This window comes from Pseudomonas sp. SDO5271_S396 (assembly GCF_054071795.1).
The window spans coordinates 1-57,671 of sequence record NZ_JBSVWB010000027.1 but is presented as its reverse complement, the minus strand read 5'-3'; the positions used below and the strand labels follow the sequence as shown (position 1 = coordinate 57,671).

General features: G+C 61.7%; 47 protein-coding genes and 1 tRNA gene (1 of these 48 running past the window's edge). 11 read left to right on the top strand and 37 right to left on the bottom strand.

Annotated elements, in window-relative coordinates:
• On the top strand, positions 1–745 hold the 3' portion of the coding sequence (nadE, locus tag ACW9IN_RS18475) for an ammonia-dependent NAD(+) synthetase (protein WP_457367242.1). Its footprint begins 83 nt before the window's first position; only the last 745 of its 828 coding nucleotides appear in the window; the start codon falls outside the window, past its left edge; it ends in the stop codon at positions 743–745.
• A gap of 136 nt (positions 746–881) precedes the next feature.
• Here the strand turns inward: nadE and azu are convergent, their stop codons facing one another.
• On the bottom strand, positions 882–1,328 hold the full coding sequence (gene azu / locus ACW9IN_RS18470) for an azurin (protein WP_457367241.1): 447 nt from the start codon (positions 1,326–1,328) through the stop codon (positions 882–884).
• A gap of 331 nt (positions 1,329–1,659) precedes the next feature.
• Here azu and ACW9IN_RS18465 point away from each other — a divergent pair, with 331 nt between their 5' ends.
• Positions 1,660–1,839 (top strand): hypothetical protein, encoded by a 180-nt coding sequence (locus ACW9IN_RS18465; RefSeq protein WP_457367240.1) that lies wholly within the window; start codon positions 1,660–1,662, stop codon positions 1,837–1,839.
• Between the two features lie 104 nt (positions 1,840–1,943).
• On the opposite strand, the gene ACW9IN_RS18460 is transcribed toward ACW9IN_RS18465, so the two are convergent.
• The 14 genes from ACW9IN_RS18460 to rnr form a co-directional block, all read right to left on the bottom strand.
• Positions 1,944–2,834, bottom strand: a complete 891-nt coding sequence (locus ACW9IN_RS18460; protein ID WP_457367239.1) for a transglutaminase family protein — start codon at positions 2,832–2,834, stop codon at positions 1,944–1,946.
• Positions 2,834–5,320, bottom strand: a complete 2,487-nt coding sequence (locus tag ACW9IN_RS18455) for a circularly permuted type 2 ATP-grasp protein (RefSeq protein ID WP_457367238.1) — start codon at positions 5,318–5,320, stop codon at positions 2,834–2,836. Before ACW9IN_RS18455 ends, ACW9IN_RS18460 begins: the two co-directional genes overlap by 1 nt.
• A 158-nt stretch (positions 5,321–5,478) precedes the next feature.
• A complete protein-coding gene (locus ACW9IN_RS18450; protein WP_457367237.1) occupies positions 5,479–8,769 on the bottom strand; it encodes a transglutaminase family protein in 3,291 nt (1,096 codons plus the stop codon).
• A 188-nt stretch (positions 8,770–8,957) separates the two neighbouring features.
• Positions 8,958–9,407 carry a hypothetical protein gene (locus ACW9IN_RS18445; protein WP_457367236.1) on the bottom strand — a complete coding sequence of 150 codons (450 nt, stop codon included), beginning with the start codon at positions 9,405–9,407 and terminating at the stop codon, positions 8,958–8,960.
• A 218-nt stretch (positions 9,408–9,625) separates the two neighbouring features.
• Positions 9,626–10,075 (bottom strand): hypothetical protein, encoded by a 450-nt coding sequence (locus ACW9IN_RS18440; protein ID WP_457367235.1) that lies wholly within the window; start codon positions 10,073–10,075, stop codon positions 9,626–9,628.
• Positions 10,072–10,992, bottom strand: coding sequence for an NAD synthetase (locus ACW9IN_RS18435; protein ID WP_457367234.1), 921 nt, complete (start codon positions 10,990–10,992; stop codon positions 10,072–10,074). Before ACW9IN_RS18435 ends, ACW9IN_RS18440 begins: the two co-directional genes overlap by 4 nt.
• A gap of 210 nt (positions 10,993–11,202) precedes the next feature.
• Positions 11,203–13,506 carry a YgiQ family radical SAM protein gene (locus tag ACW9IN_RS18430; RefSeq protein WP_457367233.1) on the bottom strand — a complete coding sequence of 768 codons (2,304 nt, stop codon included), beginning with the start codon at positions 13,504–13,506 and terminating at the stop codon, positions 11,203–11,205.
• Positions 13,507–13,697: 191 nt separating this feature from the next.
• Entirely contained in the window at positions 13,698–15,095 is a 1,398-nt protein-coding gene (gene dnaB / locus ACW9IN_RS18425; RefSeq protein ID WP_457367232.1) for a replicative DNA helicase, read from the bottom strand.
• Between the two features lie 110 nt (positions 15,096–15,205).
• A complete protein-coding gene (gene rplI, locus ACW9IN_RS18420) occupies positions 15,206–15,652 on the bottom strand; it encodes a 50S ribosomal protein L9 (RefSeq protein ID WP_457367231.1) in 447 nt (148 codons plus the stop codon).
• Between the two features lie 18 nt (positions 15,653–15,670).
• The gene (locus ACW9IN_RS18415) at positions 15,671–16,564 is read right to left on the bottom strand and encodes a hypothetical protein (RefSeq protein WP_457367230.1); all 894 of its coding nucleotides are present in this window, start codon (positions 16,562–16,564) and stop codon (positions 15,671–15,673) included.
• A gap of 36 nt (positions 16,565–16,600) precedes the next feature.
• The gene (rpsR, locus tag ACW9IN_RS18410) at positions 16,601–16,831 is read right to left on the bottom strand and encodes a 30S ribosomal protein S18 (protein ID WP_002551829.1); all 231 of its coding nucleotides are present in this window, start codon (positions 16,829–16,831) and stop codon (positions 16,601–16,603) included.
• 28 nt (positions 16,832–16,859) lie between these two features.
• Entirely contained in the window at positions 16,860–17,285 is a 426-nt protein-coding gene (gene rpsF, locus ACW9IN_RS18405) for a 30S ribosomal protein S6 (RefSeq protein WP_457341655.1), read from the bottom strand.
• 308 nt (positions 17,286–17,593) lie between these two features.
• Positions 17,594–18,352, bottom strand: coding sequence for a 23S rRNA (guanosine(2251)-2'-O)-methyltransferase RlmB (gene rlmB, locus ACW9IN_RS18400; protein WP_457367229.1), 759 nt, complete (start codon positions 18,350–18,352; stop codon positions 17,594–17,596).
• Positions 18,349–20,955 (bottom strand): ribonuclease R, encoded by a 2,607-nt coding sequence (gene rnr / locus ACW9IN_RS18395; RefSeq protein ID WP_457367228.1) that lies wholly within the window; start codon positions 20,953–20,955, stop codon positions 18,349–18,351. The genes rlmB and rnr overlap by 4 nt, the downstream gene beginning before the upstream one ends.
• Before the next feature lie 224 nt (positions 20,956–21,179).
• Between rnr and ACW9IN_RS18390 the strand changes: the two genes are divergently transcribed.
• The 3 genes from ACW9IN_RS18390 (at position 21,180) to ACW9IN_RS18380 (ending at position 23,995) form a co-directional block, all read left to right on the top strand.
• Positions 21,180–21,266, top strand: a tRNA-Leu gene (locus tag ACW9IN_RS18390).
• A gap of 144 nt (positions 21,267–21,410) precedes the next feature.
• On the top strand, positions 21,411–22,436 hold the full coding sequence (locus ACW9IN_RS18385; RefSeq protein WP_457367227.1) for an extracellular solute-binding protein: 1,026 nt from the start codon (positions 21,411–21,413) through the stop codon (positions 22,434–22,436).
• On the top strand, positions 22,436–23,995 hold the full coding sequence (locus ACW9IN_RS18380) for an ABC transporter permease (protein ID WP_457367226.1): 1,560 nt from the start codon (positions 22,436–22,438) through the stop codon (positions 23,993–23,995). Before ACW9IN_RS18385 ends, ACW9IN_RS18380 begins: the two co-directional genes overlap by 1 nt.
• A 99-nt stretch (positions 23,996–24,094) precedes the next feature.
• Here the strand turns inward: ACW9IN_RS18380 and ACW9IN_RS18375 are convergent, their stop codons facing one another.
• From ACW9IN_RS18375 to ACW9IN_RS18320, 12 genes are all read right to left on the bottom strand, one after another.
• On the bottom strand, positions 24,095–26,029 hold the full coding sequence (locus ACW9IN_RS18375; protein WP_457367225.1) for a methyl-accepting chemotaxis protein: 1,935 nt from the start codon (positions 26,027–26,029) through the stop codon (positions 24,095–24,097).
• Positions 26,030–26,168: 139 nt separating this feature from the next.
• A complete protein-coding gene (locus ACW9IN_RS18370; RefSeq protein ID WP_457367224.1) occupies positions 26,169–27,461 on the bottom strand; it encodes an adenylosuccinate synthase in 1,293 nt (430 codons plus the stop codon).
• Between the two features lie 54 nt (positions 27,462–27,515).
• A complete protein-coding gene (locus tag ACW9IN_RS18365; protein WP_457367223.1) occupies positions 27,516–28,703 on the bottom strand; it encodes an ATP phosphoribosyltransferase regulatory subunit in 1,188 nt (395 codons plus the stop codon).
• A 305-nt stretch (positions 28,704–29,008) separates the two neighbouring features.
• Complete coding sequence (gene hflC, locus ACW9IN_RS18360) at positions 29,009–29,875, bottom strand: protease modulator HflC (protein ID WP_457367222.1); 867 nt, start codon at positions 29,873–29,875, stop codon at positions 29,009–29,011.
• Positions 29,875–31,053 (bottom strand): FtsH protease activity modulator HflK, encoded by a 1,179-nt coding sequence (hflK, locus tag ACW9IN_RS18355; protein ID WP_457367221.1) that lies wholly within the window; start codon positions 31,051–31,053, stop codon positions 29,875–29,877. The genes hflC and hflK overlap by 1 nt, the downstream gene beginning before the upstream one ends.
• A gap of 96 nt (positions 31,054–31,149) precedes the next feature.
• Positions 31,150–32,451, bottom strand: a complete 1,302-nt coding sequence (gene hflX / locus ACW9IN_RS18350; protein ID WP_457367220.1) for a ribosome rescue GTPase HflX — start codon at positions 32,449–32,451, stop codon at positions 31,150–31,152.
• 12 nt (positions 32,452–32,463) lie between these two features.
• The gene (gene hfq / locus ACW9IN_RS18345; RefSeq protein ID WP_457367219.1) at positions 32,464–32,724 is read right to left on the bottom strand and encodes an RNA chaperone Hfq; all 261 of its coding nucleotides are present in this window, start codon (positions 32,722–32,724) and stop codon (positions 32,464–32,466) included.
• A 94-nt stretch (positions 32,725–32,818) separates the two neighbouring features.
• A complete protein-coding gene (gene miaA, locus ACW9IN_RS18340) occupies positions 32,819–33,790 on the bottom strand; it encodes a tRNA (adenosine(37)-N6)-dimethylallyltransferase MiaA (protein ID WP_457367218.1) in 972 nt (323 codons plus the stop codon).
• Positions 33,790–35,706 carry a DNA mismatch repair endonuclease MutL gene (mutL, locus tag ACW9IN_RS18335; protein ID WP_457367217.1) on the bottom strand — a complete coding sequence of 639 codons (1,917 nt, stop codon included), beginning with the start codon at positions 35,704–35,706 and terminating at the stop codon, positions 33,790–33,792. Before mutL ends, miaA begins: the two co-directional genes overlap by 1 nt.
• The gene (locus ACW9IN_RS18330) at positions 35,706–37,127 is read right to left on the bottom strand and encodes an N-acetylmuramoyl-L-alanine amidase (protein ID WP_457367216.1); all 1,422 of its coding nucleotides are present in this window, start codon (positions 37,125–37,127) and stop codon (positions 35,706–35,708) included. The genes mutL and ACW9IN_RS18330 overlap by 1 nt, the downstream gene beginning before the upstream one ends.
• A gap of 15 nt (positions 37,128–37,142) precedes the next feature.
• The gene (tsaE, locus tag ACW9IN_RS18325; protein WP_457367215.1) at positions 37,143–37,613 is read right to left on the bottom strand and encodes a tRNA (adenosine(37)-N6)-threonylcarbamoyltransferase complex ATPase subunit type 1 TsaE; all 471 of its coding nucleotides are present in this window, start codon (positions 37,611–37,613) and stop codon (positions 37,143–37,145) included.
• Positions 37,601–38,461 carry an NAD(P)H-hydrate dehydratase gene (locus ACW9IN_RS18320; RefSeq protein ID WP_457367214.1) on the bottom strand — a complete coding sequence of 287 codons (861 nt, stop codon included), beginning with the start codon at positions 38,459–38,461 and terminating at the stop codon, positions 37,601–37,603. The genes tsaE and ACW9IN_RS18320 overlap by 13 nt, the downstream gene beginning before the upstream one ends.
• Positions 38,462–38,524: 63 nt before the next feature.
• Here ACW9IN_RS18320 and queG point away from each other — a divergent pair, with 63 nt between their 5' ends.
• Positions 38,525–39,589 carry a tRNA epoxyqueuosine(34) reductase QueG gene (gene queG / locus ACW9IN_RS18315; RefSeq protein ID WP_457367213.1) on the top strand — a complete coding sequence of 355 codons (1,065 nt, stop codon included), beginning with the start codon at positions 38,525–38,527 and terminating at the stop codon, positions 39,587–39,589.
• Here queG and ACW9IN_RS18310 read toward each other — a convergent pair.
• Positions 39,586–40,200 (bottom strand): trimeric intracellular cation channel family protein, encoded by a 615-nt coding sequence (locus ACW9IN_RS18310; protein WP_457367212.1) that lies wholly within the window; start codon positions 40,198–40,200, stop codon positions 39,586–39,588. The two genes, queG and ACW9IN_RS18310, sit on opposite strands and share 4 nt — an antisense overlap.
• Before the next feature lie 184 nt (positions 40,201–40,384).
• Positions 40,385–40,927 carry an oligoribonuclease gene (gene orn, locus ACW9IN_RS18305; RefSeq protein WP_457367211.1) on the bottom strand — a complete coding sequence of 181 codons (543 nt, stop codon included), beginning with the start codon at positions 40,925–40,927 and terminating at the stop codon, positions 40,385–40,387.
• Positions 40,928–41,035: 108 nt separating this feature from the next.
• Here orn and rsgA point away from each other — a divergent pair, with 108 nt between their 5' ends.
• A complete protein-coding gene (gene rsgA, locus ACW9IN_RS18300; protein ID WP_457367210.1) occupies positions 41,036–42,055 on the top strand; it encodes a small ribosomal subunit biogenesis GTPase RsgA in 1,020 nt (339 codons plus the stop codon).
• Positions 42,056–42,249: 194 nt separating this feature from the next.
• Here rsgA and motB read toward each other — a convergent pair whose 3' ends face one another.
• Both motB and motA read right to left on the bottom strand, forming a co-directional pair.
• Positions 42,250–43,266: a flagellar motor protein MotB gene (gene motB / locus ACW9IN_RS18295; protein ID WP_457367209.1), complete on the bottom strand. Its 1,017-nt coding sequence runs from the start codon at positions 43,264–43,266 to the stop codon at positions 42,250–42,252.
• 3 nt (positions 43,267–43,269) lie between these two features.
• Entirely contained in the window at positions 43,270–44,121 is an 852-nt protein-coding gene (motA, locus tag ACW9IN_RS18290) for a flagellar motor stator protein MotA (RefSeq protein WP_457367208.1), read from the bottom strand.
• A 167-nt stretch (positions 44,122–44,288) separates the two neighbouring features.
• On the opposite strand from motA, the gene ACW9IN_RS18285 reads away from it, so the two are divergent.
• From ACW9IN_RS18285 to asd, 3 genes are read left to right on the top strand one after another with little or no spacing between them, the layout of a single operon-like run.
• Complete coding sequence (locus tag ACW9IN_RS18285) at positions 44,289–45,824, top strand: HDOD domain-containing protein (protein WP_457367207.1); 1,536 nt, start codon at positions 44,289–44,291, stop codon at positions 45,822–45,824.
• A 57-nt stretch (positions 45,825–45,881) separates the two neighbouring features.
• Positions 45,882–46,697, top strand: coding sequence for a thiosulfate sulfurtransferase (rhdA, locus tag ACW9IN_RS18280; protein ID WP_457367206.1), 816 nt, complete (start codon positions 45,882–45,884; stop codon positions 46,695–46,697).
• A gap of 15 nt (positions 46,698–46,712) precedes the next feature.
• A complete protein-coding gene (gene asd / locus ACW9IN_RS18275; RefSeq protein ID WP_457367205.1) occupies positions 46,713–47,573 on the top strand; it encodes an archaetidylserine decarboxylase in 861 nt (286 codons plus the stop codon).
• Between the two features lie 134 nt (positions 47,574–47,707).
• Here asd and serB read toward each other — a convergent pair whose 3' ends face one another.
• Complete coding sequence (serB, locus tag ACW9IN_RS18270; protein ID WP_457367204.1) at positions 47,708–48,922, bottom strand: phosphoserine phosphatase SerB; 1,215 nt, start codon at positions 48,920–48,922, stop codon at positions 47,708–47,710.
• A gap of 133 nt (positions 48,923–49,055) precedes the next feature.
• Between serB and ACW9IN_RS18265 the strand changes: the two genes are divergently transcribed.
• Positions 49,056–50,588: an AhpA/YtjB family protein gene (locus tag ACW9IN_RS18265; RefSeq protein ID WP_457367203.1), complete on the top strand. Its 1,533-nt coding sequence runs from the start codon at positions 49,056–49,058 to the stop codon at positions 50,586–50,588.
• A gap of 198 nt (positions 50,589–50,786) precedes the next feature.
• On the opposite strand, the gene ACW9IN_RS18260 is transcribed toward ACW9IN_RS18265, so the two are convergent.
• From ACW9IN_RS18260 to ACW9IN_RS18240, 5 genes are all read right to left on the bottom strand, one after another.
• A complete protein-coding gene (locus tag ACW9IN_RS18260) occupies positions 50,787–51,497 on the bottom strand; it encodes a PqiC family protein (protein WP_457367202.1) in 711 nt (236 codons plus the stop codon).
• A 174-nt stretch (positions 51,498–51,671) separates the two neighbouring features.
• The gene (parC, locus tag ACW9IN_RS18255; protein ID WP_457367201.1) at positions 51,672–53,936 is read right to left on the bottom strand and encodes a DNA topoisomerase IV subunit A; all 2,265 of its coding nucleotides are present in this window, start codon (positions 53,934–53,936) and stop codon (positions 51,672–51,674) included.
• 73 nt (positions 53,937–54,009) lie between these two features.
• Positions 54,010–55,002 carry an esterase-like activity of phytase family protein gene (locus tag ACW9IN_RS18250; RefSeq protein WP_457367200.1) on the bottom strand — a complete coding sequence of 331 codons (993 nt, stop codon included), beginning with the start codon at positions 55,000–55,002 and terminating at the stop codon, positions 54,010–54,012.
• Positions 55,002–56,909: a DNA topoisomerase IV subunit B gene (gene parE, locus ACW9IN_RS18245; protein WP_457367199.1), complete on the bottom strand. Its 1,908-nt coding sequence runs from the start codon at positions 56,907–56,909 to the stop codon at positions 55,002–55,004. Before parE ends, ACW9IN_RS18250 begins: the two co-directional genes overlap by 1 nt.
• 45 nt (positions 56,910–56,954) lie before the next feature.
• Entirely contained in the window at positions 56,955–57,563 is a 609-nt protein-coding gene (locus tag ACW9IN_RS18240; RefSeq protein WP_457367198.1) for a YqiA/YcfP family alpha/beta fold hydrolase, read from the bottom strand.
• Positions 57,564–57,671: the final 108 nt, after the last annotated feature.

Here is a 57,671-nt window from a genome sequence, read left to right as displayed (position 1 = left end):
GGCCCGCCGCGTGGCCTTTATCCAGGATTGCCTGGTCAAGTCCGGGCTCAAGACGCTGGTGCTGGGCATCAGCGGTGGTGTCGATTCCCTGACCGCCGGCCTGCTGGCCCAGCGGGCCATGAAAGAGCTGCGCGCTGAAACCGGCAACGACGCTTACCGCTTTATCGCGGTACGCCTGCCTTACGAAACCCAGTTCGACGAAATCGATGCCACGGCTTCGGTGGACTTTATCGAGCCGGATGAGCGTCACACCGTGAACATCGGCCCGGCGGTGAAAGCCCTGGCCAATGAAGTGGCGGCGTTCGAAGGCAAGGCGGCGGTGTCCCGGGACTTCGTGCTGGGCAACACCAAGGCGCGCATGCGCATGGTGGCCCAATACACCATCGCCGGCGCGGCCGGCGGCCTGGTCATCGGCACCGACCATGCGGCGGAAGCGGTGATGGGCTTTTTCACCAAATTCGGCGACGGCGCGTGCGATCTGGCGCCGCTGAGCGGGCTGGTGAAGAACCAGGTACGGGCGATTGCGCGGTACTTTGGCGCACCGGAGTCACTGGTGGAGAAGGTGCCGACGGCGGACCTGGAAGACCTGTCGCCGGGCAAGCCGGACGAAGCGTCACACGGGGTGACTTACGCCGAGATCGATGCGTTCCTGCACGGCGAGCCGGTGCGCGAGGAAGCGTTCAAGATCATCTGCGACACCTACCGCAAGACCGAACACAAGCGGGTGATGCCGTTTGCGCCGTGAGGTGAGCCAGCAAGGTTTGTGCTGATTGTTCGATCGCCATCGCAGGCAAGCCAGCTCCCACAGTTGCCCGAGTTCCAGCAGGAGAATGCGGTCAAATGTGGGAGCTGGCTTGCCTGCGAAGAACGATAACGCGGTCTTACTTGACGACCACAGTGCCCTTCATCATCGAGATGTGGCCCGGGAACGAGCAGAAGAACGCGTAGTCGGTCCCGGCGGTCAGTTTGGCGACATCGAACGTCACCGAATCTTTTTCACCAGCACCGATGATCTTGGTGTGGGCGATGATGCGGTCATCACCGGCTTTCAGATAATCCTTGTCGAGGCCGGCGCCCATGCCGTCGGTCGCGACAGGCTGCATATTGGCGGCGCTGGTCAGCACCCAGTTGTGGCCCATGACGTTTTTCGGCAGCTTGCCGGAATGAGTCAACTCGACGGTGAACGTCTTGCAGCTCTTGTCGATCGTGATTTCCTTGGTGTTGAAGGACATCTGGTCAGTGGAGTCGACGGTGACCTTGCACTCTGCAGCAAGCAACTGGCCGCTCGCCAGAGTCAGCAGGGAAACAGCAACGAGTTTGGCAAACATGTGAATCTCCAAGGCAGGGTTTAAAAACGCGTAATGCGACAAGGGTGCCTGAGGCAGGCAATGATTCCTATGATCTGAATCAACAGATTGTATACAACTTTAGGCTATCAGACTGATCAACACAATCTACCAGCCAAAGTCGCTGCGCCTGCCTATGATCGGTCCATCACCCAACGGAGTCCGGACCATGCGCCTCAATCAATTGTTCAACGGCCTGCTGGCCGCCTACGCCTGCGGCAAGTGAAGGCCGGGCGCGCTGCTAAGCTGCTACCATGACCACCCAAGGCAGCTGCGCGCCGCCCCCCTCACCTTCGACCCTAGAGGATTGCCCATGGCCAAACCCAATTACTCCTTCGCCAAACGTCAGAGAGACTTGGCCAAGGAGCAGAAGAAAGAGGAAAAACTGCAACGCAAGAAAGCCGCCGTCGAAGACGCCAACGGGCCGGACGCAGAGGCCGATGCTGAAGTAACGAACGACGCGAGCGAAACACCAAAAGATCCTGCTGAATAATTGATCGCTCATGTGGGAGCCGGGCTTGCCCGCGATGCAGGCGACTCGATGTATCAGTCAGATCGAGTCGCTGCCATCGCAGGCAAGCCAGCTCCCACACAAACCTACTCTAAAGGCATCACCGTCACCCGCACCTCCGGGTCATGGCTCCCTCCTCCCAGAATCACACCACGCAACGGCGACACATCGGAGAAGTCCCGGCCCCAGGCCAGGGTGATGTGTTCCAGTGCCGGCTGCACATTGTTGGTCGGATCGAAATCCACCCAGCCCGACACCGGGCAATATACCGAGACCCAGGCGTGGGAGGCATCGGCGCCGATCAGCCGTGGCTGGCCCGGTGGTGGCTGGGTCAGCAGGTAGCCACTGACGTAACGCGCCGCCAGGCCCCGAGAGCGCAGGCAGGCGAGCATCAAGTGGGCGAAGTCCTGGCACACGCCACGACGACGTTCCAACACCTCCACCAGGGGCGTGGCGACCTGAGTGGCTTCAGCATCGAAGGTGAATTCGCTGAAGATCTTTTGCATCAAGGCCCGTACGCCCACCAGCAGCGGCTCGCCCGGCGGGAAGCAGCTTTCGGAGAACGCCACGAACGATTTTTTCAGGTGCACGTAGGGCGATTCGAAACGATAGCGACACGCCTCGATCAAGTCCGGCGACAGGGCCTGGCTGCTGTAGGTCAGGCTGTCGCGGGTCTGCTCCCAGGCGGGCGACTGCAGGAAATCCAGCGCAGGCCGCGCCAGCACTTCCACGGTGAGCCCGGCGTTCACCAGCAACTCATCGTGGGGCCGCTCGAACGCCAGGCGCGTGATGGGGTTGCCGAACACGTCCAGCTCATCCCGGCGCGCCGTCGGTTCCGGGCTGATATCCAGGCGCTGCGCCGAGCACCGCTGCCAGGCACAGGGGCGTGGCCATAAATGCGCCAGCTGCTGGGCCAGGGACACCGGGCTGTCGTAGTGGTAATGGGTATCGTGGAAAATCTGGTAGCGCGCACTCATCACACCGACACCGTTTGCTGGCTGACATCATCCACATGGGCGAAATGGCGCAACGCCAGGCGATCCGACACCTGTCCGCTTTCATCGGCCACCGCTTGCAACAGTCCGGCCAGCCCATCCAGGGCGGCTCGCACGCTGGGCTCACCAAACAACGGGTTCTCCAGACAGCCGAGGTCAAAGCGTGCCAGGCGCTCCACCAACGGACCGAGGCCGGTCTCCCGGGGCACTCCGAAATCATCGTTGAGACGCCGCAACGTGCGGCTCACCAATTTGAGCTGGAACAGCACCGCGTGGGGGTTCTGTTCGTCCAGCAACAACAGGTCGAGCACCGGGATCAGTTGCGGCACCGCCAGGTAGCGCGAGCGATAAGTGATGCTGCTGTTGCCCAGCTCCAGCAACCACTCCAGCCCTGCCTGATCGAACACCGCCACACCGCGCAGGAACGCCGCGAGGCTGCTGCTGAGAAATTGCAGGCGCTCGATGCGTCGGCCCATCATCAGGAAGCGCCAGCCTTCGTCGCGGGTCATGTCATCGAGGGCAAACCCGGACAGTGCCGCCAGCGACATGACCAGGCGGTTGAGGAAGTCCAGCAGCTCGCCAAAATCCGGACTGTCGCGCTCCAGCTCAAGCGCCTCGCGTTGCAGCTCGACCAACGCCTGCCAGTTCTCCCGGGACAACTTGCCGCGTACCTGGGATGCCGCCCACTGCAAGCGCTGCAAGTTGGCGCGCAGGCTCGACGGCCAATCGTCACCGAGCAACGCGGCTTGCAAACGCTCGGGCAACTCGCCGTCCTCCGGCAACAGGCGCAGGCTTTCGCCCAGCTCGACCGCCGCCTGCAACGCCAGTGGATCGTCGCCGTCCACGTACCGCGCCAGCACGATACGCAGCCAGCGCGCGCTGTCATCGCAGCGCTCGCAGTAGCGGCCGAACCAGAACAGGTTCTCCACGACCCGCGAGGGCAGATAGGGGTCCCGGCGCACCAGATCGTGGGCGCCAATCGCACGTTGCGCGCGCCAGTGTTCGGCGCCGGAGGCACGCTCACCGAGCACCCAAGTGTCCTTGCTGGCGCCCCCCCGTTGCATCGACACCACCTCGGCATCCGCCTCGGCAGCCACACGGGTCAGGCCGCCGGGCAGCACGCGGTAGCCGTCCTCACTGGCCACGGCATACACGCGCATGCCGATGGCGCGATGTTGCAGGTGGTCGTCGACGGTGTGCCACACCGGCGCCTGGGACAGCTGCGCCAGCTCCTGGGCGACATAGGCATAAGGCCGCGCACGCATGCGATCGGCAAGGGCCTGGCGCTGCAGGTCATTCAAGTCACGACCAAACACCGGGGCAAAGCTTTGCGACGGAAAGGCCGGCTTGATCAACAGCTCCGGCAGTTTTTCCAGCGCTTCGGCCAGCACCGGCGCTTCGCCGCACCACCAGGTGGCGATGGACGGCAGGATCAGTTCTTCACCAAACAGAAACTGGTTGATCTTCGGCAAAAAGCCGAGCAATCCCGGAGACTCCAGCACGCCACTGCCCAAGGCATTGGCCACCAGCACATTGCCCTGGCGCACCGCATCGAGCAGACCGGGCACGCCCAGGGCCGAGTCGGTGCGCAGTTCCAGCGGGTCGCAGAAGTCATCGTCCAGCCGCCGCATGATCGCGTGCACCCGGCGTAGCCCGCTGAGGGTTTTGAGGAATACCGTGCTGTCCCGCACCGTAAGGTCGCCCCCTTCCACCAGGGGGTAACCGAGTTGGCGGGCGAGGTAGAGGTGTTCGAAATAGCTTTCGTTGAAACGCCCGGGGGTGAGCAGCACGATCAGCGGCGGCTGGTCATCGCCAGGGGCCTGGCGGGCCAGGGTTTCCTGGAGCGTGCGGAAGAAACCGGTGAGGTGCTGTACTTGCAAGTCGCGGTAAAGATCCGGGAAAGCGCGCGACACGATGGTGCGATTTTCCAACGCATAGCCTGCGCCCGACGGCGCCTGGGTACGGTCGGCGGTGACCCACCAGCGGCCATCCGGCGTGCGGGCCAGGTCCACGGCATACAGGTGCAGGAACGCACCGTCCGGCGGCTGGATGCCCTGGCACGGCCACAGGAAGTTGTTATGACCAAACACCAGCTCCGCCGGCAGCAAGCCTTCCTTGATCAGGCGCTGCGGCCCGTACAGGTCGGCCAGCACCGCGTTGAGCAGACGCGCGCGCTGGGCGATACCGGCGGCCAGGTGTTGCCACTCATCGGCGGCCAGCACGTGGGGCAGCAGGTCCAGCTCCCAGGGGCGGTCGGCGCCTTTGGGGTCGGCGTAGACGTTGTAGGTCACACCGTTTTCCTGGATCTGCCGGGTCAACAATGCCTGGCGCTGCGCCAGCTGCGCGGGTGTGCTGCGTTGCAGGTGATCAAGCAGACGCCGCCAATGGGCACGCACCGCGCCGCTGTCGTCCAGCAGTTCGTGGTAAGTGCCCGCGGTCAGCGGGTAACGGTCGAGCAAGTCGGACATGGAACGCTCGGCAGAGGCAAGGGGGCTCAGTTTAATTCAAATTCACTGCAATCTAATGTGGGAGCTGGCTTGCCTGCGATGACGGTGGCTCAGTCGATATTTGGGTGACTGATAAATCGCTATCGCAGGCAAGCCAGCTCCCACATTCTGGATTGCGTTTAGTCATTTTTATTGGGGAAACGCCGCAGGTCCAGGGTCATGGGCAACTCGTCGTTCACGACCACGCTCGGCACGGGAAGCTTGCCTGGGCTATGCCCCAAGCGGAAAAACCGCGCCATGCGCCGGCTCTCGGCTTCATTGGCATTCACCGGCAGGCTGTCGTAATTGCGCCCGCCCGGATGGGCGACATGGTATTGGCAGCCTCCCAGGGAACGTTGCATCCAGGTATCGAGCACATCAAACACCAACGGCGCATGCACCGGGATGGTCGGTTGCAGGCAGTTGGCCGGTTGCCAGGCGCGATAGCGCACGCCGGCGACGAACTCACCCACCCGCCCGGTGGCGTGCAGCGGCAGCGGAATGCCGTTGCAGGTCAGCACGTAGCGCTGCGGTGGTACGCCGCTGAGCTTCACCTGCAAGCGCTCCAGCGACGAGTCCACATAACGCACCGTGCCGCCCGCCGCCCCTTCTTCGCCCAGCACGTGCCAAGGCTCCAAGGCCTGGCGCAGTTCCAGCTCGATACCGCTGACGGCGTAGTCGCCGACCTTGGGAAAACGAAACTCCAGGTGCGCAGCGAACCACTCGGCGCGCAGTGGGTAGCCGGCAGCGTTCAGCTCGACGATCACGTCGGCGAAGTCCTGCTCGATAAAGTGCGGCAACAGGAAGCGGTCATGCAGTTCGGTGCCCCAGCGTGCCAGTTTCGGCGGTGCGTAGGGCTCGCGCCAGAACCGTGCAACCAGTGCCCGCAGCAGCAATTGCTGGGTGAGGCTCATGCGCGCATGGGGCGGCATCTCAAAGGCGCGCAGTTCCAGCAGACCGAGGCGGCCCGTGGCGCCATCCGGGGAGTAGAGCTTGTCGATGCAGAATTCGGCGCGATGGGTGTTACCGGTCACGTCGATCAGCAGGTTGCGCAGCAGCCGGTCCACCAACCACGGTGGGCACTCCTCGCCGGGCGCGGGCATTTGCGCGAAGGCGATTTCCAGCTCGTACAGCGCGTCGTTGCGCGCTTCATCCACCCGTGGGGCCTGGGAGGTCGGGCCGATAAACAAACCGGAAAACAGATAGGACAGCGACGGGTGGTTGTGCCAGTAGCTGATCAGGCTGCGCAGCAGGTCGGGGCGACGCAGGAAGGGTGAGTCCTTGGGTGTCGCGCCGCCCAGCACGAAGTGGTTGCCGCCGCCGGTGCCGGTGTGGCGCCCGTCGATCATGAACTTTTCCGTGGTGAGCCGGGTTTGCCGTGCTTCTTCATAGAGGAATTCGGTGCGCTCCACCAACTCATCCCAGGTGGCGGAGGGCTGCACATTCACTTCGATCACACCGGGGTCCGGCGTGACCCGGAAATTGCTCAGGCGCATATCCGTCGGTGGTTCATAACCTTCAAGCAACACCGGGCAATGCAGCTCCTCAGCGGTGGCTTCGATGACGGCGACCAGCTCCAGATAATCTTCGACCCGTTCCAGCGGCGGCATGAACAGGTACAACCGCCCCTGCCGTGCCTCGGCGCACAGCGCGGTGCGGGTCAACCAGTCGGCGGACTGATCGACCTGGGGCACGCGCTCATCGCTGGGTGCGGGTTCGCCCGGATTGTTCAGCTCGGCGGTGCCCGGCAACGCCGGCTGATCCTGGTTCGGGTCGGTGGGGTGCACGAACGGATACTCCGCCGCCGTCACCCAGGGTTGCGAGGCCAGCGGCAGACGATAGCCCAGCGGCGAATCCCCCGGCACCAGGCGACAGTGGTTGTCGCGCAGGTACCAGCGCCCGCTCTGCCAACGGTCGTTGGCTGCCGTGCGCGCCAGCGGCAGCACCTGACCGATGACTTTATCCAGGCCTTGGCTGAACACCTTGCGCAGGCGCTCACGCTCCAGCTCGTCACTCAATCGCGGGTCCTGGGCGCTGACATTCTGCGGCAGCGCGCCTTCGCGCCACAGGTAGTAGAAGTTGTCTTCGTAGGCCGGGAACACGAAGCGCGCCGGCAGTTTGAGGCGCTCAGCGACACTGGCGAGGAAACGCCCGGCGAGCACACCGTCGGCGCCGTAATCCTGTTGCTCGTCGGCAATCAAGGCGCTGTTGTGCCAGATCGGCACGCCATCTCGGCGCCAATAGCAATTGAGCGACCAACGCGGCAGTTGCTCGCCGGGGTACCACTTGCCCTGGCCGAAATGCACCAGGCCTTGGGGGGCATAATGTTTGCGCAGGCGCTGGAACAGCTCGGCGGACAATCGACGCTTGTCCGGCCCCAGGGCGGCGGTATTCCACTCGGCGCCGTCAGGGTCGTCAATGGACACGAAGGTCGGCTCGCCACCCATGGTCAGGCGCACGTCATGTTCAAGCAGGTCGCCGTCGATCTGTCGCCCCAGGGCCTGGATCGCCCGCCATTGCTCTTCGGTGTAGGGCTTGGTAACCCGAGGGGCCTCCCAAATGCGCTCCACTGACATTTCGTGGGTAAATTCGCACTCGCAGGGCTCCACCAGCCCACTGATCGGCGCGGCAGACGACGGATCAGGACTACAAGCCAAAGGGATATGCCCTTCCCCGGCGAACAGGCCCGAGGTGGCATCCAGGCCGATCCAGCCAGCGCCGGGCAAGTACACTTCGCACCAGGCATGCAGATCGGTGAAGTCCACTTCGGTACCGGACGGACCGTCGAGGGCTTTCACATCAGCCGTCAGTTGGATCAGGTAGCCGGACACAAACCGCGCGGCCAGCCCCAGGTTGCGCAGCAGTTGCACCAGCAGCCAGGCCGAATCACGGCAGGAGCCAGATGCATTTTCCAGGGTGAATTCCGGGGTTTGCACGCCGGGCTCCAGGCGGATCAGGTAGCCGATGTCAGCGGCCAGGCGCTGGTTGAGGCCCACCAGAAAATCCACCGCCGGCAAGGGTGTGCGGTCGATACCCGCCAGGTAGGCGGCGAACCTGGGCGTCAGCGGCAAGGTTTCCAGGTACGGCGCCAGCTCGCGCTGCTCGTCGGCGGCGTAGCTGAAGGGGATTTTCTCGGCGTAAGGTTCGAGGAAGAAATCGAACGGGTTGAACACCGCCATCTCGGCGACCAGGTCGACTTCGATACGCAGCTCATCGGTCTTTTCCGGGAACACCAGACGCGCCAGGTAATTACCCTGGGGGTCTTGCTGCCAATTGATGAAATGCTGCTCGGGCTGCACGTTCAGCGCATAAGACAGTATCCGCGTACGGCTATGGGCCGCCGGGCGCAAGCGCACAATCTGCGGGCCAAGCTCGACGGCACGGTCATAGCGGTAATGCGTAACGTGGTGCAACGCGACATGAATCGACACGGCGGCCTCCTGCGAGCCAGGGCATGAAAACAAAGCGCGCAAGACTTATGCCAGAGCGGCGGCCAGTGCGCTTTATCGTGAGACCCGGTGCAGTACAGCACCAAAACAGCGCCGACGCGGGTGCCATGGTGCGAGTGACGCACATATTTGTGGCGCTGGTGTGAAACGGGGGTGGGGAATCTACCCAGTCAGCGGGCTTTGTGTCGGGCAATCATCGCTTGGCGCAGTTGGCGGATTTCCAGCAATTTTTGGCGCATCTTCCGATGGCGCTTGCTGTTGAGCAGCAGTAACCCCAGCAGCGGGCACAGCAGGCTCAATCCATAGGACAGCGGATGCGGACCAAAGGCAATAGTGGGTAGTACTGCCAGAATACAGAGTGCGAGCAGCGCCACCAGCGGCCGTACCCACTGCGGCCGCCCGCGCGCGATCATGAAATTGCACTGCACGATGCCCCAGGCCAGCGCAAGGCCACCCAGGAAGGAATACTTGAGGTTGTCATTCATTGGCAAGCGTGGGAAATAACTGTCGAAAATCAGCGGTACCGCAAAAACAAGGCTGAACACCGCCGCGAAAATCGCGCCCATAAAAACCGGGAAGTACTGCGACAGGAAACTGCGAATGCCAGGTAGTTCATTCATCGCTGATTTCCTCATACAGTCCTACTGACCAACCTGGCCCCATCGCGGGCAAGCCCGGCTCCCACAGTTGGCCGGATTTCGAAGTAAAAACGCGGTCAACTGTGAGAGCTGGCTTGCCTGCGAAGGCGGTTTAAGGAGCACAGTTTTAACAATTGGACACGCCACTGAATACAACTAAAAAACCACCACAGGGTTGGCGCAGACACGGACCAGTGGAGCTAACGCTTTTTATCCGCCGCTATAACGGCTTGGCGCAGATAGCGGATCTCCAGCAGTTTTTGGCGCATCTCTCGTTGAACCTTGCTGTTAAGTGTCAATAATCCGAGCAATGGGAATAACAGAGCCAACCCAAAGAGAACCTTTTGAGGCTGGTATTGAACCATTGGAAACACAAACAGCAGGCAGCCGACGTAGATTCCCACCATCACCCACACCCAGGAGGGTCGGCCTCGCAAAATCATAAAGTTGCTGTGGACCGTCAACAGAACCAGCAGCGCCCCGACAGACATAATCTTGAGCCCCACTTGGGCAAGGGGCGCATCACGAAAGTAGGTAATGAACGCCAACGCCACAGCCAATGCCAAAGAAAAACATGCGGCAAATACGCCGCCCATAAACGTCAGAAAGTAGTGCCTGAAAAAGTCGCGCAGCGTGATCAATTCGCTCATTCGTTGACCTCCTCGTACAACCCGATCGCGATGGTATTGATGTTTCCGGAATAGGCACTCCCACCGAATCCTACGGTTGCGCCCAAGACGTCTTTGATCTGGGTGGTTGTGCTGTGCTTTAGCTGCGTCGGGGTGAAACGCTTGGTGAGTTCACCCGATGCCTGCCTGAGCTTGAGCAACTTCGAGGTCAAACTTGGATCATTGATGCTCAGCAGTTCTTTTGTCAGTTTGGCCCTTTCCTGGCGATTCAAACCGCGAAGCACTTCTCGCAGACTCTTGCCCGTCGAGGCCTTAGCGACCTTGACCAGCTTGACCGTCGTGAGGGCCGACGCGCCAACGCCTGCCAGCGAAGCAGCGTCCAGCACAATGGAAGCATTCTGGTACCAGCCTTCACTGTCGAGCCAATCGTTTACCTCTGGCTTGGCAACTTCCAGCGCTGTGCGGGCAATACCATTGAAACACTGGAGCGAACTGGCGCCGGCAGCTGCATACCCCACCACTACGATGACGGAACTGGCGCCGGCACTGAAAGGCACCAGGATTGTTCCACTGGCGATCGCCGCCCAACTGATGACAGCGCCCAGGCAGGAGATTCCTGTATTCACGGCTTCACCGATGAGGCGAGATTCGCGAGGGTTGCTCACCACATGCTCAGCAAACTGCGTCGGCGCAATGTACTTCTGCGCCTCGCGCAAGATGATGCGCTTGGGCTTGATGCTGCAAATCGGCTTGAACTCACGCAGCGTTACGACGTTGAAATCAGCATCGATATACACCACGCCCGCGCCGACGATGCCCGGGTCGGCATCGATGGCGGCGAACAGCCGCGGCAGGTTGATCCGGCTTTCGATGCGCTGGCGCGCCATGAACTGGGAGCGGTTGGAGTCCATGCCGATGGAGGCCAGGGGGTTGCCCATGAATGTTCTTCCTTGATGATGATGTTGGCCGCACTGGCCCCATCGCGGGCAAGCCCGGCTCCCACAGTAACCGAGTGAATCCGATCAACTGTGGGAGCTGGCTTGCCTGCGATGACGATTCAATGGGCGCCACCTTAACAAACAGGCTCACCCTCGAATAGAAAGCAAAACGCCAGCACGAGGCTGGCGCTTTGCATGTTCAAGCAGCGATCAACGCGGCACCACCGGCTTGCGCGCCGGCTTCTTGCCTTTGCCCTTGGCCGCGTCCGCACGCTCCTTGGCAGCCTGCTTGTTGCGCGCCTGAGCGGCGGCCTTGGCCTGTTCGCGTTTGTCCCACGGGTTGCTGCCGTCGCTGCCACGGGGTGGCAGACCGGTGTGCTGGGTGAGGATTTTGGTAGTGGTTTCCTTGGCCACCTTGTGGCTGCCAGCCGGCGTCGAGTTCTTGCGACGGGCACTCTGGTAGCTGTCGGTGTTCGGCTGGTGCAAGGGAATCAGTTGATCCTTGCCCGGCCCGATCAGGTCGCCACGGCCCATGCGCAGCAGGGCCTCACGCAACATCGGCCAACCTTTCGGGTCGTGGTAGCGCAGGAAGGCCTTGTGCAAACGGCGCTGCTCCTCGCTCTTGACGATGGTCACCGCGTCGCTCTTGTAAGTGACCTTGCGCAGCGGGTTCTTGCCCGAGTGGTACATCGCCGTGGCGCTGGCCATCGGCGACGGATAGAACGCCTGCACCTGGTCGGCACGGAAGCCGTTGCCCTTGAGCCACAGCGCCAGGTTCATCATGTCTTCGTCGGTGGTGCCCGGGTGGGCGGCGATGAAGTACGGGATCAGGTACTGCTCCTTGCCCGCCTCTTTCGAGAACTTCTCGAACATGCGCTTGAAGCGGTCATAGGTGCCAATGCCCGGCTTCATCATCTGGTTGAGCGGACCTTCCTCGGTGTGCTCCGGGGCGATCTTGAGGTAGCCACCCACGTGGTGGGTCACCAGCTCTTTAACGTATTCCGGCGACTCGACGGCCAGGTCGTAACGCAGGCCGGAGGCAATCAGGATCTTCTTCACGCCCGGCAACGCACGGGCGCTGCGGTACAGCTGGATCAACGACGAGTGATCGGTGTTCAGGTTCGGGCAGATACCGGGGAACACGCACGACGGCTTGCGGCACGCGGATTCGATTTCCGGGCTCTTGCACGCGATGCGGTACATGTTCGCGGTAGGGCCGCCGAGGTCGGAGATCACCCCGGTAAAACCCGGGACCTTGTCGCGAATTTCTTCAATCTCGCGAATGATCGACTCTTCGGAACGGTTCTGGATGATGCGGCCTTCGTGCTCGGTGATCGAGCAGAAGGTGCAGCCGCCGAAGCAGCCACGCATGATGTTCACCGAGAAACGGATCATGTCGTAGGCCGGGATTTTTTCCTTGCCGTACGCCGGGTGTGGGATACGTGCGTAAGGCATGCCGAACACGTAGTCCATTTCTTCGGTGGTCATCGGAATGGGCGGCGGGTTGAACCACACGTCCACTTCACCGTGCTTCTGCACCAGCGCACGGGCGTTGCCCGGGTTGGTCTCCAGGTGCAGCACACGGTTGGCGTGAGCATAGAGCACCGCGTCGTTGCGCACTTTTTCCACGGACGGCAGGCGGATCACGGTCTTGTCGCGGGTCATCTTCGGGCTGGCCAGGATCTGCACGACCTTGGCTTCTTCCGGATCGTCCTGCGGCCCCTTTTCCTGCTCGATGGCGCAAGCCTGGGTGTCCTGGGTATTCACGTACGGGTTGATGATCTTGTCGATCTTGCCCGGGCGGTCGATGCGGGTGGAGTCCACTTCGTACCAGCCCTGCGGGGTGTCACGGCGAATGAACGCGGTGCCGCGCACGTCAGTGATGTCTTCGATCTTGTGGCCCCAGGACAGACGCTGGGCCACTTCGACAATGGCGCGCTCGGCGTTGCCGTACAGCAGGATGTCGGCGGCGGCGTCGATCAGGATCGAGTTGCGCACCCGGTCCTGCCAGTAATCGTAATGGGCGATGCGGCGCAGGGAGGCTTCGATGCCACCGAGCACGATCGGCACATGGTTGTAGGCTTCCTTGCAACGCTGGCTGTACACCAGGCTGGCGCGGTCCGGGCGCTTGCCGGCCATGCCGCCAGGGGTATAGGCGTCGTCGGAACGGATTTTCTTGTCGGCGGTGTAGCGGTTGATCATCGAGTCCATGTTGCCGGCCGCGACGCCGAAGAACAGGTTCGGCTCGCCGAGCTTCATGAAGTCGTCCTTGGACTGCCAGTTCGGCTGCGCAATGATCCCGACACGGAAGCCCTGGGACTCCAGCAGACGGCCGATGATGGCCATGCCAAAGGACGGATGGTCGACGTAGGCGTCACCGGTCACGATGATGATGTCGCACGAATCCCAGCCAAGCTGATCCATCTCCTCCCTGCTCATCGGCAGGAATGGCGCCGGACCGAAGCATTCGGCCCAGTACTTGGGATAGTCAAATAACGGCTTGGCTGTTTGCATGACGGTGACCGGTGTTGAGATGGAAAATCGCGGGCGCGGAATATAGCACAAATTTTGACCAATTCCGACGACGACAGTCGGAATTGTGGTGCGCCCATCGCGGGCAAGCCCGCTCCCACATTCGAAGGTATTTGCAATCCAAGTGTGGGAGCGGGCTTGCCCGCGATGAGGCTCTTACAGGCGCAGGAGCATTACTCGTCGTCGTCGAAGTTGTAGCTGCCCGGCGCGAGGTTTTCGAAGCGCGTGTACTTACCGATGAACGCCAGGCGGATAAAGCCGATGGGGCCGTTCCGCTGCTTGCCGATGATGATTTCGGCGATGCCCTTGTGTTCCGTCTCGGGGTGATACACCTCATCGCGGTACACGAACATGATCACGTCGGCGTCCTGCTCGATCGCTCCCGATTCCCGCAAGTCGGAGTTCACCGGGCGTTTGTTCGGGCGTTGCTCCAGGGAGCGGTTGAGCTGGGACAGGGCCACCACGGGGCAATTGAACTCTTTGGCCAGCGCCTTGAGGGACCGGGAAATCTCGGAAATTTCGTTGGTCCGGTTGTCACCGCTGGAACCCGGGATCTGCATGAGCTGCAGGTAGTCGATCATGATCAGGCCGATATCACCGTGCTCACGCACCAGGCGCCGCGTACGTGCGCGCATTTCCGACGGGCTGATACCGGCGGTATCGTCGATGAACAGCTTGCGGTCGTTAAGCAGGTTGACCGCCGACGTCAGGCGTGGCCAGTCGTCATCCTCCAACTGGCCGGAACGCACCTTGGTCTGATCAATGCGCCCCAGGGACGAGAGCATACGCATGATCAGCGATTCGCCTGGCATCTCGAGGGAGTACACCAGCACCGCCTTTTCACTGCGCAACACGGCGTTTTCCACCAGGTTCATCGCAAAGGTGGTTTTACCCATCGAAGGACGACCGGCAACGATGATCAAGTCGGCAGGCTGCAGGCCGCTGGTCTTTTCGTCGAGGTCGGTGTAACCGGTGGACAGGCCGGTGATCGCATCGGCGGTATTGAACAGCGTGTCGATACGGTCGATGGCCTTGGTCAGCAGGTCGTTGACGCCCACCGGGCCGCCGGTCTTGGGGCGCGCTTCGGCGATCTGGAAGATCTGGCGCTCGGCCTCATCGAGGATTTCTTCGGCGGTGCGTCCTTCGGGGTTGAAGGCCGCGTCGGCGATGTCGTTGCTGATGCCGATCAACTGGCGCAGGGTGGCGCGCTGGCGAACGATCTGGGCGTAGGCCTTGATGTTCGCGACGGATGGCGTGTTTTTCGCCAGCTCACCCAGATAACCCAGGCCGCCGACCTGGGAGGTCTGACCCTCCTTGTCGAGCTGTTCGGCCAGGGTCACGACGTCGATCGGGGAGTTCTGATCGGCCAGCTTGGCGATGGCACGGAAGATCAGGCGGTGGTCATGGCGATAGAAATCACCGTCCGAGACTTGATCCAGCACACGTTCCCAGGCGTTGTTGTCCAGCATCAAGCCACCGAGCACGGCCTGTTCGGCCTCGATGGAATGCGGCGGCACCTTCAGGGCAGCGGTTTGCAGATCGTATTGCTCGGGAGCTGAAATATCGTTCATGGCCACTTGGAATTCGGGGTTTGTAGAAAAACAAAGGGCACGACCTGTAAACAGGATCGTGCCCGATGTTAACCGCCTGGCACGCGAGGTGCCAGTCAGTTAGGTGCGGCTTAAGCTGCTACCACGACAACGCGTACGGTGGCTTCTACGTCGGAGTGCAGGTGCACGGCCACGTCGAATTCACCCACGTTGCGGATGGTGCCGTTCGGCAGACGAACTTCGCTTTTTGCAACTTCAACGCCGGAGGCGGTCAGTGCATCAGCGATGTCGTGGGTGCCGATCGAACCGAACAGCTTGCCTTCGTCGCCAGCGGTGGCAGTGATGGTCACTTCCAGCTCGGCCAGTTGGGCAGCGCGGCTTTCAGCCGAAGCTTTCTTGTCTGCTGCAGCTTTTTCCAGCTCAGCGCGACGCTCTTCAAACGCAGCCAGGTTGGCAGCGGTTGCAGCGGTGGCTTTGCCGTATGGCAGCAGGTAGTTACGACCGTAACCGGCCTTAACGTTCACTTTGTCGCCCAGGTTGCCCAGGTTGGCGACTTTTTCCAGAAGGATCAGTTGCATGTGAAAATCCTCTAACTTTTAACCTTCACCGTTCGCGTTATCGGCGTCTTTCGGCGCCAGACGACCGCGAAAATCAATCAGGCCGTCGACAATGGCCAGAACCACGAGTAACGGATAGATCAGCTGCATGAACAGCAACAGCGTCACGTACAACCCCACCAGCCAGAACCTGGCCAGGCGCTTCTGCGCGACCAGCCCGTGAATCAGAGCCAGCCCGGCAAACACCAGCGGTACGCTGCAAAACAGCAACAGCAGGGCAGCCTGGGGACCGAGATTCGGTCCGACCACCATGCAGGCCAGCAGCAACATCGCCACGCCCGCGGGGATTCTGATACTGCGAAACTCGCGACCAAAACCGCCCGGGTTATACAACAACGCCTGCCAATAACGCCCCAGTATCAGGCTCAGCACGCTGACGATCTGCAGCACCACTGCCATAAGGCCGATCAGGGCCGGTGCGATCAGTGCCGCGAGGCGCGCTCGCTCATCTACCGACAATTGCTGGTAGAGATCCCCGAGAGCCAGCGGCAGGACCTTGACGATCTCTTGCGCCAGCGCCTCGATCTGCGGGTGGAAAGCCGCGCCGAGCAACACTGAAAAAACCAGACCCACTGCCACGCTGACCAGCAGCGTGCGGACCCAGGACTCACTTGCGCGCAAAACCAACGCAAGGCTCGATGACCCCAACAGCACCATAAGCACCTTGGGTTCACCCAGTTGCAGCCACCAGATCAAGGCAGCCAGCAACCCCAGGGCCAGGACACCCACGGCGTCCTGCAAACCGCGCCGCAGGAGCACAAGGCATCCAGCGGCAGCACCCAACCAATACAGCAACGGCAATGCCACACATCCAGCCACTACCAGAGTGGCCTGCATACGACCGCGCATGATGAACTCAGCTAAGGCGCGCATGCATTCAATCCCTTACTACTTGTCGACTGCCCGGTCTCAGCGGCCGTGGCTGTCGGTGTAGGCCAGCAGGGCCAGGAAGCGGGCGCGCTTGATAGCGGTGGCCAGCTGACGCTGATAACGAGCTTTGGTACCGGTGATGCGGCTTGGAACGATTTTGCCGGTCTCGGATACGTAGGCTTTCAGAGTGTTGAGATCTTTGTAGTCGATCTCTTTCACGTCTTCAGCGGTGAAGCGGCAGAATTTACGACGACGGAAGAAACGTGCCATTTGATAGGCTCCTTAAAAGGTCCGTGGATTACTCGTCAGCGTTATCGCTGTTGTCGCTGTCATCGCTGTCGTCGCCATCGGCGCTTTCAGCATGCTCAGGACGGTCGCGACGCTCACGGCGCTCACTGCGGTTTTCTTCAGCCTTGAGCATCTCGGACTGGCCGGTAACGGCTTCGTCGCGACGGATGACCAGGTTACGGATCACTGCATCGTTGTAGCGGAAGTTGTCTTCCAGCTCGGCCAGGGCCTTGCCGGTGCACTCAACGTTCAGCATCACGTAGTGAGCCTTGTGAACATTGTTGATTGCGTAGGCCAGTTGACGACGGCCCCAGTCTTCCAGACGGTGGATTTTGCCGCCGTCTTCTTCGATCAGCTTGGTGTAACGCTCAACCATGCCGCCGACTTGCTCGCTTTGATCCGGGTGGACCAAAAAGATGATTTCGTAATGACGCATGAATGCTCCTTACGGGTTGTAGCCTGCCGCTTGAAAACGGTCAGACAAGGAGTGAATGACACTTATGGACCTTGCTGCGGGGGAGGCACCTGCGTGCCGGCCTCCAAGGCAAGGGGCGCAATTGTAGAGAAGGGGGAGAAAGGGTGCAAGGCAATTGGTGATTATTTGAACAGCGCAGCAGCCACATAGACGCAAAACAACTGTGGGAGCTGGCTTGCCTGCGATGGCGGCGGCACTGGCAGCGTCTCTGCCGACTGACACACCGTCATCGCGGGCAAGCCCGGCTCCCACAGGGTACTGCGTTGCGATCAGCCGTTCTTCACAGCCTTCTTGGCACCGCGCTGACGCTGGGCCTCGAACAGGCACACACCCGTCGCGACCGACACGTTGAGGCTGCTGACACTGCCGGCCATCGGCAGGTGCACCAGGTAATCACAGTGCTCACGGGTCAGGCGGCGCATGCCTTTGCCTTCGGCACCCATGATGAGGATGGTCGGGCCGGTGAGGTCCTGGTCATAAATGCTGACCTCCGCCTCTCCTGCCGTCCCCACGACCCACAGGCCGCGCTGCTGAAGTTTTTCCAGGGTGCGCGCCAGGTTGGTCACAGCCACCAGCGGAATCACTTCCGCGGCGCCGCAGGCGACTTTACGCACTACAGGCGTCAAGGTCGCCGACTTGTCCTTGGGCACGATCACCGCCAGTGCACCGGCGGCATCCGCCGAGCGCAGGCAAGCGCCCAGGTTATGCGGATCGGTCACGCCGTCCAGTACCAGCAACAAGGGCGAACCTTCGGTGCGATCCAGCAGCTCGTCGAGCATCGCCTCGCCCCAGACCTGGCTCGGGCTGACATCCGCCACCACACCTTGATGCACGCCTTCAACCCAGGCATCCATCTCGCGACGCTCAGCCTGGCCGATGGCTACGCGGTTTTCGTTGGCCAACTCGACCAGCGCCTGTACACGCGGCTCACTGCGCCCTTCTGCCAGCCACACCTGCTTGACGCGCTTGGGGTGGTGACGCAGCAATGCTTCCACGGCATGCACGCCGTAGATTTTTTCCAGACTCATGACTTGGCCTTAGGTTTGCGTGCCCCGCCGCTTTTTGCAGGGGATGGGCCTTTACGGTGCTTGGACGGTTTTTTCTCGCCGGCCTGGGACTTGCCGCTGGCGGCCGGCTTGCCACCGGCCCGGGCCTCACTGAGCAGCTTCTGCTTCAACTCGCGGCTTTTGCGCACCTCGGCGTTATTGGCTGCCGCGTCGCTCGGGCGATAGGCATCGGAAGCCTTTTCCTTGGTGGAACGGCGTGGCGGCTTGGCCGGTGCAGGCTCAGCTGCCGCCTTGGCCGGGGTCGACTTACCCTTCGGCGCCTCGGTAGGGGTTGGCGCACCCCGCTTTTTGCGGCCAACCGGCGCTTCGACGGTCTTTTCAGACATGCCGAAGTCGATCTTGCGCTCATCGAGGTCGACGCGCATGACCTGCACTTCCACCGTGTCGCCCAAGCGGAAGCTGCGGCCAGTGCGCTCGCCCGCCAGGCGGTGATGCACAGGATCGAAATGGTAGTAATCGCCCGGCAAGGCGGTGACGTGCACCAGGCCCTCGACGTAAATGTCGGTCAGTTCGACGAACAGGCCAAAGCCGGTCACGGCGGTGATCACCCCTGGGAACGACTCGCCCACGCGGTCCTTCATGAACTCGCACTTGAGCCAGTTCACCACGTCGCGAGTGGCTTCGTCGGCACGGCGCTCGCTCATGGAGCACTGCTCGCCCAACTGTTCCAGGGCGGCTTCGTCGTAAGGATAGATCCGCGCCTTGGGAATGGTCATCGCACCGGCACGCTTGACGTGCGGGGTGTTCTGCCTGGAATGGATCACGCTGCGGATGGCACGGTGCGTGAGCAAGTCCGGATAGCGACGAATCGGCGAGGTGAAGTGGGTGTACGCCTCGTAGTTCAGGCCGAAGTGGCCCTCGTTTTCAGCGCTGTACACCGCCTGGCTCAGGGAACGCAGCATGACCGTCTGGATCACGTGGTAATCCGGGCGATCCTTGATACTGGCCAGCAATGCCTGGTAATCCTTCGGCGTCGGGCCTTCCTTGCCTTTGTGCAGGGACAGACCCAACTCGCCCAGGAAGGCGCGCAGCTTCTCCAGACGTTCTGGCGGCGGGCCGTCGTGAACGCGATACAGCGCTGGGATTTCATGCTTCTGCAGGAATTCGGCAGTGGCCACGTTGGCCGCCAGCATGCATTCCTCGATCAGCTTGTGCGCATCATTGCGGGTGGTCGGCGTGATCGCGGCGATCTTGCGCTCGGAACCGAAGACAATCCGCGTCTCCTGGGTTTCGAAGTCGATCGCGCCACGGACATGACGGGCACCCAGCAACACTTTGTACAGCGCATAAAGTTGCTTGAGGTGTGGCACCACGTCGCCGTACTCGCCGCGCAGCGCCTTGGCTTCGCTGGTTTTCGGGTGTTCCAGAAGGGTACTGACCTTGTTGTAGGTCAACCGCGCCTGGGAATGGATCACCGCTTCGTAGAACTGGTAGTCGGTCATCTCGCCGGTTTTCGAGATGGTCATCTCGCACACCATCGCCAGACGGTCGACTTTCGGGTTCAGGGAGCACAGGCCGTTGGACAACTCCTCCGGCAACATCGGGATCACACGCTCGGGGAAATACACCGAGTTGCCACGTACCTGGGCTTCGGCGTCCAGCGCCGAACCGATCTTCACGTAGCTGGAAACGTCGGCAATCGCTACGTACAGCTTCCAGCCGCCGGAAAACAGGCGCAGCTTGCCGGGCTTGGCTTCGCAGTAGACGGCGTCGTCGAAGTCGCGGGCGTCTTCGCCGTCGATGGTGACGAACGGCAGATGGCGCAGATCGATGCGCTTCTCTTTGTCCTTTTCCTCGACGTGGGGCTTGAGCTTGCGCGCTTCCTTCACTACGGCTTCCGGCCACACGTGCGGGATGTCGTAGGTACGCAGCGCGACATCGATTTCCATGCCCGGCGCCATATAGTTGCCGACCACTTCGATCACATCGCCCTGAGGCTGGAAGCGCGGCGTCGGCCAGTGGGTGATTTTCACCTCGACGAACTGACCGATCTTCGCGTTGCCGTTGCGACCCGGGGTGATCAGCACTTCCTGCTGCACCTTGGGGTTGTCCGGCACCACAAAACCGATGCCGCCCTCTTCGAAGTAACGGCCCACGATGGTTTCGTGACCACGGGAGACCACTTCGACGATCACGCCTTCACGCCGACCGCGACGGTCCAGGCCGGAAACGCGTGCCAGTGCGCGGTCGCCATCGAACACCAGGCGCATTTGCGCCGGGCTCATGAACAGGTCGTCACTGCCATCATCGGGAATCAGGAAACCGAAACCGTCACGGTGCCCGGCGATGCGCCCCAGGATCAGGTCGAGCTTGTCCACCGGCGCATAGGTACCACGACGGGTGTAGATCAGTTGAGCGTCGCGCTCCATGGCGCGCAAACGGCGACGCAGGGCTTCGAGTTGGTCTTCGGTACTCAGGCCGAATTCTTCAACCAGCTGCTCGCGGCTAGCAGGCGAACCCCGATCGGCGAGATGCGCCAGAATCAGTTCGCGGCTAGGAATGGGGTTTTCATATTTTTCCGCTTCACGAGCGGCCTCGGGATCGAGGGACTGCCAATCGGCCATTAGAGAGTTTTCACCTTGTCTATATGCGGGTTAGTTTGGCATACGCGTATTGAAACGGGAAATTTCAGGCAGCAACAAACGATTAAAAGCCCTCCACAGCCGCCAAAACGCACCTTGCGCGACCACTGGCACTTTTTTCCAGGCTTTTTTGAAAACGGGGGTTTACAGCTCAAAAACCTCTCCGTATAGTGCGCGCCATCGACGACGGCAACGTTGACGATGATGCCCAGGTGGTGAAATTGGTAGACACGCCAGCTTCAGGTGCTGGTGACCTTACGGTCGTGGAAGTTCGAGTCTTCTCCTGGGCACCAAATTCAGATCAAACCCGCGAAAGCGGGTTTTTTCGTTTCCGGGGTTTGAAAACATCCCCGCCCCTCTCCCCCTCGTCCGCACCTGAGAAGCTTTATCGTTTATCCTTGCAAAGATTTGTTGCACTCAAGTGAGGAACACCCCGGATGATGATCCGCGATACCCGTCTCAAGACATCCCTTCTGCGTGGCCTGACCATCACTCTGCTGGGCCTGACCCTGCTCTCGCCCGCCGCCCAATGCGCCGACAAGATTTCCCTGACCCTGTACAACGGCCAGCATAAGGAAGTCGGCGACGAACTCGCCAAGGCCTTCGAAGCCAAGACCGGCATCCATGTCAACGTGCGCAAAGGCAGCAGCAACCAATTGGCAAGCCAGGTCGTCGAAGAGGGTGAGCGCTCACCTGCCGATGTGATCTACACCGAAGAATCGCCGCCACTGAACAAACTCGGCGAGCAAGGCCTGCTTGCCAGGATCGACGCCAGCACCCTCGACGTACTACCCAAGGATTACGTCGGCAGCAACGGCGACTGGATGGGCGTCACCGCACGCACCCGCGTCGTGGCATTCAACCCCAAGCTGATTGCGGAAAAGGACCTGCCCAAGTCAGTACTGGATTTCGCTGGCCCCGAGTGGCAAGGCAAAGTGGGCTTCGTGCCCACCAGCGGCGCCTTCCAGGAACAGGCCGTGGCAATCATCAAGCTGCACGGTCGCGAAGCCGCAGAAGAATGGCTCACCGGCCTGCGCGCATTTGGCAAGGTCTACAGCAACAATATGGTCGCCCTCAAAGCCGTGGAGAATGGCGAAGTCGCTACCGTACTGGTGAACAACTACTACTGGTTTGCCCTGAAAAAGGAAAAAACCAACCTGGACTCGCAACTGCACTATTTCACCGATGGCGACGCGGGCGGCTTGATTACCGTGTCTTCCGCTGCTGCACTGAAATCCAGCAAACACCCGAAAGAAGCCCAGCAGTTGCTGGCGTTCATGGCCAGCGAAGAAGGCCAGCGCGTGATCACCAACACCTCGGCTGAATACCCATTGCGCAAGGGCATGGAATCCAGCCGCGGCCTCAAACCCTTCAGCGAGCTGCAACCGCCGAAAGTCACTCCCGCCGACCTGGGCAATGCGGAAGAAGCTCTGGACCTGGAACGTGACGTTGGCCTGAACTGATGACCCCATCGCTCTCGACTTTGCGTAGCGGCTTCAGCCAACCACGCAGGCGGCCCTCGCCCTGGCTGGTGCTCCCCGTGCTGCTGTTGGTGGGCCTGAGCCTGTTGCCGTTGCTGTATGTGGGACTCAAGGCCTGGCAAGCCGGCTGGGCAGAAGCGGTGCGTCTGCTGTGGCGGCCTTATGTGTTCGGGTTGCTACGCAATACCCTGGCGCTGATGGTCGGGGTGACGATAGTCTGCGCCGTGATCGGCCTGAGCCTGGCCTGGCTGCTGGAACGCAGCAACCTGCCGGGGCGGCGCATCTGGGGCGTGATTCTGTGCCTGCCGTTTGCCGTGCCGGCGTTCGTCAGCAGCTTTACCTGGGTCTCGCTCAGCGCGCACTTCGAGGGCCTGGGCGGGGCGATCCTGGTGATGAGCCTGTCCAAATACCCGCTGGTGTTTCTGCCGGTAGCGGCGACGTTGCGCAACCTGGACCCGTCCCTGGAGGAGTCGGCGCGCACCCTGGGACAGAACCGCCGGGGCGTGTTTTTTCGCGTCACGCTGCCGCTGCTCTGGCCTTCGCTACTGGCCGGAGCACTGTTGATCGCACTGCATATGCTGGTGGAATTCGGCGCGCTGTCGATCATCGGCCTGCAAACCTTCACCACCGCGATCTACCAGCAATTCGAGCTGGAATTCAGCAACGCCAATGCCGCGATGCTGTCGGCGGTACTGCTGGTGATGTGCCTGACTCTGCTGTGGCTGGAGTTGTGCGCACGTGGCAAGGGCCGCCACGTGCGCACCGGTCAGGGCGCAGCGCGGCATGCCGAACCCGTTCGACTGGGCAGATGGGCACCGTTGGGCCAGGCGTATTGCCTGGCGCTGGCGCTCGTCGGCAGCGGCATTCCGCTGGGCATGCTCGGCTATTGGCTGGCCGTTGGCTCGTCGGCGGCGTTTCCGGTGGCCGAGATTGGTGAGGCGCTGCTGTCTTCCCTGGCACTCTCACTGGGCGGAGCCGCCCTGTGCCTGGTACTGGCCGTGCCGGTGGGGCTCCTGGTGGTGCGCTATAAGGGCCGACTGGCAATCTGGGCGGAACGCCTGCCCTATCTGCTACACGCCCTGCCGGGCCTGGTGATCGCACTGACGCTGGTGTACTTCGCCCTGCATTACGTGCCGGCGCTCTACCAAACATCGGCACTGCTGCTGATCGCTTATGCGCTGTTGTTTCTGCCGTTGGCCCAGGCACCGATCCGCACAGCCCTGAACAAAGCCGCACCGCAATTGGAAGAGGCGGCACGCACGCTGGGCGCGTCGTCGTTCAGTGCGTTTTGCCGGGTGACGCTGCCGATTATCTTCCCGGCATTGGGGGCTGCGTTTGCGCTGGTTTTTCTGGATGCGATGAAGGAATTGACGGCGACCTTGCTGCTCAGTCCGACCGGACTGAACACTTTGGCAACGGCGGTGTGGGCGCACACCTCGAATGTGGAATTCGCGGCGGCGGCGCCTTATGCAGTGCTGCTGATTCTGGTGTCAGGGTTACCGGTTTATCTGCTTACAACCCGGATGTATCTGAGCCGCTGAAATAGCCATCGCAGGCAAGCCAGCTCCCACATTTTTGATTTGTGAACACCGTCAAATGTGGGAGCTGGCTTGCCTGCGATGAGGCTGGAACAGACAACCTCAGGCCCGGAACTGCCCCAGACTCGCCTTCAACTGCGCCGCCAACCCATCCAGCACCTTGCCACTGGCAGTCGTCTCTACTACCGCCTGCGCCGCACGCTCGGCTTGGGCATGAATCACCTCGACCCGTCCGCGCACGGCGTGGGCGCCCTGTGCCTGATGCTCAGCGGCGCGCGTGGCCAAACCAATCGCCGCATGCACTTGCTCCACCGACGCCTGCACGGTCTGTTGCAGCCGCACGCTGTCGCGCAGCACCAGCAACCCTTCGTTGGCCTGGCGCCCCGCCTTGCCGATGGTTTCCACGGCTTCACGGGCACCCTGCTGCAGCGCCACGATGTGTGCCTGGATGTCACCGGTCGAGCTTTGGGTCTTGCTCGCCAGCGCACGCACTTCGTCCGCCACCACCGCGAAACCGCGCCCGGTCTCGCCGGCACGGGCCGCCTCGATCGCCGCGTTGAGCGCCAACAGGTTGGTTTGCTCGGCAATCCCATGGATCACCGTCAACACCACTTCGATCTGCTCGCTTTGCTGGGCCAGGCGCTCGATCACCGTGGAGCCGGCCTGTACCTGACCCGCCAGCGCCTCGATCAAGCTACCGACTTCTGCCGAGGTACGTGAGTTCTCATCCGTGGCCTGGCGAATATCCACCACCTGCTGCAACGCCGCCTGCATGGCATGGCTTTCGGCCTGAGCCTCATCAGCCATTTGCGAGAGTGCGCGCAGGCTCTCGGCCACCTCGTCACGCTGCAAGCCCGCCGCCGCATCGGCGCCGGCATTGCGCAGGGACATCGCGCCGATTTCCACGCCAGTGCGCTGGGCCACATCACCCGCCTCACGCACGATGGGCTGCAACTTGTCCACAAAGCGATTGACCGCCGAAGCCATGGCGCCGATTTCATCTTTGCTGCTGATCTGCACGCGCTTGGTGAGATCGCCCTCGCCCGCCGCCAGGTCATCCATGGCTGCAATCAGCAACTTGAGCCGATTGACCACGCGACGCCCCAACACCACCGCAATCAACAGCAACACACCAAACCCGACCACCGCCAGGCCCACGCCAATGCGCCAGCGCAGGGTGCCGGCGGCATCCTGCACGGCGCTGCTGGTGTTGGCGGTCATCTGAGTGGCGGTGGCTTGCGCCGATTGCAGGCGTGCGCCCATGGCCGCGGCGCTATCAGCGGCAGCCCCTTTGAGGCTGTCGCCCACCAACTGATCACTGCTGGCAATCAGCGCCGCGAAACGCTTGTCCAACTCGGCCAGGTCGGTCTCCACCGACGCCGTCGAGACGCCCATGATGACCTTGCCGATTTCTACCCCGTTGGGGCTGATGGACGCCTCAACGTAGTACACCGACGGATCGTTCCTGGCGGCATTCAGTACCTTGTCCAAGGCACGATCACCTTGGCCCTTTTCCAGCAACGCCTTGTTGATCGGGTTATCCCGATTCAGGTAACGGGTCAGATGCTCACCCGCCGCATCGTCGTACACCACGAACAGCACGTTGGGGTTGCGCTGGGCACGTCGAGCGAACTCGGACAATGTCGGCACATCGCTGTCCCACATGGCGCGGGGCGCCACTGAGGCCAGCAGTTGCGCCATATCATTGGCGGAGTCTTGCAGATCTTTTTCCAGGGTCGCACGCAACTGCTTCTGCTCTTCCTGCAAACGCGTCGACAATCCACTGGTAAGGCGCTGACGCGTACTGGAAGACAGGTTGTCCAGGCTGGACGTGACTTCTTTGCCAGCTTGCGCCAGTTCGCCAGACAACTTCTGGCTATCGACCCCCAGGCGATTGCCCAGGTCAGCCTCAAGCGCCGTGACTGTGCTCCGCGTGAGCGCAACCGCTACCAGCACTTGCACCAAAAGGGCGATACCCAGGGTAACGAACACCGGCCGCAGCAGCCGGCTTTGTAACAATGAGAGAACGGCAGACATCGGGAATCCCTCCACCACGGGTGCCATTAATCTGATAGCACCGCGAAAGAAAGAACCATAGCAAGGGTCGTGCCGCCCGGCCAATTGAAACGACAAAGGGCTCCCGAAGGAGCCCTTTGTTTGTTACATCAACAGCTTATCAAGCGAACGGGTGGCGCAGCACGATGGTCTCGTTGCGGTCCGGGCCCGTCGAAATAATGTCAATCGGCGCACCGACCAACTCTTCGACACGCTTGATGTAGTTGCGGGCAGCCTGCGGCAGCTCTTCCAGGGTCTTGGCGCCCAGGGTCGACTCGCTCCAGCCCGGCATCTCTTCGTACACCGGCTCGAGGCCGATGTAGCTGTCGGCGTCGGTTGGCGCGTCGATCACTGCACCATCCTGGTTCTTGTAGCCTACGCAGATGTTGATGGTTTCCAGGCCGTCGAGTACGTCCAGCTTGGTCAGGCACAGGCCCGAGATGCTGTTCACGTCGATGGCGCGCCGCAGGATCACGGCGTCGAACCAACCGCAACGACGCGCACGACCAGTGGTAGCACCGAACTCATGGCCACGCTTGGCGAGGAAGGCGCCCACATCGTCGAACAGCTCGGTCGGGAACGGGCCCGAGCCCACACGCGTGGTGTAAGCCTTGGTGATGCCCAGGATGTAGTCGAGGAACATCGGGCCCACGCCGGAACCGGTGGCAATGCCGCCAGCGGTGGTGTTGGAGCTGGTCACGTACGGGTAGGTGCCGTGGTCGATGTCCAGCAGGGAACCTTGGGCGCCTTCGAACATGATGTCTTTGCCGGCACGGCGCAGGTTGTGCAGTTCAGCAGTGACGTCGAGCATCATCGGCTTGAGCAGCTCGGCGTACTCCATGCACTCATCCAGGGTTTTCTGGAAGTCGATGGCCGGCTCTTTGTAGTAATTGACCAGCACGAAGTTGTGGTAGTCCAGCAACTCGCCCAGCTTGGCGGCGAAACGCTCGCGGTGGAACAGGTCACCGATGCGCAGGCCGCGACGTGCAACCTTGTCTTCGTACGCCGGGCCGATACCGCGACCGGTGGTGCCGATCTTCAGCTCGCCACGGGCCTTTTCACGGGCCTGGTCCAGTGCAACGTGGTAGGACAGGATCAGCGGGCAGGACGGGCTGATGCGCAGGCGCTCGCGCACCGGTACGCCCTTCTCTTCCAGCTTGGTGATCTCACGCAGCAGCGCGTCAGGCGCAACCACGACGCCGTTGCCGATCAGGCACTGCACGCCTTCGCGCAGCACGCCCGACGGGATCAGGTGCAAGACGGTTTTTTCGCCATCGATGACCAGGGTGTGGCCAGCGTTGTGGCCACCTTGGTAGCGCACTACGGCGGCAGCATGTTCGGTCAGCAGATCAACGATCTTGCCTTTGCCCTCATCACCCCATTGGGTGCCCAGGACTACGACATTCTTACCCATAACACTTGTCCTCATTCGCGCAAACTTGGTGCCGGCGAAGGCCGGCAGGAAAACTCAAGAAGCCAATGGCGATACTTGCCAAAGCCCGTTCTGCAGAATCAATTGCCGGTCGCAGTCCGCATCACGGGCGGCGGCCAATGGCTGACCAGGCAAGGCCTGGACGACACGCTGACCCTCACTGCGCAACTGGCAAACCTGCTGCCAGAGTGCCGCGTCCGTACTGTCGGGCATCCAGATGCCACCAGACGGCAGCTCGACCTCAGCACGCCCCAGGGTCACCAGGGTTTTCAAATCGGTGGAAAAACCGGTGGCCGGACGCGCGCGCCCGAAGTCGGCACCGATATCGTCGTAACGACCGCCTTGGGCGATGGCTTGACCAACGCCCGGCACAAATACCGCAAACACCACGCCCGTGTGGTAGTGGTAGCCACGCAACTCGCCCAGATCGAAATACAACGGCAGTTGCGGGAAGCGTGCCGACAATTGCTCGGCAATCGCCAGTACATCGTTCAGCGCAGCCAATACCGGCGCCGGGGCGTTGGCCAGGCGCTCACGCGCAGCCGCCAGCACTTCACGGCCACCGCACAGGTTGACCAGGGAACGCAGCATGCCAGCCAGGTCAGCCGGGACGCCTTCGGTCAGGGCGATCACTTCGTCGATAGCCTTGCGTTGCAGGGCATCGAACAACTGTTGTTCCACTTCGCCGGACAAACCAGCCGCGCGGGCCAGGCCGCGATAGATACCCACATGGCCCAGGTCCATGTGCACATCGGGTACATCAGCCAGTTGCAGCATGGCCAGCATCAAACTGATCACTTCGACGTCGCTGCTCGGGCTCGCGTCGCCATACAACTCGGCGCCCAGCTGAATCGGGCTGCGGGACGACGACAACGCACGCGGCTGAGCATGCAGCACGCTGCCGGCGTAGCACAGCCGGCTGGGGCCTTCGCGACGCAGGGTATGCGCATCGATGCGCGCCACTTGCGGCGTGATATCGGCACGGAAACCCATTTGCCGGCCAGATTGCGGGTCGATGACCTTGAAGGTGCGCAGATCCAGGTCCTGGCCCGCGCCGGTCAGCAGGGATTCCAGGTACTCGATATGGGGAGTCACGACAAACTCGTAACCCCAGCTCTGGAACAGATCCAACACCTGGCGACGCGCAACTTCGATGCGCGCAGCTTCTGGTGGCAGTACTTCTTCGATGCCATCTGGCAGCAGCCAGCGGTCTACCGTTGCCATTACGCCATTCCCCTATGATCCGGGCGGCCAGCCCTCGGCCGAGCCTTGAGTGAAGCAGAAAATGCCCGTCTCCTGCATAAACAACGCGCAAGAACGACGTGACGAAATGGCCTGCCAGCGGCCTCGTCGGGCACTTTCCTCGAAAAACCTGTGGCATCTGCAAGGACAACACAACAATCAAACATGCAGACGCAAAAAAGCCGGGAATTTCCCGGCTGCCGCATCATACACCCGTTTTCTGAAAGGATCACCCCGCCAGGCGTTTTAGCCGCCCGACGGAGTGTCCCTACAGAATCACCGGCGTGTTACTTGGCCTTCTCCAGGTAGCGGAAGAACTCGCTGCTTGGGTCCAGCACCATGACGTCGGTTTTGTTCGCGAAGCTTTCACGGTAGGCACGCAGGCTGCGGTAGAACGCATAGAACTCCTGGTCCTGGCCATAAGCCTTGGCATAGATCGCCGCCGCTTGTGCGTCGCCGTCACCACGCGCTTCTTCCGACTCGCGATAGGCTTCAGCCAGTAGTACACGGCGCTGACGATCGGCATCCGCACGGATACCTTCGGCCAACTCGTTACCCTTGGCGCGGTGCTCACGAGCCTCACGTTCACGTTCGGTGCTCATACGCTCGAACACGCTGCGGTTCACTTCCTTCGGCAGGTCGATGGCCTTGACCCGAACATCGATCACCTCGATGCCCAGCTCTTTTTCCGCCATGGCGTTCAACGAACGCGTGATATCAGCCATCAGCGCGTCACGCTCACCGGAAACCACCTCATGGAGGGTGCGCTTACCGAACTGGTCACGCAGGCCCGACTCCAGACGACGGGACAGACGCTCGTCGGCGATCTGCTTCAGGCCGGACGTCGCGGTGTAGAAGCGCTCGGCATCCTTGACGCGCCACTTGGCGTAGGCGTCCACCATCACGGCTTTCTTTTCCAAGGTCAGGAAACGCTGTGTCGGTGCGTCCAGGGTCATCAGGCGGGCGTCGAACTTGCGCACCTGGTTGACGTAGGGAACCTTCACATGCAGACCAGGCTGAACGTCCGCCTGAACCACACGACCGAATTGCAGCAACACCGCGCGCTCGGTCTGAGCCACGATGTAGAAGCAGTTCCAGGCAGCGATGACCAGCACGACGCCCACAATCAGGGCTGTCAGCGATTTATTGCTCATCAACGACTCTCCCTGGTACGTGTTTGCTGTTGCAGCAAGTCAGCGGCCGCCCGGGCGCTCGCTTCATTGGCAGCGGCATTCGAACCGGTGGACGGCGCGCCGGTGCTGCTACGACCACCTTCGATCATCTTGTCCAGCGGCAGGTACAGCAGGTTGTTCTGCCCACCCTTGCTGCCGGTCACGAGAACCTTGCTGGTGTTGCTGAAGACTTCCTGCATGGTGTCCAGGTACAGACGCTCGCGGGTAACCTCGGGTGCCTTGCGGTATTCGGCGACCAGCTTGGTGAAGCGATCCGCCTCACCCTTGGCGCGGGAAACCACTTCGTCACGGTAACCGTTGGCATCCTCGAGGATGCGCTGGGCCTGACCACGAGCCTCCGGCACGACGCCGTTGGCATAGGTTTCAGCCTGGTTGCGCGAACGCTGCTCGTCTTCGCGGGCGCGGATCACGTCGTCAAAGGCTTCCTGAACTTCGCGCGGTGCCGCTGCGCTCTGTACGTTCACCTGGGTAACGGTGATGCCGGTGCGGTAGGTATCGAGGAACCGTTGCAGACGCTCCTTGATTTCGCTGGCCATCAATTCACGCCCTTCGGTCAGCACCTGGTCCATGGCGGTGGAACCCACCACGTGACGCAGCGCACTTTCGGTCGCGTGCTGCAGGCTGATTTCCGGCTGATCGACGTTCAGCACGAAGTCCTGCAGGTTGCTGATCTTGTACTGCACGGTCAGCGGCACTTCGACGATATTCTCGTCTTCGGTCAGCATCTGGCCCTGCTTGGTGTAGGCACGCTCACGCGTGACGTTTTCCATGTATTTCTTGTCGATCGGCGGGAAATAGATATTCAGGCCCGGCCCGACCGTCTCGTAGTACTTGCCGAAGCGCAGCACCACGGCCTGCTCCTGCTCGTCCACCACGTACACGGCACTGTACAGCCAGACGGCCGCCAGCACGACAAGGCCCAGGCCCAACAGGCCATAGCCACCGCCCTTGCCAGTGCGACCACCACCGTCGTCACCACCGCGTTTTTTCCCACCACCGAACAACCCATTCAGGCTTTCCTGCAGCTTTCGGAAGGCCTCGTCGAGATCCGGCGGGCCCTTGCGGTCGCCGTTATTGCGGCGCTTACCACCCCAAGGATCCTGATTGTTCGAGTTGCCACCCGGCTCATTCCAAGCCATAGCGCTCTCCATCTGATAAAGCAAAGACGCACCCACGGCGCGCCGACCAATGCTACAGAATGCCTGCCAGTGCGGCACAACCGCTTTCGGAGGCTTTTATTGCAAAGTGTGTTGTTCGATGAACTCTGTCGGCACCACACCTTCACGGCTGACCAGCCGATTCAGTTCCGAGCGCGGCAATCGAACGGCCAGCAAGCTGACACCTTCTTCGTCGTGTTCTTCTTTCTGTACCGCGCCCAACTCGAAAAACTGTGCACGCAGTCGAGCAAAACGCTGCGGCAAGCGCAAGGTGCCGACGAACAAATCGCTGCCCAGCAGTTCGGCAATGGCTTGCTCAAGCAACTCCAGGCCGCTACCGTCTCGCGCCGAAAGCCATACCCGCCGGGGCTTTCCATCTTCGTCGCGCTGGATTTGTGGCTCAACGCCTTCAAGCAAATCGAGTTTGTTATAGACCTCGAGGATCGGCAAGTCCTGGGCGCCAATCTCGCCCAGCACCACCATGACCTGCTCGATCTGCAGCATGCGATCCGGTTCTGCCGCGTCGATCACGTGCAACAGCAGGTCGGAGTTGCTCGACTCCTCGAGCGTAGACCGAAATGCTTCGACCAGCTTGTGGGGCAAGTGACGAATGAACCCCACGGTATCGGCCAGCACAATCGGCCCCAGATCATCCAGATCCAGACGGCGCAGCGTCGGATCGAGGGTGGCGAAGAGCTGATCGGCCGCGTACACCTCGGACTTCGTCACATTGTTGAACAACGTGGACTTGCCGGCGTTGGTGTAGCCCACCAGAGACACGGTCGGAATATCCGCACGGGAACGACCACGCCGGGACTGCTCGCGCTGACTGCGGACTTTCTCGAGGCGCCCCTTGATCTGGCGCAGGCGCACCCGCAGCAGGCGTCGGTCGGTTTCCAGTTGGGTTTCACCCGGGCCGCGCATACCGATGCCGCCGCCCTGACGCTCAAGGTGCGTCCAGCCACGAACCAAGCGGGTGCTCATGTGGTCAAGCTGGGCCAGCTCGACCTGGAGCTTGCCTTCATGGGTACGGGCGCGCTGGGCGAAAATATCGAGAATCAGACCGGTGCGGTCAATCACGCGACACTCGAAGACACGTTCGAGGTTACGTTCCTGACTGGGCGTGAGGGTGTGATTGAAGATCACCAGATCGGCTTTTTCGGCATGAACCAGGTCGCGCAATTCCTCGACCTTGCCGCTGCCAATCAGGAATTTGGCGGTTGGCCGATGACGCGGCACGTTAAAAAACGCAACGGTCTCGGCGCCGGCCGAATTTGCCAACTCCTGAAACTCCTGCGGATCTTCGCGCGCCTCAGGGTCCTGTCCATCCAAGTGAACGAGGATGACTCGCTCACCACCACCGTGGCGCTCAAAGAACAAAGGAGACTCCTATCAGGCGTTACCTGGCTCAGCGTCACCTTGTTCACCGTCGGCTGCGTTAGGCAGACGAATTGGACGAACTGGAACGACTGTCGAGATAGCGTGCTTGTAAACCATCTGGCTGACGGTGTTTTTCAGCAGGATCACGAACTGGTCGAACGACTCAATCGTGCCTTGCAGCTTGATACCGTTGACCAGATAGATGGAAACCCCCACTTTTTCTTTACGTAAGGTATTCAAGTAAGGGTCTTGTAGCGAATGCCCTTTTGACATGTGCCGCACTCCTTTAAGGATCAATAATAAAAAATCGGAAAATAGATAGCTTATGGCCGTCACACCCCCAAGGATAGACGGCAATTGCAAGGACTCAGCTCAATATGGAGACCGTTCCCAAGTATTTCAAGGCGCGTGACAGATTGTCGCAATCCAGGCTGTCCAACCAGTGCAAATCGCTCCAGCTTCGCAGCCAGGTGAACTGGCGTTTTGCCAATTGGCGCGTGGCGATTATGCCGCGCTCCTGCATTTCGGCTGACGTCAGCTTGCCATCCAGGTGATCCCAGACTTGGCGATAGCCTACGGCACGTATCGAAGGCAACCCGGGATGCAGGTCGCCTCTGGAACGCAGTGCTACGACCTCGTCCACAAAGCCCTGTTCCAACATAATTGTGAATCTTTGTGCAATTCGTTCATGCAACACCTGGCGATTTGCCGGAGCGATGGCCAGATTCGCCACAGTATAGGGCAATTGTGACTGTCCCGATGTGCCTGCTTCAGCACTTTGCGCAGATTGTCGCAGTCTGTGCTCGGTCATGGTCTGGCCACTCACCCGCCAGACTTCCAGCGCCCGAGTGAGGCGCTGGGGGTCGTTTGGGTGAATGCGCGCGGCGGACACCGGATCCACCGCGGCCAACTGGTCGTGCAAGGCTTGCCAGCCAAGGTGTGCAGCCTCTTCTTCCAGAGCGGCGCGCACATCGGCATCGGCGGGCGGCATATCCGCCAACCCTTCCTGCAGAGCCTTGTAGTAGAGCATCGTGCCGCCCACTAACAGCGGAATATTGCCGCGCGCGGTGATCTCCGCCATCGCGGCGAGGGCATCGGTACGAAAGTCCGCCGCTGAATAGCTCTCGGCCGGGTCGATGATGTCGATCAGGCGATGCGGATACTGTGCCAATAACGCTTTCGAAGGCTTGGCCGTGCCGATGTCCATGTCCCGGTAAACCAGGGCAGAGTCGACACTGATCAGCTCGCACGGCAGCACTTTGGTCAGCTCGATGGCCAGGTCGGTCTTGCCGGCGGCCGTCGGGCCCATCAGGAAGATGGCGGGGGGCAAGGCACTCATCAGCGACCGCGCAAGAACAGTTTGTCCAGATCATCCAGCCCCATTTGGGTCCAGGTGGGCCGGCCATGGTTGCACTGCCCGCTGCGCTCGGTGTTTTCCATGTCGCGCAGCAAACCGTTCATTTCCGGCAAGGCCAGACGGCGGTTGGCGCGGATCGCACCGTGACAGGCCATGGTGCCGAGCAATTCGTTGATGTGTGCCTGGATACGATCACTGGTGCCGTATTCCATCAAGTCAGCCAGCACGTCGGCGACCAAGCGATTGGCCTCAGCCTGTTTGAGCAGCGCGGGAATTTGCCGAATGGCCAGGGTTTCCGGACCCAGGCGTTGCAATTCAAAGCCCAGTTTCTGGAACACACCATGGTGTTCCTCGGCACAATCGGCTTCACGCTGGCTGACCGCCAGGGACTCCGGCACCAACAGCGGCTGGCCACTGAGCCCTTCGCTGGCCATGGCGATTTTCAGGCGCTCATACATGATTCGCTCGTGGGCGGCGTGCATGTCCACCAGCACCAGGCCGTGGGCGTTTTCCGCCAGGATGTAGATCCCCTTGAGCTGCGCCAGTGCATACCCCAAGGGTGGAATGTCCCCACCCCCTTCCGGCAAGGCAACGGGAGCTGCCGATTCGGCACCGGGCAATGGTGCAAAAAACTCGCGATAAGCTGCCTGGGCCTCGGCCACCGGCACCGCCGATTGCGGACGCGGGGTGTATTGATACTGATAACCCGCCCCCGAACCAGAACCCGGGGTCGTATAGGCGGGTTGCGGCTGCGGCGATTGCAGCAGGTTGGACGCCAGGCTCATTTCGCCCTGCGGACCGAATTCACCGGCCAGCGGACCGCTGGGGCGAACCACCGCGGTCACGATAGGCGCTGCCAGTTGATCATCCGGGCGCACATCGCCCAGGGCACGGTGCAAGGTGCCATAAAGGAAATCATGCACCATGCGCCCGTCGCGGAAGCGCACTTCGTGCTTGGTGGGGTGCACGTTGACGTCCACCACAGCCGGGTCGACCTCGAAAAACAGCACAAAGGTCGGATGCCGGCCATTGAACAGCACATCGCGGTACGCCTGGCGAACCGCGTGGGCCACCAGTTTGTCGCGCACCGCCCGACCGTTCACGAAGAAATACTGCAAGTCCGCCTGGCTGCGGGAGAACGTCGGCAACCCTACCCAGCCCCACAAGCGCAGGCCATTGCGCTCAATCTCGATCGGCAGTGCCTGCTCCAGGAAGCCCGCGCCACACACCGCTGCTACGCGGCGGGCGCGAGCAGCCTCGTCATTGGCTTCATGCAGGCTAAGGATGGATTTGCCGTTGTGGCGCAGATGAAACGCTACGTCGAAACGCGCCAGGGCCAGGCGCTTGATGACTTCCTGCAGATGGTCGAACTCGGTTTTTTCAGCCTTGAGGAATTTGCGTCGTGCCGGGGTGTTGAAGAACAGGTCACGCACTTCCACCGACGTACCGACCGGATGGGCAGCGGGCTGGACCCGAGGCGCCATGTCGCGGCCCTCGGTTTCCACTTGCCAGGCCTGGTCGGCGCTACGGGTACGGGACGTCAGGGTCAGGCGGGCCACGGAACTGATGGAGGCCAGCGCCTCGCCACGAAAGCCCAGGCTCATCACCCGCTCCAGGTCTTCCAGGTCGCGAATCTTGCTGGTGGCGTGACGGGCCAGGGCCAGCGGCAGGTCATCGGAGGAAATGCCGCTGCCATCATCCCGCACCCGCAATAATTTGACGCCACCCTGCTCCACATCGACATCGATGCGTTTGGCACCGGAGTCGATGCTGTTTTCCAGCAGTTCCTTGATCACCGACGCGGGCCGTTCGACCACCTCACCCGCCGCAATCTGGTTGGCAAGGCGCGGGCTGAGCAGCTCGATACGGGAGCAGCCGTTCAACAGGGATTCGCTCATTACTGTGCCGCCAGTTCAGTGCCAGGGATGGTCAGCACCTGGCCGACCTTCAGTTCATCGGTCTTCAGGTTGTTGGCACTGCGCAACGTCGCGGGAGAGACCTGGAAACGCACGGCCAGCATGGCCAGAGTGTCACCAGGTTGCACACGATGGTCACGTGGGCCCTGGGCGATCTTCCCGGAGTCGCGCAGCCAGGCGATATAGGTGCCCGGTGGCGGGTTCTGCTGGAAGAACTGGCGAATACCCGCGCTGATGGAGCGTGCCAGCGCCTGCTGGTGGCTGCCGGTGGCCAGTTTCGAGGCTTCGTTGGAGTTGGAGATGAACCCGGTTTCCACCAGGATCGATGGAATATCCGGAGACTTCAGCACCATGAAGCCCGCTTGCTCCACGCGCTGCTTGTGCAGCGGGGTAACGCGACCAATGTTGCTCAACACCTTCTGGCCCACGTTAAGGCTGGAGGTCAGCGACGCGGTCATCGACAGGTCGAGCAATACGCCAGCGAGCATTTTGTCCTTGTCATCGAGGGACACGTTGCCCGCACCGCCGATCAAGTCGGAGCGGTTTTCACTGTCGGCCAGCCAACGGGCCGTCTCGGAGGTGGCGCCGCGGTCCGAAAGGGCAAACACCGAGGCACCGAACGCCGCAGCCGAAGGGGCGGCGTCGGCGTGAATCGACACGAACAGGTCGGCGCCTTTCTTGCGCGCGATTTCGGTACGGCCACGCAGCGGAATGAAGTAGTCGCCGGTACGGGTCAGCTCGGCGCGATAGCCCTTCATCGCGTTGACCTGGCGTTGCAGCTCGCGGGCAATCGCCAGCACCACGTCTTTTTCGTGCTGCCCACGGGAGCCGGAAGCGCCAGGGTCTTCACCGCCGTGACCGGCGTCGATCACCACAATGATGTCGCGTTTGCCGGCGGGCGCCGGTGGAGGGGGCGGCAACTTGACCTGCGGTTGCGACGGGTTGACCGGTACCGCCGGCACCGTCGCCACACTCGGAGCCGGCGCGGGCGGTGGGTTGGCGTCGGCAGCGTTGTCGAACAGATCGACCACCAGCCGGTTGCCATACTGGGCGTTGGGGGCCAGGGAGAAGCTTTTCGGGGTCACGACCTTTTTCAGGTCGATGACCACACGCAAGTCGGTCGGCGTACGCTGGGCCGAGCGCATGGCGGTGATCGGGGTGTTGGCAGTGGAGACTTTCAACGGCGCGGCCAGGGTCGCGCCGTTGATGTCGATCACCAGGCGATCAGGCGACGTCAGGGTAAAGACGCTGTGCTGGACCGGGCCAGACAGGTCGAACACCAGTCGCGTGTTATCCGGCGCTCGCCACAGGCGCACACTTTTCACCTGTGAAGCCGCCAGAGCATTGACAGTCATTGCCGCAAGCAACACCCCTACGACAGCAACCAACGCGCGAAAGCGCATACCTAACCCCACCAATTATTTGAATTCCAATGCCAAAGCGTCGCACCACGACTGGCCACGCTCGCTCTGGGGCAACAACTTCAACCGACGTCCTGTTTCATGCGGCGTAATGGTAATGGTCAGGTCCGGCTTTGGCAAAAAGCCTGTGCCTTTATCTGGCCACTCGATCAGGCACAACGCGTCTTCGTCGAAGTAGTCACGAATGCCCATGAACTCCAGTTCTTCGGGGTCCACCAAGCGATACAGATCGAAATGGAAGGCCCGAACCGCGCCAATCTCGTAGGGTTCTACCAGGGTAAACGTAGGGCTTTTTACTGCCCCCGTATGGCCCAACCCTCGGATAATCCCTCGGGACAAGGTGGTCTTGCCGGCCCCCAGGTCACCCTCGAGAAAGATCAGCCCCGCCCCCGCCGCAACCTGGGCGATGCGCTGCCCGAGCGCGACCATGGCGTCTTCATCGGCCAGAAAAAGGATTACTTCAGGCACGGCGACTGCTCCTCCAACAATTGACGAATAGCGGGTATCAGGTCACTGGCCGCCAACCCGCGACCAAAAGTGCCTTGACGATCCCCTGCCGTGGCGTGCAACCACACGGCGAGGCAGCTTGCCTCATAGGCCTGCATGCCCTGCGCCAGCAACGCGCCCACCAGACCAGCCAAGACATCCCCGAGGCCGGCTGTCGCCATCGCCGGATGGCCCTGGTCGCAGCGCGAAACACGCCCGTCCGGGCTGGCAATCAAACTGCCAGCACCCTTGAGGATAGCCACTGTATTGAATGTCTGACTCAACGCGCGCGCCACCTTAAGACGGTCGGCCTGAACCTCGGCTGTCGTGATCCCCAGTAGGCGAGCGGCTTCACCCGGGTGAGGGGTGATCACGCTGTTGGCGGGAAGACTCACACTACCTGTAGCCAGCTGGTTCAAGGCATCGGCATCCCATACCTGCGGCTGATCCGCGTTGGCGGCGACGGACAAAAGGCTTTTGCCCCAGGCGGCATCGCCCAGGCCCGGCCCAATCACAATGATCGTGATTTTTTCCAGCAAGCCCATCAGCTGATTGGCCGAGCTCACCCCGAGGGTCATGACTTCCGGCAAACGGGCGAGCGCGGCAGGCACATGCTCGGGGCGCGTCGCCAGGGAAACCAGCCCTGCCCCGCTGCGCAACGCACTTTCGGCAGTCAGCAAGGCAGCGCCGCCGAAGCCGCGATCACCGCCAATGACCAGCAAGTGGCCGAACTGCCCTTTGTGGGCATCCGGCGAACGGGCGTCGAGTTGTGGTAAATGGCCGTGCAGCAGTGGTTGCACGTCGGTTATTTCGTGTTTTGTCTGAGGCATGCGTCTTCAAGCTCCGATGTCTGGCAGAATTATACGCATCTCACCTGCGGTTTCCCTTGTCTCATGCCTGCCATTACCCCCGACCTGCCCACCCTCGCCCAATCGATCAAAGACTGGGGGCGCGAACTGGGCTTTCAACAAGTCGGCATCAGCGGTCTGGAGCTGGGCGAGCATGAGCAGCACCTGCAGCGCTGGCTCGAGGCGGGGTACCACGGTGAGATGGAGTACATGGGCGCCCACGGCAGCAAACGCTCCCACCCCGACGAGTTGGTACCAGGCACCTTGCGCGTGGTGTCGCTGCGCATGGACTACCTGCCCGGCGACACCCAAATGGCACAACTGCTGGCCAAGCCGGAAAAAGCCTACATCTCCCGCTACGCCCTGGGCCGCGATTACCACAAGCTGATCCGCAAACGTGTACAGCAACTGGCCGAGCGCATTCAGGCGCAGATCGGCCCGTTCGGTTTTCGCGCCTTCGTCGACAGCGCCCCGGTGCTGGAAAAGGCCATCGCCGAAAAGGCCGGGCTGGGCTGGATCGGCAAAAACACCCTGGTACTCAACCGCAAGGCCGGCAGCTATTTTTTCCTCAGCGAGCTGTTTGTGGATTTACCGCTGCCGGTAGACGAACCCCACAGCACCGAACATTGCGGACGTTGCACCGCCTGCCTGGATATCTGCCCCACCAATGCCTTCGTCGGCCCCTATGTGCTGGACGCCCGACGCTGCATCTCTTACCTGACCATCGAACTCAAGAATGCGATCCCCGAAGACCTGCGCCCGTTGATCGGCAATCGGGTATTCGGCTGCGATGACTGCCAGATCGTGTGCCCGTGGAATCGCTTCGCTCGCTCGACCGCCGAAGGTGACTTCAAGCCACGGCACAACCTGGACAACGCCGAGCTGGCCGAATTGTTCATGTGGAACGAGGACAAATTCCTCAGCAGCACCGAAGGCTCGCCGCTACGCCGCGCCGGTTACGAGCGCTGGCTGCGCAACCTGGCCGTGGGCCTGGGCAATGCACCGTCGAGCATCCCGGTACTGGAAGCCCTGAAAGCCCGGCGGGACTACCCTTCCGAGCTGGTGCGCGAACACGTGGAGTGGGCGCTGGCACAGCACGCCAGCCGTTAATGCACGTCGTCGTTGTAGACGAACTTGGGCATTTCCCAGTGAAAACGGATCGCCAGCAGGCGCAGTAAGAAGCCGCTGAACAGCGTCAACAGGATGGATTGCTCGCTGGGCAGTTCCAGATAGAGGCACAGCATGTAGAACCAGGCGGCCAGGAACGACACGCTGGCGTACAGCTCACGGCGAAAGATCAGCGGGATGTCGTTGCAGAAAATGTCCCGCAGGATGCCGCCGAAAACGCCGGTGATCACCCCGCTGACCGACGCCACCAACATGCCATGCCCCATTTCCAGGGCGGTCATGCTGCCGATCAGGGTAAAGGCCACCAGGCCCACGGCATCCAGCGCGAGGAACAGCGAGCGCAGGTGACGCATCAGCGGTGCGATGAAAATTGTCACCAGCGCGGCAACAGAGGTCAGTATCAGGTATTCCGGGTGCTTGACCCACGTCAGCGGGTAGTGCCCCAGCAACACATCGCGCACCGACCCGCCACCCAACGCCGTCACACAAGCAATCAACACCACCCCGAACCAATCCATGCCGCGCCGACCGGCGGACAACGCCCCGGTCATGGCTTCGGCGGTGATGGCGATGAGGTAGAGCATCAGCAGCATGAGGGCGATCCTTGCAAAGAGGCGCGCAGTCTAATCATTTGGTGATGGCACCAAAAGGGGGCGCTTGGCGAAAGACCGCGTCACGCCCTTCGCGAGCAAGCCCGCTCCCACAGTTTGATTTGTGAATGCAATCAAATGTGGGAGCTGGCTTGCCGGCGATGGCGCAGGTTCAGGCGCCGCCGATTCAAGCCTTGATGAAATGCTTGCGGTAATGCTGCAGCTCGGCAATGGACTCGCGAATATCATCCAGCGCCAGATGGGTACTGCCCTTATGGAAGCTGTCCTTGACCTCCGGCGCCCAGCGCGCCGCCAACTCTTTAAGCGTCGACACATCCAGGTTGCGATAGTGGAAGTAGCTCTCCAACCCCTTCATATGGGTATAGAGGAAGCGACGATCCTGGCAGATGCTGTTGCCGCAGATCGGCGACTTGCCCTTGGGCACCCACTGTTCCAGAAAGGCGATGGTCCGGGCTTCGGCTTCTGCCATGCTGATGCGGCTGTCGCGCACACGCTGGGTCAGCCCCGAGTTGCCATGGGTGCGGGTATTCCACTCGTCCATGCGCGCCAGCACTTCGTCGCTGTGATGAATGGCGATCACCGGGCCTTCAGCCAAGGTATTGAGGTTGCTGTCGGTGACGATGGTCGCCATCTCGATGATGACGTCGTTGTCGGGATCCAGACCGGTCATCTCCAGATCGATCCAAATCAGGTTCTGTGGGTTTTGCATGGCTTGATTCTCTTGGCACCTTGGCTTAGCTGCGCAGTTTAGCAGGCAGGGGCGTGCTAGACTCGCGACCGTTTTATCCAACCTTTGCATTGTCGACACGGAACACCAATGGCCAAACGCCAGCTCAACCGTCGCCAGAACTGGCGCATCGAAAAGATTCAAGGCGAGCGCGCCGCTCGCGCCGCCAAACGTGAATCCTCCGCCGTAGAAGCGCTGGAGGGTGGCGACCTGGGCCCCGAACAGACTGGCCTGGTGATCGCGCACTTTGGTGTGCAGGTCGAAGTCGAAGCCCAGGACGGCCTGGTGTCACGCTGCTACCTGCGCGCCAACCTGCCCGCGCTGGTGACCGGCGACCAAGTGGTCTGGCGTGCCGGCAACCAGGGCATCGGCGTGATCGTCGCCCAGTTGCCCCGCACCACCGAACTGCGCCGCCCCGATAGCCGCGGCCAACTCAAGCCGGTGGCGGCCAACGTCGACATGATCGTGATCGTGTTCGCGCCCTTGCCCGAGCCCCATGCCAACCTGATCGATCGCTACCTGGTCGCAGCCGAGCATGCCGGCATTCGCCCACTGTTGCTGCTGAACAAGTATGACCTGATCGACGAGCAGAACGCCCCCGCGCTCAACGCGCTGCTGGCGGTGTATCGCACCCTGGGTTATCCGGTGCTGGAAGTCTCGGCTCACCACGGCAACGGCATGGAACAGCTGCAACAGCAGTTGGACGGGCGCATCAGTGTGTTTGTCGGCCAGTCCGGCGTGGGCAAGTCGTCGCTGGTCAACAGCCTGCTGCCCCACGTCGACACCCGGGTCGGCCCGCTGTCGGAACTGTCCGGCCAAGGCACCCACACCACCACCACCGCACGGCTGTTTCACTTCCCAGGCGGCGGCGAACTGATCGACTCCCCCGGCATCCGCGAATTCGGCCTGGGCCATGTCAGCCGCAGTGATGTGGAAGCCGGCTTCATCGAGTTCAACGACCTGATCGGCACATGCCGCTTCCGCGACTGCAAGCACGATCGCGAGCCTGGCTGTGCCTTGCTCAAGGCCCTGGAGGATGGGCGCGTGCAACAGCAGCGGATGAACAGCTACCGGTCGATCATCGCGAGTTTGCCGGAGAGCAGTTACTAAAAGCGCCCTGCATGCGGTTTTTTGCCGATCCATTGTGGTGAGCGGGCTTGTCCCGCGCTGGGGCGCAAAGCGGCCCTGAAACCCGACACCGCGAATTCGCTGACTAAATGCGGCAGCCTTATTGGGGCCGCTTCGCAGCCCAGCGCGGGACAAGCCCGCTCACCACAACAAGCCCATTCACCACAAGGGCGCCTCTATGAGCCGGTTCCCGGCACCGTAGGATCCTTCACCCCACCGTCATCAAACAGATTCAGCTTCTGCCGCAGCTCATGGGCCGGCAAGGGTTCCTGCCCGGGCGGAAGAGCGTTCGGATCTGCCGGCACTTCACCGGGCGCACCGGCACCTGGGGTCGGGGCCACTGGCGCTTGGTCACCTTCAATCGCACGTTGGGCCTTTTTGGTCAGCACCACGATGTCGATCCGGCGGTTGACCGGGTTGAACGGGTCTTGATGATCAAACAGCTGCGAAGAGGCAAAACCCACCACACGCGCCACTTGCGGGTCCGGGTAACTGCCCGCTACCAGCGCACGCCGCGCGGCGTTGGCACGGTTGGCCGAAAGCTCCCAGTTGCCGAAGTCACCCTGACCCGCGTAAGGCTTGGCGTCGGTATGCCCGCTGATGCTGATCTTGTTCGGCACCGCCTTGATGGTGTCGGCCATGGCCAGCAGGATGTCTTCGAAGTACGGCTTCAAGCGCGCGCTGCCGGAGTCGAACATCGGCCGGTTGGCGGCGTCGGTGATCTGGATGCGCAAACCTTCAGGGGTGATCTCGAAGGAAATCTGGTCCTTGAACTTCAACAGTTGCGGGTTTTCCTCGACCTTGGTCTGCAATTCTTGCAGCAGCAACTCCAGGCGCTCCTGCTCGACCTGCTCGGCCATGGCCTCGACGGTGTCGCGCTCGATCGGGATTTTTTCCTGGGGCGAGTCGGTCTTGATTTCCGGGTTGATGGTGCGCTCAGGCGCCAGTTGCGGCGAACCGCCCAGGTCGATCACGAAAGGCGTGCCGCTTTCCGAGAACCCTATCGGGTCCTTGAAGTAACCGGCGATGGCGATCTTCTGTTCAGGCGTGGCGGTGGACATCAGCCACAGCACCAGGAAGAACGCCATCATCGCCGTCGCAAAGTCGGCGAAGGCGATTTTCCAGGCGCCGCCATGGTGCCCCGCAGCGAAGCGCTTGACGCGCTTGATGATTATCGGCTGGTTGTTTTCCATGATTTAGCGACCGCGAACCGCTTGTTCCAGCTCGGCAAAACTTGGGCGATGTTTCGGGTACAGCACCTTGCGACCGAACTCCACCGCCAGCGATGGCGGCATGCCGGACGCCGAGGCCACCAGGCAGGCCTTGATCGCTTCGTACAGGTTGACCTCTTCCTTGGCGTCGTGGGCCAGGGACGTCGCCAACGGACCAAAGAAACCATAGGCCGCCAGAATACCGAAGAAGGTACCCACCAGCGCCGCACCCACGTGCATGCCGATGGCCTTCTGATCGCCTTCACCCAGGGACGCCATGGTCACCACAATACCGAGTACCGCCGCCACGATACCGAAACCGGGCATACCGTCGGCGATGCCGGTCACGGCGTGGGAAGGGTGCTCCAGCTCTTCCTTGAGGCTGAAAAGCTCCATGTCGAACAGGCCTTCCAGCTCATGGGGCGCCATGTTGCCGGAGGACATGATGCGCAGGTAGTCACAGATGAACGCGGTCATGCGCTCGTCTTTGAGCACTGCCGGGTACTTGGCGAAAATCGGGCTGGCCGCCGCGTCTTCGATGTCGGCCTCGATGGCCATCATGCCTTCGCGACGGCTCTTGTTGAGGATCTCGTAGATCAGCCCCAGCACTTCCAGATAAAAGGTGTGGGAGAAACGCGAACCGAACATGCCCAGGGACTTCTTGACCACGTGCAGGGTCATGTAGCCCGGGTTGGCCTGCAAGAATGCGCCGAACGCCGCACCACCAATGATCAGCACTTCGAAAGGCTGGATCAGTGCGGCAATTTTACCGTGTGACAGAACGTACCCACCGAGCACGCTAGCGATGACGACGATGATGCCGATAATTTTAGCCATAGGAGATGAGTACTTGCGCCGTCAGGTTCATGGACATATTTGGGGGAACTGAAAAACTCTTGTTCTACTTATCGGCAAAACTGCGCCAGACTATAGCCCGTTAAGGCGAAAAGCCAGTTCGGCCCGCTCCGGGCGTGTTGACCGCAAGTGATGATCGCGCCCCAATCATGGCTAATGAAACGAAAGTCCCAACTGCAAAACCCACCACACTCGCCGCCTGGATCAAGCGCCTGGATGACGTGCTGCTGCCCGTCCCCCAAGCCAGCCATGACCGCGTGTGCAAAGCCATTCGCGATAGCCGCAGCTCGTTGCGAGACATTGCCGAACTGATGCAAAGCAGCCCGGCGCTGGTGCTCAGCGTCATGCGCGAGGCCAACAGCCACACCCATGGCAGCCTGGCGGAGCCGGCCGAAAACCTCGAAGTGGCCCTCAATCGCCTGGGCCTCAAGCGCGCCGAGGACTTGCTGGCGCGCCTGCCCTCGGTGCCGGCCCAGGAAATACCCGTGGCTCTGCGCCAACTGCTGCTGGTCAGCCAGCACGCCTCGCAGCAAGCCAACGGTTTGTTCGGCAGCCGCCTGGCGCGGTTGTGGCAGGACATTCACTGGGGCAGCCTGTTGTTTCTGTCGCCACTGTGGCCGATGGCCGTGGCCTATCCCAAGCTACTCGAAGAGTGGGAACTGCGGGTGATCCACAAAGGCCAGCCGGCCCGTGCGGTCGAGCAGGAATTGTTCGGCGTGCGCCTGCTGGACCTGTGCATCGGGCTGACCGAAACCTGGCACTTGCCGATCTGGGTTTCCCAGGGCTACACCCTGCTGCTGACCGAACAGCGCCTGCTGGTCAAGGCGCTGCACATCGCCCGGGAAGACGACCCACTGCGCCATCAACAATTGCTCGACGCCGAACCCAACCTGCGTCGCTGGCTGAACCAGCCGGCCAACACCGTACTGCTGGCCAACGGTCTGGCGATGTCGGCCCAGGAGTCCTGGACCTGCCCGCACACTCAGCGCTGGCAGTACCTGACCGCCCTGTACCTGCAACAACCCTTGGGCGAGGTGCAACAGCAAACCCATCAGCAAGCCGTGACCAGTGCGCGCACCACCTTGATGCCCGACCTCTGGCACCCGGCTCTGTCGCTGATCTGGCCCTGGCACGTGCAGAAGATCCATCGCGGCCTGCTGCCGGCCCCACCACCCACAGCCGAAGCCCTGGCCGTATGGCGTAAGCGCTGCACCGAACTGCTGGTGGAGCCGAGCCGCTTCGCCAACGCCATGCACCTGACCACGTGCGCCAAGGAAGCACTGGTGGCCAGCGGCATGCATCGGGTGATGCTGCTGATGACCGACCGCGCCCAAAGCAACTTGCGCGTGCACCAGGCCGACGGCCTGCCGAAGGACGCCGACCACCTCAGCCTCGACGTGGTCAACAGCACACTGCTGCAACGCCTGCTGGAAAAGCCCGCCCAAGTGCGCCTGACGCCCGACAACCTGGTGCAGTTCTCTGCCTTGCTGCCCCCCGTCCTGCGCCGCCTGTTCACCGGCGAGCATTTGTTGCTGCGCTCCCTGAGCTGCAATGGCAAGGTGGTGATGCTGATGGTGGCTGACCAGGGCGGCGGTCCGTTCTCGGAAACCACCGTGCAGGCGTTCGGCAAAACCGCTCAATGCATCGAGAAAGCCCTGCACAGCTTTACCAACCGCAACGTTTGATGCTTGCGCTACAATCCCCCTCTTTTATCGCCAACATTTGTGCCCAGGAGACCTCACATGCCTGACTTCTCTGGCTTGCCGCTGGTGATCGAATCCAGCGACCTGCAAGGTCGCCTTGATGCCGAACACCTGATTCTGGTGGACCTCACCAGTGCCGCCCGCTACGCCGAAGGGCATATCCCCGGCGCGCATTTCGTTGACCCCAAGCGCACCCAACTGGGCCAGCCACCGGCACCCGGCCTGCTGCCCGCCAAGGCCGACCTCGAAAAACTCTTCGGCGAGCTGGGCCACACGCCCGATGCCACCTACGTGGTCTACGACGACGAAGGCGGCGGCTGGGCAGGGCGCTTCATCTGGATGCTCGACGTGATCGGCCATCAGAAATACCACTACCTCGACGGCGGCCTGCTGGCCTGGCTCGAAGACCAGCACCCGCTCTCCACCGACGTACCCGCACCTGTCGGCGGCCCGGTCAGCCTCACGCTGCACGACGGCCCCACTGCCACCCGCGAGTACCTGCAAAGCCGCCTGGGTGCTGCCGATCTCGGGATCTGGGACGCGCGCGGCCCGCTGGAATATTCCGGCGAAAAAGTCCTGGCCGCCAAGGGGGGCCATATCCCTGGCGCCGTGAACTTCGAATGGACCGCCGGCATGGACAAGGCTCGCAACCTGCGCATCCGCCGCGACATGCCGCAGATCCTCGAAGACCTCGGGCTGACCCGCGACAAAGAAATCATCACCCACTGCCAGACTCACCACCGCTCTGGCTTCACCTACCTGGTGGCCAAGGCGCTCGGTTATCCGCGAGTCAAAGGTTATGCCGGTTCCTGGGGCGAATGGGGCAACCACCCCGACACCCCCGTCGAGATTTAAGGTTTAAGGACAGTTATGAAAAAGCAGTTGTTCATCCTCAGCCAGTACTTGCTGCCGCATCACTTGTTGTCGCGCCTGGCCGGCTGCATTGCCGAGTGCCGCGTGCGCTGGTTCAAGAATGCCTTCACCACCTGGTTCGCCAAGCGTTATCAAGTGGACATGTCCCAGGCTCTGGTTGAAGACGTCACCGCCTACGAGCACTTCAATGCGTTCTTCACCCGCGCCCTGAAAGACGGTGCCCGCCCGCTGGATCAAACCCCGGGTGCCGTATTGAGCCCCGCAGACGGCGCAGTCAGCCAGCTCGGCCCGATCGAACATGGCCGCGTGTTCCAGGCCAAGGGCCACAGCTTCAGCGTGCTGGAGCTGCTGGGCGGTGATGCCACCGTGGCCGCGCCGTTCATGGGCGGCGATTTCGCCACCATCTACCTGTCGCCCAAGGACTACCATCGCGTGCACATGCCGCTGGCCGGCACCTTGCGTGAAATGGTCTACGTGCCAGGCCGCATCTTCTCGGTGAACCAGACCACCGCCGAAAACGTGCCGGAACTGTTTGCGCGCAACGAACGCGTGGTGTGCCTGTTCGACACTGAACGCGGCCCGATGGCCGTGGTACTGGTGGGCGCGATGATCGTGGCGTCGATTGAAACCGTGTGGGCCGGGCTGGTGACACCGCCCAAACGCGAGCTGAAAACCTTCCGCTACGACGAAGCCGCGCGTGCGCCAATCCATCTGGAAAAAGGTGCGGAACTGGGTCGCTTCAAGCTGGGTTCGACCGCCATCGTGCTGTTCGGGCCGGATCAGGTGAAGTGGGCTGAAGAACTGGCGGCGGGTACGCCGGTGCAGATGGGCCAGGGCATCGCACTACCGAAAGCCTGATCCACAATTTGAGGCTGGAACCCAATCAATGTGGGAGCTGGCTTGCCTGCGATAGCGGTGTTGGATTCACCATCGTCATCGCAGGCAAGCCAGCTCCCACATTCTGATCCCATTCCGACAGGGGATCGGGGGAGTTACAGCTGGCCGTCGCGGTCGCGGAAACCGAGCAAGTACAGCACCCCATCCAGCCCCAACGTCGAAATCGCCTGCTTGGCCGACTGCTTCACCAGCGGCTTGGCGCGGAACGCCACACCCAATCCGGCAATCGCCAGCATCGGCAAGTCATTCGCGCCGTCGCCGACTGCGATAGTCTGCTCCAGGCGCAAACCTTCCTTGTGGGCCAACTCCTTCAGCAGATCCGCCTTGCGCTGTGCATCGACAATCGGCTCCACCGCCACACCGGTGACCTTGCCATCCAGCACTTCCAGCTCGTTGGCGAACACGTAGTCGATACCCAGCTTGGCCTGCAACTGCTTGGCGAAGTAGGTGAAGCCGCCAGACAGGATGGCGGTCTTGTAGCCCAGGCGCTTGAGTTCGGCGAACAGGGTTTCGGCGCCCTCGGTCAGGCGCAGTGAGGCGCCGATGGAATCCAGCACGCTCACGTCCAGCCCCTTGAGCAGCGCGAGGCGCTCTTTGAAACTGGCGCGGAAATCCAGTTCACCGGCCATGGCACGCTCGGTGATTTCAGACACTTGCTCACCTACGCCGGCCGCCTTGGCCAACTCATCGATCACCTCGGCTTCGATCAGCGTCGAGTCCATGTCGAACACCGCCAGGCGACGATTGCGACGGAACAGCGAGTCCTCCTGGAAGGCGATGTCGACGTTCAGCTCCTGGGCGACGCTGAGGAACTCGGCACGCAGGGCCTGCGGGTCGGCCGGTTCGCCGCGCACGGAAAACTCGATGCAACCCTTGCCTTTGTCAGCCGGCGTATCCAGCGGCATGCGCCCCGACAGACGGTCGATATGGTCGATATTCAAGCCGTACTGCGCCGTGATCGAGCTGACACGCTGCAACTGCTCAGCCGTGACCTTTCGAGTCAACAGCGTAACGATATGGCGTTTCTTGCCCTGCCCGGCCACCCAATGCTGGTAGTCCTCTTCGGACACGGGTGTGAAACGCACCTGCTGATCGAGCTTGTACGCGGTAAACAGGATGTCCTTGAGCACGGACGACGCCTGCTCGGTGCTCGGGATTTCCACCAGAATCCCGAACGACAGGGTGTCGTGGATCACTGCCTGGCCGATGTCGAGAATGTTCACACCACCCTGGGCCAGAACACCGGTAATGGCTGCGGTGAGACCCGGTCGGTCTTCACCGGTGATGTTTATCAGGACAATTTCGCGCAAGGCGCACCCCCAGGCTGGAAAAAAACCGCATTCTACCCACTTTCAGTGACCATCGGGCACAGCCAGCGCTTTGCCGGTTCTAGGGCTGTCGCTATACTGCGCGTCAACTTCACGGACCAAGAGCCGAGCGCAAGTGAACCGGCCCACGCCAGTAAAAACCGATAATTTCTTTCTGCTGATCTTCCGGGCACTGCGCCACCGCCGTGTACCGATAGCATTACGCATCGCCAGCCATAACGTGATCCTGGTCGCTCTGGCCCTGGTGATCTACGCCTGCGTGATGGGGTTGCAGTTCAAGCAGGCCATGCACGAACAGGCCGACGCACTGGGTGAAAGCCTCACGACCCAGACCGCCACCTCGGCGACCGAGCTGCTGGTGTCCAACGACATCCTCAGCCTCAACGTGCTGCTCAACAACCTGACCAAGAACCCGCTGGTGGCCCACGCGGCCATCTACAGCGTGGACAACCGGATCATGGCCGAAGCCGGGCAGCGCCCGAAAAACGGCCTGCTGGGCGAGGCCGAAGGCCTGTACCAGAGCAACATTACATTTCAGGATGTGAAAGCCGGCCAATTGCGTATCAGCCTGGACATGCAACAGTTCCAGCAGCCGATGACCATCAGCCTGCAAAGCATGGGCATCCTCAGCGCGATCCTGCTGGCATTGGCCCTGGCCTTGAGCCTGCGCCTGGGCCGGCATATCTCCACGCCACTGATGCAACTGCGCATCTGGCTGCGAGACATCGACGAACACACCCCGGCCACCGATCGTCAGGATGAGATCGGCGACCTCGCCCGACAGCTCCACGCCAGCTTCGCCCCGGAGCCCGAGGTGCGCGCGCCTGAGCCGGAGCCTGAATACGACGACACCGATTACGGCGACGAACCCGAATTCGAAGTGCGCAACCTGCGCGACCCCGGCTTTGATGAAAGTACGCCGGCGAACAGCCCCAAGGCTGCACCGCGCCAGGTAGTCAATGCTGAAGAAGACGACCTGGACGACGAAGACCCCTTCGCCGACCTGCGCGACACGTCGGACAGCAGCCCGGCCGCCGCACCGAAACCGGCCCCGGTGAAAAATGCCGAGCCCCAGCACAGCGCGGTACTGGCCGTGCAACTGGGCGCGCAGGACCAACTGCGCCGCCTGCCCCGGGCCCGCCTGACCGAACTGCTGGAACGCTACCGCGACTGCCTGGACCAGGCCGCCTCGCTGTACCAGAGCGAACTGCATACACTGAACGATGGCAGCACGCTGATGCTGTTCCACAGCGAAGACAGTGGCGAGGACTACCTGACCAACGCCATCTGCTGCGGCGAACTGTTGCGAGCCCTGGGCCATGCCTTGCAGATCGAAGTGGCCGACAGCGGCATCACCCTGCAACTGCAACTGGGCCTGACCGTTGGCGACGACCTGTTCGGCATCAGCCAGATCGACCTGCTGCTCACCGAGAACGCCCAGGATGCGCTGGCGCTGTCCCAACACAGCCGTAACCTGCTGCTGGTGGAGCGCAAGATCAGTGAAGACACCTTGATCCGCCAACGCGCGCGCATCCGCCCGATTGCCAGCCCGGAGGGTGCAAGCTGCGTGGAGCGGTTGATGGAGCCGTACCCGTCGATGCTGGAGCGGCAACTGGCGCGGATGCACGAGACCCGCACCAAAAGCTGAACTGGTTTGTGTGGGGAGCGGGATTTTGTGGTGAGCGGGCTTGCTCGCGAAGGCGGTAGTTCAGTCACTGATATGTGGGCTGATACGCCGCTTTCGCGAGCAAGCCCGCTCCCACATTTAGTCTGCGGCGCAGCTCAAATCGCAAACAAACAAAAGGCCCGCTTAATCAGCGGGCCTTTTGTTTGTGCGCGATTCAGATCAAAACCTGAACACTTCCATGTCCGTACGAATCGGTGTTGCCATCGGCATTTTCGGTTTTTCCGGTGCAGCCGGTTTGGCCTGGGCAGGTGCTTGCTTGCGCGGTGCCTCGGCAATCGGTGGCTGGTTGGCCAATGGTTTGAGGGCCACCGACAGTTGTTGCGCCAGATGCTGCAACAGCACGCCCTGGGCCTGGACCTGGGATGCAGTCGTGCCGGCGTGCTCTTCCTGCAGGTGCACGATACGGTTGTCACGCACCTGGCCACGACGGTCGATCAAGCGCCACTGCGCATCGAGGATCGCCGGCTGCGACGCACCGGAATCCAGTCGGGTAATGGTCAAAAGCACCTGTACATCCGGGGTAAAACCGGTCGGCGCCGGCGCGAGCACCACACGCTGGCTGTCCAACTGACCCGCAACCTGACGCAACATCAGCTGATTGATGTCAGACGACAAACTGCCCGCCCAACGACCATCGATGGAACCTTGCAGGCTGCCGTCGTTCTGACGTTGCAGCAGGGTTTCGCGTTGCAGGTAGTCAGCGACCACCACGGGGCCCAGCAAAACGGCCATACCTGCGGTTTGTGCTGGCTGCGCCGGACTTCCGCTGTCCAGCTGGTACAGCGACACCGGTTGGTGTGTGCTGCAACCCGCCAGCCCCAAAAGGCCAGCGAGCATGAAAATAAAAGGAAGGCGTGGAGCAGTCATCATCCCATCCAGGTGGCTGCCACAAGGCGAACCACAATGTAATACTAAAAAATAACCTATACACGCTCGGCCACGCCGGCGCTGGAAAGGCCATATCATCCGTGAATATGCGCCATGACTCCAGCGCCAAAGCGTCGATCTACGCGTTAAATCGTAGATCGGAAGCTCTAATTCGCCCTAAACAGGCGTTTCTACCAACAAAGCATCCACTCGCTGGAAGCCTCGAGGCAGTTTGTTGCCACGCCGACCACGCTCGCCCTTGTAATGCTCAAGGTCGTCAGGGCGCAGTGACAACGTGCGCTTGCCGGCCTGAAGCACCAGGGTAGAGCCTTCCGGGATCACCGCGATGTCGGTCACGTACTCTTCGCGACTGGCCACCCGCTCTCCCGGAATACCAATAATCTTGTTGCCCTTGCCTTTACCCAATTGCGGCAGGTCACTGATCTTGAACACCAGCAAACGCCCTTCGGTGGTCACGGACGCCAGCCAATTGCTTTCACGGTCATCCACCGCACGCGGCAGGATCACCTTGGCGTTGTTCGGCAGACTCAACAAGGCCTTGCCCGCCTTGTTCTTGGCCTGCAAATCCTCACCCTTGACCACAAAACCGTAACCCGCGTCGGACGCGATCACGTACAGCGCGTCGTCGTCCGGCAGCAGCACGCACTCGAAATTCGCACCCGGCGGTGGCGTCAGGCGCCCAGTCAGCGGCTCGCCCTGCCCCCGCGCGGAAGGCAAAGTGTGCGACGCCACCGAATAGCTGCGCCCGGTCGAGTCGATAAACACTGCAAACTGGTTGGAACGCCCGGCTGCGGCGGTCTTGAAACCATCGCCAGCCTTATATGACAAACCGGCGGCGTCAATATCATGCCCTTTGGCGGAGCGAACCCAACCCTTTTCCGACAGAACGACGGTAATTTTCTCGTTCGGTAGTAGCTCGGTCTCTGTCAGAGCTTTCGCCTCAGCGCGCTCAACGATAGGCGACCGACGGTCGTCACCATAGGTTTCAGCATCTTTGATCAACTCGCTGCGCACCAGCTTCTTCAGCTTGGCTTCGCTACCCAGCAAGGCTTGCAGCTTGGCTTGCTCCTTGAGCAACGCGTCCTGTTCGTCGCGCAGCTTCATTTCTTCCAGGCGTGCCAGTTGGCGCAAGCGCGTGTCGAGGATGTAATCGGCCTGGATTTCGCTGAGCTGGAACTCGGCGATCAGTTCGGCCTTCGGATGCTCGGCGGTACGGATGATGTGAATCACTTTATCCAGGTTCAGATAAGCGATCAGCAAACCGTCCAGCAGGTGCAGGCGACGCTCCACCTTGTCGAGACGGAATTGCAGGCGGCGACGCACGGTCTGCACGCGGAACTCCAGCCATTCCACCAGCAGGTTGCGCAGGTTCTTCAACTGCGGCTTGCCGTCCAGGCCGATGATATTGACGTTGACCCGGTAGCTGGACTCAAGGTCGGTGCTGGCAAACAAGTGCTGCATCAGCACTTCGTGGTCGACCCGGCTGTTGGTCGGGATGATCACGATGCGGCAGGGGTTTTCGTGATCGGACTCATCGCGCAGGTCGGCGACCTGCGGCAATTTCGACGGTTTGGCCTGCATCAGGGCAGCGATCTGCTCCAGCACCTTGGCGCCGGAGACCTGGTGCGGCAGCGCGGTGACAATAATGTCGCCGTCTTCAATGTGGTACACAGCGCGCATGCGCACCGAGCCCTTGCCGGTTTCGTACATCTTCAGCAAATCGGCGCGGGGCGTGATGATTTCCGCTTCGGTCGGGTAATCCGGGCCCTGGATATGCTCGCAGAGCTGTTCGACCGTGGCTTTTGGCTCATCCAGCAAACGCACACAGGCCGTGGCGACTTCCCGCAGGTTGTGCGGCGGTACGTCGGTGGCCATGCCCACGGCGATGCCGGTGGTGCCATTGAGCAGGATATTCGGCAAACGTGCCGGCAACACCAGGGGCTCATCGAGGGTGCCGTCGAAGTTCGGCCCCCAATCGGCGGTGCCCTGCCCCAGCTCGCTGAGCAATACCTCCGAGTAACGCGACAAGCGCGCCTCGGTGTATCGCATGGCGGCGAAGGACTTGGGATCATCCGGCGCACCCCAGTTGCCCTGACCGTCCACCAGCGTGTAGCGGTAGCTGAACGGCTGGGCCATCAACACCATGGCTTCGTAGCACGCCGAGTCGCCGTGGGGGTGGAATTTACCGAGCACGTCACCGACGGTACGCGCCGACTTCTTGTGCTTGGAATCAGCGTCCAGGCCCAACTCACTCATGGCGTAGATAATGCGCCGCTGTACAGGTTTCAGGCCGTCGCCGATATGCGGCAAGGCACGGTCCATGATCACGTACATGGAGTAGTTGAGGTAGGCATTTTCGGTGAAGTCAGCCAGCGATCGGCGCTCTACGCCATCTAAGCTGTCTGCGAGGATGTCACTCATGCGGGCCTCATCATGGTTGGGTAAAGCGCGGCGGAACAGCCGCCACGCTGAATCAATTCAAAAAAAACGTGAGTCATGGCTGCGCGCTCCAGCCACCGGCAGGGGCTGCGAAACGGTAGACCACCGGGCGCTTTTCGCCATCGGCGCGCGGGCCGAAATTATTGTCGATGCCCACCCAGGCGCCATCGGCATCCACCACCAGCGCCTCGGCCAAACCATAAGGCTGGGCGTAACGCCGCTCCGGGGTCAGGGCCCCTTCGGCAAACGACCAGCACAGTTCCACCTTGGCCGTGACCGCGTCGCGTCGGCATATCTGGAACGCGTTGCGCTCGAGGGTAAACAGCTTGCCCTTGAACAGCGCCAGGTCGGCAAAGTCCTTGGACACTGCCTTGGCATTGGGGAATTGCGCGGGCTGTACTTCCTGGCCGGCTTCGCTCAGCAACACGCAAGGCCCGTCGCAATCCCACAGGCTCTGCGGGCGCTTGATCGAAATCAGGCCGCGTCGCTCACGCTCGGCCGCCAGCCAGAGCTGGTTGCCCTCCGGGTTGATCGCCAGGCCTTCGAACAGGGCATTGAAGTGCAACAACATGCCGCTGGCCCGGGCTTCACGCACCATGCCCGGCGCGATCTTCAACCATTCGGACGCGCCACTCACCGGCACTTGCAGCACTGCCGCGTGGGCTTCGCTGACAATGTAGCGGTTCCCGGCGTCATCGCAGGTGATGCCTTCGAAATCCAGGTCACCGCCCCGCACCAGCGAAGCGGCCTTGGTACGCGAACGCAAGCCCCAGGGCAGCCCGGACTCGGGCACCGGCGGCACGTCGATTTTCACCGTTTCGGCCTGCCAGGTCGGCGCGCTGATGTCCAGCCGGTAGATCTGGTCGTCATCGCGGTCGGAAACCGTCCACAGCACCTTGCCGCACAAGGCCAGGCCAGACAGGTTACCACCGCGCATGCCGTCCACCGGGTGTTCGGACACGAGCTTGAGCTCAGCCACCGGCGCAGCGACCACCGCGGTAGCCAGCCCGCTCGACATCAGCATCGCCAGGGCGAAGCCTGTGCGCATCAGCCCAGCACCTCGGCCAGGTTGCCTTTGGACTCCAGCCAGGACTTGCGGTCGCCGGCGCGTTTTTTCGCCAGCAGCATGTCCATCATTTCCGAGGTCTCGGCGAAGTCTTCGCCCAGCGTCAGTTGCACCAGGCGCCGGGTGTTCGGGTCCATGGTGGTTTCGCGCAGTTGCGGCGGGTTCATTTCACCCAGGCCCTTGAATCGTGTGACCTGCGGTTTGCCACGCTTCTTCTCGGCCACCAGGCGATCAAGAATGCCATCGCGCTCGGCTTCGTCCAGGGCGTAGTAAATCTCCTTGCCCAGGTCGATCCGGTACAGCGGCGGCATGGCGACGTAGACGTGACCGGCATCCACCAGCGCCCGGAAGTGCTGGACGAACAGCGCGCACAGCAACGTGGCGATGTGCAGACCGTCGGAGTCGGCGTCGGCAAGGATGCAAATCTTGCCGTAGCGCAGCTGGCTCATGTCCGCCGCGCCCGGGTCGACACCGATGGCCACGGCGATGTTGTGCACTTCCTGGCTGGCCAAAACTTCGCTGCCATCGACCTCCCAAGTGTTGAGGATCTTGCCGCGCAACGGCAGGATCGCCTGGAACTCCTTGTCTCGCGCTTGCTTGGCGGAACCGCCGGCGGAGTCACCTTCCACCAGGAACAGTTCGGAACGCATTGGGTCCTGCCCGGCGCAATCAGCCAGTTTGCCGGGCAATGCCGGGCCCTGGGTGATGCGCTTGCGCTCGACCTTCTTGCTGGCCTTCAAGCGACGGCCAGCGTTGTTGATCGCCAGTTCCGCCAGGACCAGGCCCAACTCTGGATGCTCGTTGAGCCACAGGCTGAACGCGTCCTTGACCACGCCGGAAACAAACGCCGCCGCCTCGCGGGACGACAGACGCTCTTTGGTCTGGCCGGAGAACTGCGGTTCCTGCATCTTCATCGAGAGCACGAACGCGATGCGCTCCCACACGTCTTCCGGCGCCAGCTTCACGCCACGCGGCAGCAGGCTGCGGTATTCACAGAATTCACGCATGGCGTCCAGCAGGCCCTGGCGCAACCCGTTGACGTGGGTGCCGCCCTGGGCCGTCGGGATCAGGTTGACGTAGCTTTCCTGCACGCTGTCGCCGCCTTCGGGCAACCACAGCAGCGCCCAGTCGACGGCTTCCTTATTGCCGGCCAGGCTGCCGCAGAACGGCTCGTTGGGCAGGCGTTCGAATTCGCTGACGGAGTCTTCCAGGTAGGAGCGCAGGCCGTCTTCGTAGTGCCACTCGACTTTTTCACCGGTGCCTTTGTCTTCAAAGGTGACCAGCAGACCCGGGCACAGCACAGCCTTGGCCTTGAGCACGTGCTTGAGGCGGCTGATGGAGAATTTTGGCGAATCGAAGTATTTCGGGTCCGGCGCGAAGTAAACGCTGGTACCGGTGTTGCGCTTGCCAACGGAGCCGATCACGGCCAGGTCGGTGGCTTTGTAGCCATCGGCGAAGGTCATCTCGTATTCGTTGCCATCACGCTTGACCCTGACCCGCACCAGCGTGGACAAGGCGTTGACCACCGAAATGCCCACACCGTGCAAGCCACCGGAAAATTGGTAGTTCTTGTTGGAGAACTTGCCGCCCGCATGGAGCTTGGTGAGGATCAGCTCGACGCCCGGTACACCCTCTTCCGGGTGGATGTCCACCGGCATGCCGCGACCGTCGTCGGACACCTCCAGGGAGTGGTCGGCGTGGAGAATGACATGCACCGACTTGGCGTGGCCGGCCAGGGCTTCGTCGACGCTGTTGTCGATGACTTCCTGGGCGAGGTGGTTCGGCCGCGTGGTGTCGGTGTACATGCCGGGGCGTTTGCGCACCGGATCGAGGCCCGAGAGGACTTCGATGGCGTCGGCGTTATAAGAGCTAGCGCTGGGAGTGGCCATGGGGTCTCGTCGTGAGTCGTTCGATTAAAAAATAACCTGCGATTCTTACAATGAAGAAAAATCGAAGGATTGATACTGATCTGCGCCAATGCCGGCAAAGCTCAGGAGCGCCGGCAATTGCTGGGCGAAACCCTGGTAACCATGGTCGCCGCCGGCCTGGATGCGCAGGGCACAGGCACGGTAGTACTGCTGGGCGAGGCGATAATCCAGTGTTTCATCGCCGGTCTGCAACCATACCTGATAACGCGCGGCTTCCCGGGGCGCCGGGACTTCCAGTTCGGCCAGTGCCGTGACGTGGTCGTGGGTCAGCTCCCAGGTTTCACCGGTGTAGAGGTTTTTCTGGGTGCCCAGGTAACCATCGAACATCCGATGAGGGCTGACCGCCGGGTTGACCAGCAGCGCCTTGAGGCCATGACGTTCGGCAAGATGGGTTGCATAGTAGCCGCCGAGTGAGCTGCCGACCAGCAGGGGCCGCCCCAGTTCACGGATAGCCGCTTCCAGCTGAGGCATCGCCTGGCGGGGGTGATGATGCAGGGCCGGCACGCGCAATTGCTCGCCTCGCCCAAGGGCATTCATCACGGTGATGAGCTGGCAAGCCTTGTTCGACGCCGGCGCGCTGTTGAAACCGTGGATATACAGGATCGAAGCGGCCATGCCGGGCTCTCCATGCGTGCGCGAAAAACGCGCAGTTTACAGGTGTGGGAGCGGGCTTGCTCGCGAATGCGGTGGATCAGTGACAGACGTATTGACTGGCACACGGCA

Bases quoted from the DNA above. Each gene is read 5' to 3' on its own strand.
- ACW9IN_RS18455 (WP_457367238.1), bottom strand. From the start codon at position 5,320: ATGTCCGACTTGCTCGACCGTTACCCGCTGACCGCGGGCACTTACCAC.
- ACW9IN_RS18320 (WP_457367214.1), bottom strand. From the start codon at position 38,461: ATGCCTCAGACAAAACACGAAATAACCGACGTGCAACCACTGCTGCAC.
- ACW9IN_RS18460 (WP_457367239.1), bottom strand. From the start codon at position 2,834: ATGAGTGCGCGCTACCAGATTTTCCACGATACCCATTACCACTACGAC.
- rpsR (WP_002551829.1), bottom strand. From the start codon at position 16,831: ATGGCACGTTTCTTCCGTCGTCGTAAATTCTGCCGCTTCACCGCTGAA.
- ACW9IN_RS18310 (WP_457367212.1), bottom strand. From the start codon at position 40,200: ATGCTGCTGATGCTCTACCTCATCGCCATCACCGCCGAAGCCATGACC.
- miaA (WP_457367218.1), bottom strand. From the start codon at position 33,790: ATGAGTGCCTTGCCCCCCGCCATCTTCCTGATGGGCCCGACGGCCGCC.
- hflC (WP_457367222.1), bottom strand. From the start codon at position 29,875: ATGAGCAATAAATCGCTGACAGCCCTGATTGTGGGCGTCGTGCTGGTC.
- rlmB (WP_457367229.1), bottom strand. From the start codon at position 18,352: ATGAGTCTGGAAAAAATCTACGGCGTGCATGCCGTGGAAGCATTGCTG.
- hfq (WP_457367219.1), bottom strand. From the start codon at position 32,724: ATGTCAAAAGGGCATTCGCTACAAGACCCTTACTTGAATACCTTACGT.
- ACW9IN_RS18250 (WP_457367200.1), bottom strand. From the start codon at position 55,002: ATGCGCACAGGCTTCGCCCTGGCGATGCTGATGTCGAGCGGGCTGGCT.
- parE (WP_457367199.1), bottom strand. From the start codon at position 56,909: ATGGCCACTCCCAGCGCTAGCTCTTATAACGCCGACGCCATCGAAGTC.
- rsgA (WP_457367210.1), top strand. From the start codon at position 41,036: ATGGCCAAACGCCAGCTCAACCGTCGCCAGAACTGGCGCATCGAAAAG.
- ACW9IN_RS18440 (WP_457367235.1), bottom strand. From the start codon at position 10,075: ATGAGCGAATTGATCACGCTGCGCGACTTTTTCAGGCACTACTTTCTG.
- ACW9IN_RS18445 (WP_457367236.1), bottom strand. From the start codon at position 9,407: ATGAATGAACTACCTGGCATTCGCAGTTTCCTGTCGCAGTACTTCCCG.
- dnaB (WP_457367232.1), bottom strand. From the start codon at position 15,095: ATGAACGATATTTCAGCTCCCGAGCAATACGATCTGCAAACCGCTGCC.
- motB (WP_457367209.1), bottom strand. From the start codon at position 43,266: ATGGAAAACAACCAGCCGATAATCATCAAGCGCGTCAAGCGCTTCGCT.
- queG (WP_457367213.1), top strand. From the start codon at position 38,525: ATGCCTGCCATTACCCCCGACCTGCCCACCCTCGCCCAATCGATCAAA.
- ACW9IN_RS18415 (WP_457367230.1), bottom strand. From the start codon at position 16,564: ATGCGCGCCTTAGCTGAGTTCATCATGCGCGGTCGTATGCAGGCCACT.
- ACW9IN_RS18260 (WP_457367202.1), bottom strand. From the start codon at position 51,497: ATGATGACTGCTCCACGCCTTCCTTTTATTTTCATGCTCGCTGGCCTT.
- orn (WP_457367211.1), bottom strand. From the start codon at position 40,927: ATGCAAAACCCACAGAACCTGATTTGGATCGATCTGGAGATGACCGGT.
- ACW9IN_RS18380 (WP_457367226.1), top strand. From the start codon at position 22,436: ATGACCCCATCGCTCTCGACTTTGCGTAGCGGCTTCAGCCAACCACGC.
- ACW9IN_RS18465 (WP_457367240.1), top strand. From the start codon at position 1,660: ATGGCCAAACCCAATTACTCCTTCGCCAAACGTCAGAGAGACTTGGCC.
- ACW9IN_RS18375 (WP_457367225.1), bottom strand. From the start codon at position 26,029: ATGTCTGCCGTTCTCTCATTGTTACAAAGCCGGCTGCTGCGGCCGGTG.
- asd (WP_457367205.1), top strand. From the start codon at position 46,713: ATGAAAAAGCAGTTGTTCATCCTCAGCCAGTACTTGCTGCCGCATCAC.
- hflK (WP_457367221.1), bottom strand. From the start codon at position 31,053: ATGGCTTGGAATGAGCCGGGTGGCAACTCGAACAATCAGGATCCTTGG.
- ACW9IN_RS18385 (WP_457367227.1), top strand. From the start codon at position 21,411: ATGATGATCCGCGATACCCGTCTCAAGACATCCCTTCTGCGTGGCCTG.
- ACW9IN_RS18435 (WP_457367234.1), bottom strand. From the start codon at position 10,992: ATGGGCAACCCCCTGGCCTCCATCGGCATGGACTCCAACCGCTCCCAG.
- azu (WP_457367241.1), bottom strand. From the start codon at position 1,328: ATGTTTGCCAAACTCGTTGCTGTTTCCCTGCTGACTCTGGCGAGCGGC.
- ACW9IN_RS18370 (WP_457367224.1), bottom strand. From the start codon at position 27,461: ATGGGTAAGAATGTCGTAGTCCTGGGCACCCAATGGGGTGATGAGGGC.
- rnr (WP_457367228.1), bottom strand. From the start codon at position 20,955: ATGGCCGATTGGCAGTCCCTCGATCCCGAGGCCGCTCGTGAAGCGGAA.
- ACW9IN_RS18365 (WP_457367223.1), bottom strand. From the start codon at position 28,703: ATGGCAACGGTAGACCGCTGGCTGCTGCCAGATGGCATCGAAGAAGTA.
- ACW9IN_RS18240 (WP_457367198.1), bottom strand. From the start codon at position 57,563: ATGGCCGCTTCGATCCTGTATATCCACGGTTTCAACAGCGCGCCGGCG.
- rpsF (WP_457341655.1), bottom strand. From the start codon at position 17,285: ATGCGTCATTACGAAATCATCTTTTTGGTCCACCCGGATCAAAGCGAG.
- ACW9IN_RS18330 (WP_457367216.1), bottom strand. From the start codon at position 37,127: ATGCGCTTTCGCGCGTTGGTTGCTGTCGTAGGGGTGTTGCTTGCGGCA.
- mutL (WP_457367217.1), bottom strand. From the start codon at position 35,706: ATGAGCGAATCCCTGTTGAACGGCTGCTCCCGTATCGAGCTGCTCAGC.
- parC (WP_457367201.1), bottom strand. From the start codon at position 53,936: ATGAGTGACATCCTCGCAGACAGCTTAGATGGCGTAGAGCGCCGATCG.
- ACW9IN_RS18430 (WP_457367233.1), bottom strand. From the start codon at position 13,506: ATGCAAACAGCCAAGCCGTTATTTGACTATCCCAAGTACTGGGCCGAA.
- motA (WP_457367208.1), bottom strand. From the start codon at position 44,121: ATGGCTAAAATTATCGGCATCATCGTCGTCATCGCTAGCGTGCTCGGT.
- ACW9IN_RS18285 (WP_457367207.1), top strand. From the start codon at position 44,289: ATGGCTAATGAAACGAAAGTCCCAACTGCAAAACCCACCACACTCGCC.
- rhdA (WP_457367206.1), top strand. From the start codon at position 45,882: ATGCCTGACTTCTCTGGCTTGCCGCTGGTGATCGAATCCAGCGACCTG.
- rplI (WP_457367231.1), bottom strand. From the start codon at position 15,652: ATGCAACTGATCCTTCTGGAAAAAGTCGCCAACCTGGGCAACCTGGGC.